General features: G+C 65.7%; 51 protein-coding genes, 1 other RNA gene, 2 pseudogenes and 1 riboswitch (2 of these 55 only partly in view). Of the genes and pseudogenes, 22 read left to right on the forward strand and 32 right to left on the reverse strand.

The annotated features are described in order from the left end of the window. From IN820_RS15865 to IN820_RS15875, 3 genes are all read right to left on the reverse strand, one after another. On the reverse strand, positions 1-2930 hold the 5' portion of the coding sequence (locus IN820_RS15865) for a CHASE domain-containing protein (protein WP_193681889.1). It extends 787 nt beyond the left edge of the window; only the first 2930 of its 3717 coding nucleotides appear in the window; the start codon lies at positions 2928-2930; its stop codon lies beyond the left edge, outside the window. A 150-nt stretch (positions 2931-3080) separates the two neighbouring features. After that, positions 3081-3734: an OmpA family protein gene (locus tag IN820_RS15870; RefSeq protein ID WP_193681890.1), complete on the reverse strand. Its 654-nt coding sequence runs from the start codon at positions 3732-3734 to the stop codon at positions 3081-3083. 122 nt (positions 3735-3856) lie between these two features. Then, positions 3857-4501, reverse strand: a complete 645-nt coding sequence (locus tag IN820_RS15875; protein ID WP_235989177.1) for an MBL fold metallo-hydrolase — start codon at positions 4499-4501, stop codon at positions 3857-3859. A 118-nt stretch (positions 4502-4619) separates the two neighbouring features. Here IN820_RS15875 and IN820_RS15880 point away from each other — a divergent pair, with 118 nt between their 5' ends. Further along, positions 4620-6620, forward strand: coding sequence for an ATP-binding protein (locus IN820_RS15880; RefSeq protein ID WP_268939459.1), 2001 nt, complete (start codon positions 4620-4622; stop codon positions 6618-6620). A 3-nt stretch (positions 6621-6623) separates the two neighbouring features. On the opposite strand, the gene IN820_RS15885 is transcribed toward IN820_RS15880, so the two are convergent. Both IN820_RS15885 and IN820_RS15890 read right to left on the reverse strand, forming a co-directional pair. Beyond that, positions 6624-8306 (reverse strand): fatty acid--CoA ligase, encoded by a 1683-nt coding sequence (locus tag IN820_RS15885; protein ID WP_193681892.1) that lies wholly within the window; start codon positions 8304-8306, stop codon positions 6624-6626. 105 nt (positions 8307-8411) lie between these two features. Beyond that, a pseudogene (locus IN820_RS15890) lies at positions 8412-9044 on the reverse strand (LysE family transporter). A gap of 332 nt (positions 9045-9376) precedes the next feature. Between IN820_RS15890 and IN820_RS15895 the strand changes: the two are divergent. The 4 genes from IN820_RS15895 (at position 9377) to IN820_RS15910 (ending at position 13095) form a co-directional block, all read left to right on the forward strand. Next, the gene (locus tag IN820_RS15895) at positions 9377-10336 is read left to right on the forward strand and encodes a 2-hydroxyacid dehydrogenase (RefSeq protein ID WP_193681893.1); all 960 of its coding nucleotides are present in this window, start codon (positions 9377-9379) and stop codon (positions 10334-10336) included. Positions 10337-10716: 380 nt separating this feature from the next. Beyond that, positions 10717-11715, forward strand: a complete 999-nt coding sequence (locus tag IN820_RS15900; RefSeq protein WP_193681894.1) for a class I SAM-dependent methyltransferase — start codon at positions 10717-10719, stop codon at positions 11713-11715. Positions 11716-11771: 56 nt separating this feature from the next. After that, positions 11772-11933, forward strand: a riboswitch (yybP-ykoY riboswitch). Positions 11934-11978: 45 nt separating this feature from the next. After that, positions 11979-12566, forward strand: coding sequence for a TMEM165/GDT1 family protein (locus IN820_RS15905; protein WP_193681895.1), 588 nt, complete (start codon positions 11979-11981; stop codon positions 12564-12566). An 85-nt stretch (positions 12567-12651) separates the two neighbouring features. Beyond that, complete coding sequence (locus tag IN820_RS15910) at positions 12652-13095, forward strand: ester cyclase (RefSeq protein WP_193681896.1); 444 nt, start codon at positions 12652-12654, stop codon at positions 13093-13095. Between the two features lie 23 nt (positions 13096-13118). Here the strand turns inward: IN820_RS15910 and IN820_RS15915 are convergent, their stop codons facing one another. Further along, positions 13119-13937, reverse strand: a complete 819-nt coding sequence (locus tag IN820_RS15915; protein WP_193681897.1) for a M48 family metallopeptidase — start codon at positions 13935-13937, stop codon at positions 13119-13121. A 1384-nt stretch (positions 13938-15321) separates the two neighbouring features. Between IN820_RS15915 and IN820_RS22995 the strand changes: the two are divergent. Both IN820_RS22995 and IN820_RS23000 read left to right on the forward strand, forming a co-directional pair. Continuing rightward, positions 15322-15522 (forward strand): annotated as a pseudogene (locus IN820_RS22995) (HAMP domain-containing protein); the annotation flags it as partial. 15 nt (positions 15523-15537) lie between these two features. After that, positions 15538-16380 (forward strand): methyl-accepting chemotaxis protein, encoded by an 843-nt coding sequence (locus IN820_RS23000; protein ID WP_408005244.1) that lies wholly within the window; start codon positions 15538-15540, stop codon positions 16378-16380. A 174-nt stretch (positions 16381-16554) separates the two neighbouring features. On the opposite strand, the gene IN820_RS15925 is transcribed toward IN820_RS23000, so the two are convergent. The 3 genes from IN820_RS15925 to IN820_RS15935 are packed head-to-tail and all read right to left on the reverse strand — an operon-like array spanning position 16555 to position 17627. After that, entirely contained in the window at positions 16555-17172 is a 618-nt protein-coding gene (locus IN820_RS15925) for an SOS response-associated peptidase (RefSeq protein WP_193681899.1), read from the reverse strand. 11 nt (positions 17173-17183) lie between these two features. Then, entirely contained in the window at positions 17184-17444 is a 261-nt protein-coding gene (locus tag IN820_RS15930; protein WP_193681900.1) for a putative signal transducing protein, read from the reverse strand. Continuing rightward, positions 17445-17627 (reverse strand): CPXCG motif-containing cysteine-rich protein, encoded by a 183-nt coding sequence (locus IN820_RS15935; protein WP_193681901.1) that lies wholly within the window; start codon positions 17625-17627, stop codon positions 17445-17447. 273 nt (positions 17628-17900) lie between these two features. Here IN820_RS15935 and IN820_RS15940 point away from each other — a divergent pair, with 273 nt between their 5' ends. Further along, positions 17901-19067, forward strand: coding sequence for a 1-acyl-sn-glycerol-3-phosphate acyltransferase (locus IN820_RS15940; protein WP_193681902.1), 1167 nt, complete (start codon positions 17901-17903; stop codon positions 19065-19067). A 54-nt stretch (positions 19068-19121) separates the two neighbouring features. Here IN820_RS15940 and IN820_RS15945 read toward each other — a convergent pair whose 3' ends face one another. Beyond that, positions 19122-19391 (reverse strand): hypothetical protein, encoded by a 270-nt coding sequence (locus tag IN820_RS15945; protein ID WP_193681903.1) that lies wholly within the window; start codon positions 19389-19391, stop codon positions 19122-19124. 391 nt (positions 19392-19782) lie between these two features. Here IN820_RS15945 and IN820_RS15950 point away from each other — a divergent pair, with 391 nt between their 5' ends. After that, the gene (locus IN820_RS15950; RefSeq protein ID WP_193681904.1) at positions 19783-21144 is read left to right on the forward strand and encodes a DUF1329 domain-containing protein; all 1362 of its coding nucleotides are present in this window, start codon (positions 19783-19785) and stop codon (positions 21142-21144) included. Positions 21145-21610: 466 nt separating this feature from the next. On the opposite strand, the gene IN820_RS15955 is transcribed toward IN820_RS15950, so the two are convergent. Beyond that, entirely contained in the window at positions 21611-22195 is a 585-nt protein-coding gene (locus IN820_RS15955; protein ID WP_193681905.1) for a YajG family lipoprotein, read from the reverse strand. A 171-nt stretch (positions 22196-22366) separates the two neighbouring features. On the opposite strand from IN820_RS15955, the gene IN820_RS15960 reads away from it, so the two are divergent. Continuing rightward, complete coding sequence (locus tag IN820_RS15960) at positions 22367-22558, forward strand: hypothetical protein (protein WP_193681906.1); 192 nt, start codon at positions 22367-22369, stop codon at positions 22556-22558. 101 nt (positions 22559-22659) lie between these two features. On the opposite strand, the gene mqo is transcribed toward IN820_RS15960, so the two are convergent. Further along, positions 22660-24165, reverse strand: coding sequence for a malate dehydrogenase (quinone) (mqo, locus tag IN820_RS15965; RefSeq protein ID WP_268939460.1), 1506 nt, complete (start codon positions 24163-24165; stop codon positions 22660-22662). Between the two features lie 340 nt (positions 24166-24505). Further along, complete coding sequence (locus tag IN820_RS15970; protein ID WP_193681908.1) at positions 24506-24793, reverse strand: PA4642 family protein; 288 nt, start codon at positions 24791-24793, stop codon at positions 24506-24508. 190 nt (positions 24794-24983) lie between these two features. Here IN820_RS15970 and dauA point away from each other — a divergent pair, with 190 nt between their 5' ends. Continuing rightward, complete coding sequence (gene dauA, locus IN820_RS15975; protein ID WP_193681909.1) at positions 24984-26714, forward strand: C4-dicarboxylic acid transporter DauA; 1731 nt, start codon at positions 24984-24986, stop codon at positions 26712-26714. Positions 26715-26735: 21 nt separating this feature from the next. Here the strand turns inward: dauA and IN820_RS15980 are convergent, their stop codons facing one another. Beyond that, positions 26736-27647, reverse strand: a complete 912-nt coding sequence (locus IN820_RS15980) for an SDR family oxidoreductase (RefSeq protein WP_193681910.1) — start codon at positions 27645-27647, stop codon at positions 26736-26738. Between the two features lie 750 nt (positions 27648-28397). On the opposite strand from IN820_RS15980, the gene IN820_RS15985 reads away from it, so the two are divergent. The 9 genes from IN820_RS15985 (at position 28398) to IN820_RS16025 (ending at position 34810) form a co-directional block, all read left to right on the forward strand. Continuing rightward, entirely contained in the window at positions 28398-28985 is a 588-nt protein-coding gene (locus IN820_RS15985) for an LOG family protein (RefSeq protein ID WP_193681911.1), read from the forward strand. A gap of 472 nt (positions 28986-29457) precedes the next feature. Then, complete coding sequence (locus tag IN820_RS15990; RefSeq protein WP_193681912.1) at positions 29458-29937, forward strand: DUF2726 domain-containing protein; 480 nt, start codon at positions 29458-29460, stop codon at positions 29935-29937. A 117-nt stretch (positions 29938-30054) separates the two neighbouring features. After that, positions 30055-31077: a DUF5924 family protein gene (locus tag IN820_RS15995; protein WP_193681913.1), complete on the forward strand. Its 1023-nt coding sequence runs from the start codon at positions 30055-30057 to the stop codon at positions 31075-31077. Between the two features lie 102 nt (positions 31078-31179). Then, a complete protein-coding gene (locus IN820_RS16000; protein WP_193681914.1) occupies positions 31180-31689 on the forward strand; it encodes an MgtC/SapB family protein in 510 nt (169 codons plus the stop codon). 60 nt (positions 31690-31749) lie between these two features. Beyond that, positions 31750-33066 (forward strand): PQQ-dependent sugar dehydrogenase, encoded by a 1317-nt coding sequence (locus tag IN820_RS16005; protein ID WP_193681915.1) that lies wholly within the window; start codon positions 31750-31752, stop codon positions 33064-33066. Positions 33067-33158: 92 nt separating this feature from the next. Then, the gene (gene osmE / locus IN820_RS16010; RefSeq protein ID WP_193682101.1) at positions 33159-33500 is read left to right on the forward strand and encodes an osmotically-inducible lipoprotein OsmE; all 342 of its coding nucleotides are present in this window, start codon (positions 33159-33161) and stop codon (positions 33498-33500) included. A gap of 129 nt (positions 33501-33629) precedes the next feature. Continuing rightward, positions 33630-34028 (forward strand): Rho termination factor N-terminal domain-containing protein, encoded by a 399-nt coding sequence (locus IN820_RS16015; RefSeq protein ID WP_193681916.1) that lies wholly within the window; start codon positions 33630-33632, stop codon positions 34026-34028. 17 nt (positions 34029-34045) lie between these two features. After that, positions 34046-34189: a hypothetical protein gene (locus tag IN820_RS16020; RefSeq protein WP_193681917.1), complete on the forward strand. Its 144-nt coding sequence runs from the start codon at positions 34046-34048 to the stop codon at positions 34187-34189. A gap of 87 nt (positions 34190-34276) precedes the next feature. Continuing rightward, positions 34277-34810, forward strand: coding sequence for a ferritin-like domain-containing protein (locus IN820_RS16025; RefSeq protein ID WP_193681918.1), 534 nt, complete (start codon positions 34277-34279; stop codon positions 34808-34810). Positions 34811-35137: 327 nt separating this feature from the next. Here IN820_RS16025 and lpxC read toward each other — a convergent pair whose 3' ends face one another. From lpxC to rsmI, 18 genes are all read right to left on the reverse strand, one after another. Continuing rightward, positions 35138-36049, reverse strand: coding sequence for a UDP-3-O-acyl-N-acetylglucosamine deacetylase (gene lpxC, locus IN820_RS16030; RefSeq protein ID WP_037038566.1), 912 nt, complete (start codon positions 36047-36049; stop codon positions 35138-35140). Positions 36050-36164: 115 nt separating this feature from the next. Then, positions 36165-37349, reverse strand: coding sequence for a cell division protein FtsZ (gene ftsZ, locus IN820_RS16035; protein WP_193681919.1), 1185 nt, complete (start codon positions 37347-37349; stop codon positions 36165-36167). 47 nt (positions 37350-37396) lie between these two features. Beyond that, positions 37397-38644, reverse strand: a complete 1248-nt coding sequence (gene ftsA / locus IN820_RS16040; RefSeq protein ID WP_193681920.1) for a cell division protein FtsA — start codon at positions 38642-38644, stop codon at positions 37397-37399. Positions 38645-38656: 12 nt separating this feature from the next. Beyond that, a complete protein-coding gene (locus IN820_RS16045; protein ID WP_193681921.1) occupies positions 38657-39514 on the reverse strand; it encodes a cell division protein FtsQ/DivIB in 858 nt (285 codons plus the stop codon). Positions 39515-39517: 3 nt separating this feature from the next. Then, positions 39518-40462: a D-alanine--D-alanine ligase gene (locus tag IN820_RS16050; RefSeq protein ID WP_193681922.1), complete on the reverse strand. Its 945-nt coding sequence runs from the start codon at positions 40460-40462 to the stop codon at positions 39518-39520. Continuing rightward, on the reverse strand, positions 40459-41919 hold the full coding sequence (murC, locus tag IN820_RS16055; protein WP_193681923.1) for a UDP-N-acetylmuramate--L-alanine ligase: 1461 nt from the start codon (positions 41917-41919) through the stop codon (positions 40459-40461). Before murC ends, IN820_RS16050 begins: the two co-directional genes overlap by 4 nt. Beyond that, on the reverse strand, positions 41912-42985 hold the full coding sequence (gene murG, locus IN820_RS16060) for an undecaprenyldiphospho-muramoylpentapeptide beta-N-acetylglucosaminyltransferase (RefSeq protein ID WP_193681924.1): 1074 nt from the start codon (positions 42983-42985) through the stop codon (positions 41912-41914). The genes murC and murG overlap by 8 nt, the downstream gene beginning before the upstream one ends. A 252-nt stretch (positions 42986-43237) precedes the next feature. Further along, positions 43238-44461: a putative lipid II flippase FtsW gene (ftsW, locus tag IN820_RS16065; protein WP_193681925.1), complete on the reverse strand. Its 1224-nt coding sequence runs from the start codon at positions 44459-44461 to the stop codon at positions 43238-43240. Next, a complete protein-coding gene (gene murD / locus IN820_RS16070) occupies positions 44461-45804 on the reverse strand; it encodes a UDP-N-acetylmuramoyl-L-alanine--D-glutamate ligase (RefSeq protein ID WP_193681926.1) in 1344 nt (447 codons plus the stop codon). Before murD ends, ftsW begins: the two co-directional genes overlap by 1 nt. A gap of 6 nt (positions 45805-45810) precedes the next feature. Then, on the reverse strand, positions 45811-46893 hold the full coding sequence (gene mraY, locus IN820_RS16075) for a phospho-N-acetylmuramoyl-pentapeptide-transferase (protein WP_193681927.1): 1083 nt from the start codon (positions 46891-46893) through the stop codon (positions 45811-45813). Continuing rightward, entirely contained in the window at positions 46893-48269 is a 1377-nt protein-coding gene (locus tag IN820_RS16080; RefSeq protein ID WP_193681928.1) for a UDP-N-acetylmuramoyl-tripeptide--D-alanyl-D-alanine ligase, read from the reverse strand. Before IN820_RS16080 ends, mraY begins: the two co-directional genes overlap by 1 nt. Beyond that, entirely contained in the window at positions 48262-49725 is a 1464-nt protein-coding gene (locus IN820_RS16085; protein ID WP_193681929.1) for a UDP-N-acetylmuramoyl-L-alanyl-D-glutamate--2,6-diaminopimelate ligase, read from the reverse strand. Before IN820_RS16085 ends, IN820_RS16080 begins: the two co-directional genes overlap by 8 nt. Beyond that, positions 49725-51452 (reverse strand): peptidoglycan D,D-transpeptidase FtsI family protein, encoded by a 1728-nt coding sequence (locus IN820_RS16090; RefSeq protein ID WP_193681930.1) that lies wholly within the window; start codon positions 51450-51452, stop codon positions 49725-49727. Before IN820_RS16090 ends, IN820_RS16085 begins: the two co-directional genes overlap by 1 nt. Continuing rightward, positions 51449-51718 carry a cell division protein FtsL gene (gene ftsL, locus IN820_RS16095; protein ID WP_207793675.1) on the reverse strand — a complete coding sequence of 90 codons (270 nt, stop codon included), beginning with the start codon at positions 51716-51718 and terminating at the stop codon, positions 51449-51451. The genes IN820_RS16090 and ftsL overlap by 4 nt, the downstream gene beginning before the upstream one ends. Positions 51719-51735: 17 nt before the next feature. Next, entirely contained in the window at positions 51736-52683 is a 948-nt protein-coding gene (rsmH, locus tag IN820_RS16100) for a 16S rRNA (cytosine(1402)-N(4))-methyltransferase RsmH (RefSeq protein WP_193681932.1), read from the reverse strand. Continuing rightward, positions 52680-53135, reverse strand: a complete 456-nt coding sequence (mraZ, locus tag IN820_RS16105; protein WP_193681933.1) for a division/cell wall cluster transcriptional repressor MraZ — start codon at positions 53133-53135, stop codon at positions 52680-52682. Before mraZ ends, rsmH begins: the two co-directional genes overlap by 4 nt. A gap of 295 nt (positions 53136-53430) precedes the next feature. Further along, positions 53431-53790, reverse strand: an RNA gene (gene rnpB / locus IN820_RS16110) — RNase P RNA component class A. Between the two features lie 318 nt (positions 53791-54108). After that, positions 54109-55005 (reverse strand): 16S rRNA (cytidine(1402)-2'-O)-methyltransferase, encoded by an 897-nt coding sequence (rsmI, locus tag IN820_RS16115; protein ID WP_193681934.1) that lies wholly within the window; start codon positions 55003-55005, stop codon positions 54109-54111. Positions 55006-55095: 90 nt separating this feature from the next. Here rsmI and IN820_RS16120 point away from each other — a divergent pair, with 90 nt between their 5' ends. Both IN820_RS16120 and IN820_RS16125 read left to right on the forward strand, forming a co-directional pair. After that, complete coding sequence (locus IN820_RS16120; protein ID WP_376779336.1) at positions 55096-56910, forward strand: penicillin-binding protein activator; 1815 nt, start codon at positions 55096-55098, stop codon at positions 56908-56910. Beyond that, positions 56907-56927 carry the 5' portion of a YraN family protein gene (locus tag IN820_RS16125; protein WP_193681935.1) on the forward strand. It continues 342 nt past the right edge of the window, so only the first 21 of its 363 coding nucleotides appear in the window; the start codon lies at positions 56907-56909; its stop codon lies off the right edge, out of view. Before IN820_RS16120 ends, IN820_RS16125 begins: the two co-directional genes overlap by 4 nt.

Here is a 56927-nt window from a genome sequence, read left to right on the forward strand (position 1 = left end):
AGGCGCAGCGGGTTGTGTTCGTGCCGCGCCAGTTCGATGAAGATCAGCTCCAGCTCCGCCTGCGGCACCGGTTTGAGCAGGTAGCGCGAGTTGTCGTCGTGCCAGTCCTGCGGCTGTGGCACGCAGGAAAGGATGATTGCCGGCGTGCCATGGTGGCGCTCGGCGGCCCGCAGCTCGCGATAGACCTGCCAGCCGCTGATGTCGGGCAGCAGGATATCCAGGATCAGCGCGGCGAAACGCTCGTGTTCGATGGCTTCGAGCCCTTGCTGACCGGTGCTGCAGATCATGCTGGCGAAGCCATGCCTCTGCCCCACCTCGGCGACCACCGAAGCGAAATCCGCATCGTCCTCGACGATCAACAGGCCCAGGCCATGGCCACGCGACTGCAGTTGCGGCTGGCGCTGCGGTCGCGGCAGGGACGGCGCGCTCGAGGCGACGGGCAGCTCGACGGTGAAGGTCGAACCGCGCCCCAGTTCGCTGTCCACGGTGACCTGGCCGCCCAGCACCTCGGCCAGTTGCCGGGTGATTGCCAGCCCGAGGCCGGTGCCACCGTAGCGCCGGCTGATGGAACCGTCGATCTGCTGGAAGGCCTGGAATATCCGCTCCTGCTGGTCCTGGGCGATACCGATGCCACTGTCGCGCACCTGGATCTGCAGCGTTCGGCAGGCTTCGCCGTCGGGCAGGCAGCGCACCGACACCTCGACCTCGCCCTGCTCGGTGAATTTCAGCGCATTGGTCAGCAGGTTGCGCAGGATCTGCTGCAGGCGCGCACGGTCGGTGCTCAGCGTCGCCGGTACATCCGGCTCGATGCCGATCTTCAGGACCAGGCCCTTCTGCTCGGCCATGGGCCCGAGCGCGCCCTCGAGCTCGCTCAGCAGCTCAGGCAGGTTCAGCGGCTCCAGCTTGAGCTGCATGCGCCCGGATTCGATCTTGGCGAGGTCCAGCACATCGTTGATCAACTGCAGCAGCTCGTGGCCGGCATGGTGAATGATGTCGGCATGGCGCACCTGCTTGTCGTTGAGATTGCCGGTGCCGTTCTGCCGCAGCTGGTCGCTGAGGATCAGAATGCTATTGAGCGGCGTGCGCAGTTCGTGGGACATGTTGGCAAGGAATTCCGACTTGTAGCGGTTGGCCATCGCCAGCTGATCCGCCTGTTCGCGCAGGCGGCGCTCGGCCTCCTTGCGGTGGCTGATATCGATGATCACCGCCTGGACCAGGTGCTCGTCGCCGCTGCGCAACGGCGACAGCCCGATTTCCACCGGCAGCGCATTGCCATCGCGATGGCGGCCGAAGAGCTCGCGGCTGCCCCCCATGCGCCGCGGCTCCGGATGCTCGGTATAGCCCTCGCGCAAACCGCGATGTGCCTCGCGCAGCGCCTCGGGCAAGAGCAATTCCACCGGCTGGCCGAGCAGTTCCTGGCGGCTGTAGCCGAACAGCAACTCGGTCTGGCGGTTGACCATGACGATGGTGCCGTTGACGTCGACCAGCACGAAGGCGTTGGGCGAAGCCTCGACGACGTTGCGGAAGCGTTCCTCGTCGCGCTTGCGCGGCTGCAGGTCGAGCAGGTTGAGCAAGTGGTACAGCGCATCGTCATGCCGGAAGCTGGTCAGGCTGGCCGCGACCGGAACCGGACGGCCGTCCTCGCGTTGCGCCAGGAGCTCCAGCTGGCTGGTCTCGCGCAACTGCTGCAGGGTCTGCTCGCTGAGTACACCCGGCACGTAGCGGCTGACCCGCTCGCCCGCCAGCAGCTCGGTGCTGCTGACGAGCAACTGCCCGGCGCTCTGGTTGGCCAGCTCGATACGGCCGCTGGCATTGCACAGCAGCGTAGCCACCGGCAGTTGCTCGATCAACTGGCGGAAACGCGCCTCACGTTCCTGCAACTGCAGGCTGATGGCCTGACTGCTGCGCAGGGCACGCTCGCGCAGATAGAGATAGCCGCCCACCAGCAGGGAGAGCAACGCCGCGGCGGTCAGCGCCACCACCAGGCTGAACGCGCGACTCCTGTCGCGCAGGATCGCCTCGTATTCGGGCGTGCTGGCCACCTGCAGCTGCCAGCTGCGGCCGTACATGTAGATATTGCGGACCCGCTGGAACGCGGCATCGGCACTGACCGGCGCGCGCCCCGCCAACAGCGGCGAGTCGGGATTGGCGGCATCGAACAACTGCAGTTGCAGCAACCGGCTGCGCGAACCGAGGATGCCCTCCATCAGGTCGGTCAGGCGGAAGGCGCCGTGCAGCGTACCGACGAAGGCGCGCTGGCGTTCCTCCTCGGTGGTCACCGGCGCGGCCGGCGCATAGACTGGCAGGAACAGCAAGACGCCGGTCTGGATGTTCTGCTCGGTTTCCTGCTTGAGCCGCAGCGGCCCGGTGAGCACCGGGTTGCCGCTATTGCGCGCGCTGATGATGGCTTCGCGACGGGTTTCCTCGCTGAACAGGTCGAAGCCCAGCACCCGGCGGTTACGCCAGTCGGTCGGGTGGATGTAGTCGACGACGACATACTCGTCGCGCTCGCCCGGCGGGTACATGCGAAAGCGCTCGCGGCCGGAACGGCGGATCTGCTCGATCATCGCCGGCAGGCTGGCGAGGGTGGCGTAACGCGCCAGCGCGACGCCCTGGATACCGGGATAGAAGTCCTGCAGCTGCAGCTGGTCCGCGGCCCTCGTCCAGTCTTCCACATGCACGTCTTCGCTACCGGCCACCAGCCCGGCGAGGCCGCGCAACACCATCTCGTAGGCGCGCATCCGTTCGCGAAGGGTGTGTTCGATATCATCGACGGCGAAGGTGAAGCGCTGCTCGTGCTCGACCTGGCCACGCATTTCCTGAACGTGCCACTGCCAGCCGATCCATCCTCCCAGCCCCGCCAACAAAGCCAGTGCGACCAGCAATGGCAGCCAGGGCCTGCGGGAATGGAGAGCGGGACGATCATCCATTCGACCTCCTCTGTGCCACTACTGGCGTGCTATCGAATTTCAGATTCGCGAAGCGCAGAGAGGTTCAATTGCAGGAGGAAATCAGCGGGTCCATGGCGCCGGCATTACGGCACGCGCGAAGCCGTTGCAGCTCCGCGCGCTATGACTGCGTTACAACGGACGCAGGTTGATTTCCACGCGGCGGTTCTGTGCCCGGCCGGCGGTCGTGTCGTTGCTGGCGATCGGCTGGCTGGGCCCGGCGCCGTAGGAGGAAATGCGCGACGCGGCCACGCCATTGGACACCAGGTAGGAGGCGACGCTTTGCGCGCGGCGGTTGGACAGATCCTGGTTCAGTTGCAGCGAGCCGGTGCTGTCGGTATGACCGACGATGTCCACGCCGTTCTTGTTGAACTCCTTGAAGACCTGCACCAGCGAATTCAGGGTCGGGTAGAAGCTGCTGGAGATGTCGGCCGAGTTGCTGGCGAAGGTGATGTTGCCCGGCATGATCAGGGTCAGGTTGTCGCCGTCGCGCTGGACCTGAACGCCGGTGCCCTGCAGGGTCTGGCGCAGCTTGGCTTCCTGGGTGTCGACGTAGTAGCCGTAGCCGCCGCCAGCCGCGCCACCGACCGCCGCGCCGATCAGCGCGCCCTTGGCGCGGTCCTTCTTGCTCGACGTCGCGGCGCCGATGACCGCGCCACTGACGGCACCGATGCCACCGTAGACCCCGGCCTTGCCGGCCTGCTGCTCGCCGGTATAGGGGTTGGTGGTGCAGCCGACCAGCAGGGCGACACTCGCGGCGAGGGCGGTCAAGTTCAGCATTCTCATAAACGTACTTCCTTCATCTCGTCAGTTATCAGCGGCCGCCGTCCTTCCGAACACAGGCCTGAAAAAAAGCGCTAGGTTACCATCGGCCCCGGGAAAGAATCAGGAACGAAACGACAGAACCATCAGGCGCGGACGAATGGGTTTTCGCGCATCTCGTCCCCCAGCCGCGTGTCCGGACCGTGGCCGGTCACCACCGTGGCGTCCTCGTCCAGGCGGTAGAGCCTGCCCCTGATGGAGCGCTCGATGCTGGCCTGATCACCGCCCCACAGATCGGTGCGGCCGATTCCCCGACGGAACAGGGTGTCACCGGCAATCAGCAGCTTGGCCTCGGGAAACCAGAAGCTCATCGAACCAGGCGTATGCCCGGGCGTGTGCAGCGCCACGCCGCAGCCGCAGGCCAGCGCCTCGTCGTCGGCCAGCCACTGGTCCGGTGCCGGTACCGGGACATAGCGCACGCCGAACAGGCGGCACTGCATTTCCAGGTTGTCCCAGAGGAAGCGGTCGTCCTTGTGCAGGTGCAGCGTGGCCCCGGTCTTCTCCTTCATCTGCCCGGAGGCGAGGAAGTGATCGAGATGCGCGTGGGTGTGGATGATGCTGACCACCTGCAACCCCAACGCTTCGACACGGGCAAGAATTCTTTCGTGATCGCCGCCCGGGTCGACCACAATGGCCTTGCCTGTCAACGGATCGCCGATGATGGTGCAGTTGCACTGCAAGGGCCCGACGGGGAAGGTTTCGCGGATCAGTGGCGGGGCGGGCGAATCCAAGGCAGGCTCCTCAAAAATGATAAATTCCAGCAAGCAGCGGCTTCGCTGAGCCGACATACACAACCGCACGGGAGTTCGAATCATCGTTACCCGAGATCTGCAGGCGATCTTCGATGCGCTGCCAGGCGTCTACCTGGTGCTGACGGCGGATGAAGCCTACACCATGGTCGCCATCAGCGAGGAGCGCCTGCGCGTCACCATGACCCGCCGCGACGAAGTCATCGGCAAGCGCCTGTTCGAGGTCTACACCGACGATCCGTCCCACCCCGACGCCCAGGGTGTCGCAGCGCTGCGCGCCTCGCTGCAAGAGGTCGTCGCCAGCGGCCGGACCCAGCGCATGAGCAATGTGCGCTATTCGCTGAAACGGCCCGACGAGGACGGGGGTGGCTTCGCCGAGCATTACTGGGACGTGATCAACGCACCGGTGCTCGGCGCGGACGGCAAGGTGCGATACATCATTCACCGCGCCGAGGACGTCACCCAGCTGCTGCAGAGCCAGGAACACACGCGCAATCGCCTGCGGCAGAGCGACGAGCGCCTGAATGCGGCGCTGCTCGCCTCCGGCACCGGCACCTTCTACTGGGAGCTGGCCAGCAACCGGCTGGACATGGATGTGGCCATGCAGCGCCTGGTCGGCCTGCAGGGTGCGGCCGAACTGACCCTGGATGCGCTGCTGCAACGGGTACATCGCGACGACCGTCCGGGCATCATCGCCCAGTGCGAGCGCTGCGCCGACCTCGGCGAAGATTTCGAGATGCAGTTCCGCGTGCAGCTCTCCAGGGCCGGCCTGCGCTGGCTGTTCGTCAAGGCGCAGACCTTCCACGATACGGATGGCAGGCAGTCCTACCTGGTCGGCGCCTGCATGGACATCACCAGCCACAAACGCACCGAGCAGGCCCTGCATCGCCTCAACGAGACCCTGGAACAGCGCGTCAACGAAGAAGTGGCGGCGCGGGCTTCGGCCGAGGCCGCGCTACGCCAGTCACAGAAGATGGAAGCGGTCGGGCAGCTCACCGGCGGCCTGGCACACGACTTCAACAACCTGCTGGCGGGCATCATCGGTTCGCTGGAACTGATCGATCTGCGCGTGCAGCAGGGACGCACCGGCGAACTCGCGCGCTATCTCGAGGCGGCCCTCGGCTCCGCCAGCCGCGCCACCGCACTGACCCATCGACTGCTGGCCTTCGCCCGCCAGCAGACCCTCGACCCCAGCCCCACCGACGTCAACGGTCTGGTGGCCGGAATGATGGAGCTGCTGCAGCGCACCACCGGCCCGCTGGTGGAATTCCACAACGAGGCCGATGCACGCCTCTGGCTGACGCTCTGCGATGCCAATCAACTGGAAAACGCCCTGCTCAACCTCACCCTCAACGCCCGCGATGCGATGCCCCATGGCGGACGACTGACCCTGGCGACCGGCAACGAGAGCCTCGAGCAGAACGCGGCCAGCCGTTTCGGCCTGGCGCCCGGCGATTATGTGACGCTACGCGTCAGCGACACCGGTACGGGCATCGCACCGGAAAAGCTGAGCTACGTCTTCGATCCGTTCTTCACCACCAAACCGCTGGGCGAAGGCACCGGTCTCGGCCTGTCGATGGTCTACGGCTTCGCCAAACAGTCCGGCGGCGGCGTGCATATCGAAAGCAGTCCGGGCGGGACCACGGTCAGGCTGTTCCTGCCGCGCCATTTCGGCGAGATCCGCACCTCGATCGTGCAGAATGAGGCCCCCTGCATACCGGAACGGCGACAAGGCCGCACGGTATTGGTGGTCGATGACGAGCCCAACGTGCGCATGCTGGTGGTGGAGGTCATGCAGGAGCTCGGCCACCAGGTCCTCGCTGCCGCATGCGGGGCCGGTGCCCTGGAGCGGCTGGGCGAGGCACGTGAGGTCGATCTGCTGATTTCGGATATCGGCCTGGCCGGCGGCATGAATGGCCGTCAGCTCGCCGACGCGGCGCGCCGGGCCCGCCCCGAGTTGAAGGTGCTGTTCATCACCGGCTATGCCGAGGAAGCGGTGCTCGAGCGTAGCGGCCTGCACCTGGATTACGAGGTACTGGTGAAGCCGTTCAGCATCCAGGCGCTGGAAGACAAGGTGCAGGCGATGTTCGAGGTCAATTGACCCTCAGAGCGCGGATACTGTGTCGCTGCCCTCCTCCAGCCAGCGGGCGACCTCCACGCGAATGCGCTTCTTGTCCAGCTTGCCGACGCTGGTCTTGGGAATCGCCTCCACCACGGCGATCTGCTGCGGAATCGCCCATTTGTTTATGTGCCCCTCGGCTACCGCGGGTTCGAGGAAATCCCGCAGCCCGCGCGCATCGAGCCGCTGGTCGTCGGCGAGCACCAGCAGGGCGAACGGCCGCTCGCCCCAGCGTTCGTCCGGCACCCCGACCACGGCCACGTCGCGCACGGCCTGGTGACGGCTGATCAGCCCCTCCAGCTCCAGCGAAGACAGCCATTCCCCACCGGTCTTGATCACGTCCTTGATCCGATCGCGAATCTCGATATTGCTCATCTCGTCGATGACCGCCACATCGCCGGTGTGCAGCCAACCGCCGGCCCAGAGTTCTTCGCTCTTTTCCGGCTCGTTGCAGTAGCCCTGGGTCAGCCAGGGGGCGCGCAGCACCAGTTCGCCCTGCGACGAGCCGTCGGCGGGCAGGAGGCTGCCGTCCGGCGCCTGGATCGCCGCATCCACCAGCACCACCGGGACCCCGGCCTTGAGGTGATGGATGCTGCGGGTCTCGTCATCCGCCCGCAGCAGTTCGTCGTTGATGTGCGCACCGGAGATCAGCGGACAGGTCTCGGACATGCCATAGGCGGCGATCAGGTCCATCCCGCGCGCCCGGGCGACGTCGTAGAGACCGCGGGTCAGCGCACTGCCGCCGATGGTGATCTTCCAGCCCTTGAAATCCGTGCCTTGCGCAGCCTTGGCGTTGAGCAGCATCTGCACGATGGTCGGCACGCAATGGGAGAAGGTCACCTGCTCGCGGCGCCACAGCTCGATGAGGAAGTCCGGATCGTAGCGCCCGGGGTAGACCTGCTTCAGGCCGAGCATGGTGGCGACGTACGGCAGGCCCCAGGCGTGCACGTGGAACATCGGGGTGATCGGCATGTAGACGTCGCCCGAGCCCATCAGACGTGGATTCTCCCGCGCACTGACGGTGACCGCGGCGGCCAGGGTATGCAGCACCAGCTGGCGGTGGGTGAAATAGACGCCCTTGGGATTGCCCGTGGTGCCAGTGGTGTAGAAGGTGGTGGCGACCGAGTCCTCGTCGAAATCCGGGAAGTCGTAGTTCGGCTCGGCGGCGGCGAGCAGGCGCTCGTATTCGCCGATGCAGTCCGGCAGGCCGCCCTCCTGCTCGGCCGCATCGGTGAGCAGCAGGGTCTTCTGCACCGTCGTCAGTTGCCCGGCGATCGCCTGGTACAGCGGCGCGAATTCGCTGTTGACCAGCACGAAGCGGTCCTCGGCGTGGTTCATGGTGTAGAGGATCTGATCCGGCGACAGGCGCACGTTGATGGTGTGCACCACCGCGCCGATCATCGGAATGGCGAACATGCATTCGAGGTAGCGGTGGCTGTCCCAGTCCATCACCGCCACGGTGTCGCCCGCTTTGACGCCAGCTTCGGTCAGCACGTTGGCCAGCCGTGCGATGCGCTGGTTGAGGGTGCGGTAGTCGTAGCGCAGCCGGTCGCGATAGACGATCTCGCGGCTGCGCTCGTAGCGCACACCGGACAACAGCAGGCGCTTGATCAACAGGGGGTACTGATAGGCGTTCGCCGCGGGCTTGATCACACGGGTCTGCAACATGCGGGCATCCTGTCTTTTCTTGGAGTTGTAAGCTGCACTCTAGAGCGTCCAGGGCCGCGCAAAATCAGTCCAAAGGATTATTTTCTTTCGAGACATTTCGGCCGGCTAGCCGATCTCGCTCAGCGCCAGGCGCGCGCCCAGGCCGATCAGCACCGCGCCGGTCAGGCGATCGAACCAGTGCCCCATGCGGGAGAAGCCAGCACGCACGCGGCCTCGGCTGAACAGCCAGGCCACCAGACAGAACCAGAGCGCCGTGGCGCAGGCCAGGTAGAGCCCGTAGCCGGCCTGCACCGGCAGCGGGGTATGGGGGCTTATCACCACCGCGAATCATGACAGGAAGAACAGCGTCGCCTTGGGATTCAGGCCGTTGGTGACGAACCCGACGACGAACGCGCGCCACGCCGAATGCCGTGCGGGCGCCGGCGCATCGGCCTGCAGGTCCAGCTTCATAGGCCGCGCCTGCAACGCACGCCAGCCCAGGTAGAACAGATAACCGGCCGCCAGCCATTTGAAGAGGTTGAACAGCACAATCGACTGCGAGACGATCAGGCCGATGCCCAACAATGAATAACCGACGTGCAGGAAGATCCCACAGCCGATACCCAGCGCGGTCCAGTTGCCCGCCCGCCGGCCCCGGGTGACGCTCTCGCGCACCGCCACCGCGAAATCCGGTCCTGGGCTAGGGTCTGTTCTCGTTTCATTCGCGGCCGCGCCGGAGCCTGTTTTTGCGCGAGGCAAGGCGCGAGATGCGAAGTTTGGTCGCCCAAATGAGCCATCGAGTAACGCAGCATCGCGCAAAAACAGGCCCGGCCCGAAGGGTTGCGCGGCAAATGACGCCATGCGGCGTTGCGGGACTTGGCAAGGGATCACCATTCCCTGCGTCCCGCGCCTTGCCTGGTGTCATTTGGCGCAGCAACGCGGCTCGCGATGAAACGAGAACAGACCCTAACACCGCGAGCAGATGCACCAGCGCCACGGTCGTAAACTCCATCCAATACACGATCATTTCTCCGCCATGCGTGTCAGGCGGCATTGTCCGCCCGCCCCGGCCCCATCGAAAGGTACAGTTGATGTCCAATCGCGCCGTTTTCCTCGATCTCTCTCCCCTCGACCAGGGCGACCTCGATCTTGCCCCGCTGCGGGCGACCTTCGACGAGCTCGTCTGCCATCCCCAGAGCACAGCGGAACAGGTGAGCGAACGCCTGCGCGGCGCCCGGGTGGCCATCGTCAACAAGATCGCATTGAGCGCCGACACCCTCGCCGCCTGCCCCGAGCTGAAACTGATTCTGGTCGCCGCCACCGGCGTCAATAACATCGACCTGCAGGCCGCCCGTGAGCGTGGCATCACCGTCTGCAACTGCCAGGCCTACGGCTCCGCCACGGTGGCCCAGCACACCCTGATGCTGCTGCTGGCGCTGGCCACCCGCCTGCCCGACTACCAGGCCGCCGTGGCCCGTGGCCGCTGGCAGGAGAGCGGCCAGTTCTGCCTGCTGGACTTCCCCATCGTCGAACTGGCCGGCAAGACCCTCGGCCTGCTCGGCCATGGCGAGCTGGGCAGCGCGGTGGCGCGCCTGGCCGAGGCGTTCGGCATGCGCGTGCTGGTCGGCAACCTGCCGGGCCGGCCACCACGCCCGGAACGTCTGGATCTGGACGAACTGCTGCCGCAGGTGGATGCGCTGACCCTGCACTGCCCGCTGACCGAGCAAACCCGCAACCTCATCGGCGCGCGTGAACTGCAATTGATGAAACCGACCGCCTTTCTCGTCAACGCCGCCCGTGGCGGCCTGGTCGACGAACAGGCCCTGGCCGATGCCCTGCGCCGCGGCCACCTGGGCGGCGCCGCCACCGACGTACTGACCAGCGAACCGCCGCGCGACGACAACCCGCTGCTGGCCCCGGGCCTGCCACGGCTGATCATCACCCCGCACAGCGCCTGGGGCAGCCGCGAGGCGCGCCAACGCATCGTCGGCCAGTTGGCGGAGAACGCCAAGGCCTTTTTCGCGGGCACGCCGACACGCCAGGTGAACTGAACAGCGAGCGATAGCGGCTCCATTGGCCATTCACGACAGCCATTCGATAGAAGCGCTGGAAGCCTGAAGCTGAAAAGCATCGCCCCGGGGGCGGGCAATCCACGGGGATGTGGTGAATGCCGCAAGCCCGTCGGGAACGGGCGCGGCCTTCCACAAGAATAGCCTGTGCCCACCGAGCGCCTGTGGGAGGTGCGCCCTCGCGGCGATGCAGCGCGTTGGATGGGGCCGCCGAAGCCCAACACCACACCGAAGCAATGAGTGACGCCTTGCCCGTTGGGCTTCGCGGCGCTCAACTCAACGGCGCGCCAGACAGCCCTATCCGCGGCTTGCGACGAAACGCCAACTGCCCCTAAGCTCCCCGACTTTTTCAGGAGACGCCCATGGATCCTCGAAGCGAAGTACTGCTGCGCCAGGCCGAGCTGTTCGGCGGCAAGCTGCTGTTGGCCGGCCTGCCCGCCGACGACCTGCTGGGCCATCTGCCAGGGGCTGTCGGCTGGAGCTGGCACGCCGGCGAACAGCAGTTGCTGGAACGGCGTTTTTCCGGACGTTGCAGCTTCGGCGTCAGCGCTCCGCAGGCGGACTTCGAAGCCGCCGTGCTGTTCCTGCCGAAATCCCGCGAACTGACCGAGTACCTGCTCCAGGCCCTGGCGGCCAAACTCGAGGGCCGCCCGCTGTACCTGGTCGGCGAGAAACGCGCCGGGGTCGAACGCGCCGCCAGGCAACTGACCGGCTACGGGCGCGCATGCAAGCTCGACAGTGCGCGCCATTGCCAGCTGTGGCAGGTGCGGGTCGAGCAGGCCCCGGCCATGCCGGACCTGCAGGCGCTGGCCCAGCATTTCAGCCTGCAACTGGCGGACGGTCCACTCGAGGTGGTCAGCCTGCCCGGGGTGTTCAGCCATGGCCGGCTCGATCGCGGCAGCGCCCTGCTGCTGGAACACCTCGACGATCTGCCGAAGGGGCGCCTGCTCGACTTCGGCTGCGGCGCCGGCATCCTCGGCGCCGTGCTGAAGCGGCGCCACCCGCAGAGCGAGGTGGTGCTGCTCGACGTCGACGCCTTCGCCGTCGAGAGCAGCCGCATGACGCTGGCCGCCAACGGACTGGCGGGCGAGGTGATCGCCGGCGATGGCATCGCTGCCGCGCCGCGGCAACTGGCCGCGATCATCAGCAACCCACCGTTCCACCAGGGCGTGCATACCAGCTACGAAGCCAGCGAGGCGCTGATCGAGCACGCCGCCGAACACCTGCTCGGCGGCGGCGAACTGCGTCTGGTGGCCAACGCATTCCTCCGCTACCCACCGCTGATCGAGCGCCACCTCGGCACCTGCCGGACCCTCGCCGAGCGCGACGGCTTTCGCATCTACCGCGCCTCGCGCGCCTGATCCACCCGCGCCAGGCGGTTGCACGACGGGGCGGCTTGCGGCAAACTCGCCGCCGTCCTTGGGGGAGTAGTCTCCGACGAGCGCCCCGCTCGTCCGGCATGCGTCAACACACTTGGTCCGCAGACCATGGCGCATGCGACCGGCCAGAGCGTAGCCATACGCCCGGCCCCGGTTTGACAAGACCCATGACATGTACACCTGACCCGGGCGGGCAGGTTGCGCATGTCATGGAGAACTGTCGACCCGCCCTTAAGGAATCTCGTTTGGAAGCTTTCTTCGTTCCCACCCTGATCGTTGCCCTGGCCGAAATCGGCGACAAGACCCAATTGCTCGCGCTGCTGCTGGCGGCCCGTTATCGGCGCCCCTGGCCGATCATCTGGGGCATCGTCGTCGCCACCCTGGCCAACCATGCGGCCGCCGGTGCGGTCGGCAACTGGGTGTCGAGCCTGCTCTCGCCGGTGATGCTGAGCTGGATACTGGCGTTCAGCTTCGCTGCCGTCGCCGCGTGGACGCTGGTGCCCGACAAGCTGGACGACGACGATGCCCGCCTCGGCCGTCCCTACGGTCCCTTCGTCGCCACCACCGTGGCCTTCTTCATCGCCGAGATGGGCGACAAGACGCAGATCGCCACGGTGATGCTCGCCGCGCAGTATCCCGAATTCATCCTGGTCATCCTCGGCACCACGCTCGGCATGCTGCTCGCCAACGTCCCGGTGGTGCTCGCCAGCCACTTCGCCGCCGACCGTCTGCCCTTGGCGCTGATTCGTCGGGTCGCTGCTGCAGGTTTCGCCGCGCTGGCGCTTTATGCCGGTTACGAAGCGTTGAACATGGGCCCGATTGTCTCAGGCTGATACCCAGCGCAAATCCGCAACACCGGGCAGCTGATAGAGTGCACAGCCGCAGCGCACCGTCAGCGCCCCGAGGAGACCAGGCTGCATGTCAGCGGATGGACGCAAGAAACGAGTCTGCAACCATATCGACCTGAGTTGGAACAAGGGCCGCCTGGCCCTTTCCGAGCAGATGCAGAGCAAATATTTCAGCTACAAGGGCTCGTTCATCAGCCGGCCGCTGAACAGCGCCGGCTTCGCCGAGCTGGTGCGCACCGTGCGCAGCGCCATGCCGGACCTGGAAGTCGTGGTGGACGAGTGCGTCTGCGAAGGCCACAAGGTGGTCACCTCCAGCACGGCGATGGGCACGCTGGCGACGCCGCTGCTCGGCTATCCTGCCAGCGACAAGATCCTCGCCATCGCCGCGATGAGCGTCTGGACGCTGAACCCGGCCGGCGACATCGAAGAGGTCACCACCCTGGTCGATCTCGAAGGCATGCGCCTGCAGCTGGGCATCGACACGCCTCTCGCCGCATTGCTGCCATCGACCTGAACGATCGATGGCGGGCGGCCGGGTCAGCGGCCGCTACGGGCCTGCTGGTAGAGCGGCATGACTTTCGGGATATTGGCTTTCAGCGCCGCGGTACGGGTGCTGGAAGACGGGTGCGTGCTCATGAACTCCGGCGGCGCCGAACCGCCGGCCGACGCCATTTTCTCCCACAGGGTGAGCGCCGCATTCGGGTCGTAGCCGGCACGCGCCGCCAGCTCGAGGCCGATCAGGTCCGCCTCGTTCTCGTTGCTGCGGCTGTTGGGCAGGGTCATCAGGTACTCCACCCCCATGTTCGCCAGCTGCAGGCCACCGGTACCGACGCCCATGGCCGAACCCAGCTGGGTGGCCATCTGCACGCCATAGGCCTTGGACATGGCCTCACGGCCGTGCTCGCGCAGCGCATGGGCAATCTCGTGGCCCATGACGGCGGCGATCTCGTCGTCGGTGAGTTTCAGCTGTTCGATCAAGCCGGTGTAGAAAATGATCTTGCCGCCCGGGCCGCAGTTGGCGTTGAGCTCGGGGCTGTCGATCACGTTGACCTCCCAGGCCCACTGCGCCGCATCCGGACGGAACACCGAGACGTTGGCGATCAGCCGCTGGGCGATGGCGTTGACACGCTTGTTCACCGCGCCGCTCTTCTCCAGCGCGCCCTTGCTCGAGGCTTCGCTGAGCGTCTCCTGGTAGGACTGGGCATACATCTGGTTGACCTGTTCGGTCGACAGCATGCTGAACATGTACTGCTTGCGGTCGATACCCACGGCACCACCGCTGGTGGTGTTGACCGCCTGGCAGCCCGCCAGCAACGCGGCGGCAATCAGCAAGGACAATGGTTGCGGCTTGAACATGGAGCTTCTCCGAGGAATCTGCGCCGTATGCTAGGGCCTGTTCCCGTTTCGTCGCAAGCCGCGTTGCTGCGCCGGATGGCGCCAGGCCGGGCGGCGATCCGCATGGCGCGGGGCGCAGCCAATGGTCATCCTTGGCAAGTCCGGCAACGACGCATGACGCCGTGCAACCCGCAGGGCCCCGGCGCGGCCGCGAACGAAACGGGAACAGCCGCTAAAGCGAGCCCAACGCTCAGACAACCGACGGCGTGACTGCAGCAACGGCGGGGCCTGCCGATAGGTTCTTACCAGCCATAACAACAAGAGTGGCCACACCATGTTCAGATCGATCCAGACCTCCTTTGCAGCGCTTGCCGGCGCCTGCACGCTCGCCATCATCGCCGCCCTGCTGCTCTACGCGCTGATATCCGGCATGCGCACCCAGGAACTGCTGGAAAGCCGCACCCGCGCGCTGATCGACGACATGGTCGAGCAGCGCGTGACCGCCCTGGCGCAATGGCAGGTCAGCCATATCCAGGCGCAGCTGCAGGAGCCGCTGCAGATCGCCATCGGCCTCGCGCGGGTCAATGCCCTGCCCGGCCTGACCGATGAGCAGGGCATGCCCATGGCCAACCTCACCCGCGAGGAATTGATCAACCTGGCACGCGAAACGCTGCTGCAGAACCCGTCGCTGAACAGCATCTCCATCGCCTGGGAACCCAACGGCGTGGATGCCAACGACGTGATGTACCGCGGCGACGCACCCGGCATGCTCAATGGCCGTTTCGCCAGTTGGCTGTATCGCGACAACAGCGGCAGCGTCGTGCTGGACAGGCTCACCGACTTCGAAGACACCCGCATGCTCGAAACCGGCGTGCGCGCCGGCGAGCCCTACCTGTGCGCACGCGAACGACTGAAACCCTGCGTGGGCGATCCGGCCCCCTACGCAATGAATGGCGAGAAGGCGCTGCTGTCCTCGTTCAGCGCACCGATCATCATCGACGGCGAATTTCACGGCATCGTCGGCAGCGACATCCGCGTCGACTTCATCCAGCAGTTGCTCAACGGCGTCAATGAGCAACTCTATGGCGGCGTCGGCGAGATTGCGCTGATCTCCGACAATGGCCGCCTGGCCGCCTACAGCAAGGACGCCGGGCTGCTCGGCAAGCCGGCGGTGCAGATTCTCGATGCCCAGGACCAGGAACTGGTCAAGCAACTGCCGGTTGGCCAGGTCCACTATCAGGCCGACGAAGCGCTGGGCCATATCGCGATGATCCTGCCCTTCTCCTTCGCCGGCACCGACGCGCGCTGGGTGTTGATGCTGGAGCTGCCACTGGCCGTGGTCATGCAGGACCAGGAACAGCTCATCGCCGCCCTGGCCGAGGAAAACCGCAGCAGCCTCGGCGCCATGCTGCTGATCGGCCTGCTGGTCGCCGTGGTCGGACTGACCGTCATCTGGCTGATCAGCCAGCGCATCACCCGCCCCTTGCGGGTCATGGTGGCCATGCTCGAGGACATCGGCCAGGGCGAAGGCGACCTCACCCAGCGCCTGAACATCGACAGCCGCAACGAGTTGGGGCAGATCGCCGCCGGCTTCAATGCATTCCTCGCGCGCCTGCAAAGCATGATCGGCGAGGTGATCGGCTCGGTACAGAAGGTCAGCGATGCCTCGGAGCACACCGCCGACATTGCCATCCGCACCGACAAGGGCGTGCAGAACCAGCTGGCCGAGATCGAACAGGTCGCCACCGCGGTGCACCAGATGACCGCCACCGCGCAGGATGTCGCGCACAACGCCAGCCAGGCCGCCGAAGCGGCGAACAACGCGGACCGCGCCGCCAACCAGGGGCGTCATATCGTCCAGGACACCGGTTCGGCCATCACCGAACTGGCCAGCGAGATCGGCCGCGCGATGGACGTGGTGCAGACCCTGGCCCGCGACAGCGAAAACATCGACGCCATCCTGGTGACGATTCGCAGCATCGCCGAGCAGACCAACCTGCTCGCTCTCAACGCGGCGATCGAGGCTGCGCGCGCCGGCGAACAGGGCCGCGGTTTCGCCGTCGTGGCCGACGAGGTGCGCAACCTCGCGCAGAAGACCCAGCAGGCCACCGGCGAGATTCAGCACATGATCCAGCAACTGCAGAACGGCACGCGGGACGTCGTCAGCGTGATGGAGCAAAGCCAGAGCCGCACGCGACATAGCGTCGAGCAGGCCAGCGCCGCCGCGCAGGCGCTGCAGGCGATCACTCAGGCGGTCTCGCAGATCAATGACATGAACAACCAGATCGCCAGCGCCGCCGAAGAACAGAGCGCCGTCGCCGAGGACATCAACCGCAACGTCGCCAATATCGGCCTGGTGGCCCAGCAGGTCGCCGGTGGCGCCGAGGAAGCCAGCCAGGCCAGCGCCGACCTGACGCGCCTGGCCGAACAGCAGCGTCGGCTGATCAACCAGTTCAGGGTCTGAAACGCATGCAGGAAAGCGCCGCAAGCCTGCCGTATCGCCTGTATGCGCTACGTATCCGGCTTGCATGTTGGGTTGAGCGCAGCGAAGCCCAACGGGCAAGACGTCCCCTCATCGCTTCGGTGTGCTGTCGGGCTTCGGCGCCACACGCCTCAACCTCGGCGGTCCCACCCCGGCCTACGCCGGCGTCAGGCACTCCGGCGCGTCGAGCTTGGGATCGTTCACCAGCGTCGCCAGCGGGCGCTCGCGCAGCGGCGGCTGTGGCTGGTCGAGCAATGCCTGCAGGGCATCCGGCGGGGTCGCCGGGTCGAGCCAGGCGGCCCGCCCCGCCTCATCGAGCAGCAGCGGCCGGCGCAGATTCGCCGCCGGCAGGGTCACCACCGCGGTGCTCAGGTAGGTATGGCCCTGTACCGGATAGGCTTCCCACAACGCCGCGAACCAGCTCAGCGAGCCTTCGCCGGTCATCCAGTAGGGCCGCTTGCGTGCCGCGCCACGCCACTCGTAGAAACCATTGGCCGGCAGCAGGCCACGACGCAGGCGAAAGGCGTCGCGAAACATCGGCTGTTCGGCCAGGGTTTCGGCGCGCGCCTGCGCAGGGGTGCGGGTCAGATCGGTGAGCCAGGCGGGCGTCAGGCCCCAACGCACCCGACTCAGTTGTAGCTGGTCGTCGACCTGGCGCAGCAACAGCACCGAGGCGCCGGGCGCCAGGCTCCAATGCGGCGGCTGGTCGGCGGGAAAGCCGGGCAAGGCGGCGAAGTCCTGGCTCCAGCGAAAAAGGGCGTAGCGGCCACACATAGAAAAACTCGTCAGCAGATCAGTTCGCCGGGGTAGCTCTCCGGTTCATCGCCCGGCAACGGCTCGGCGCCATTGTACGCGGCGATCAGCTCACGTGCCCGTTCGGCATCCTCGTCAGGCACCATCAGGCCCAGCAGCCCCACCGCCGGCAGTTCGCCCATGGCCCCGATCAGGTGGCTGCCGGCAAGAAAGGCATCGATGCCTTCCCCCATCAGCATGCCGCTGAGCATTTGCGCCTCCAGCAGGTCGCGCGGCTCGTAGATGCGCTGCATTCAGTCGTCCTCCCTGAAGGTTTCGAGTTGCCATTCGATGCCGTCGGTACGCAGGTCGAACACGACCGGCCGGCAGCACACCGCGCAATCCTCGATGTAGCGCTGGTCACCGCCACTGAGATCGAGCGTGGTCTCGACCGGCTCGCCGCAGTACGGGCATTGATAGACCTGTATCTCCAGCATCCGTCCTCCACGTGACTTGTCGCTATAATCGCCGTCTATAGGGTCTCTGTTTTTCATCGCAAGCGCGCCGAAAAGCCGACAGACCTCAAGAACTGACCAGGGTGCGCCTCGCAGGAGGTGCGCCGGCCGCATGCCGGAACATGGCGGGCGATCAGGCAGACAAAGCGGCCGCTGTGCTCCGAGTATGGGCCAGACGGCCCCGGCCCGTTCTGCAAATTACCCGCTGCGTTCGCTGCACAGGCCCCGTTTCTCGCCGTTTCCTTTACAGAGAGCATGATGGACGAATTCGAAGCCATCCGACCCTATGCCGACGCCGAAGTCCCGGTCGTCATGGCCCGCCTGTTCGCCGATCGGGAGTTCCTCGACATTCTGGCGCATTTTCGCTTTCCGCGACTGGCCGACGCCATGGGCTGGCTGATCAAGCCCTTCATCGCCCGCAGGCTGCGCCGCGAGTTCGCCAGCATCCATACCGTGGACGCCCTGCAGCACAAGATCGAAGCCTATGTCGACCGCACCATCGAACGCGCCACCGACGGCGTGACCTATTCCGGCCTCGAACGGCTGCAGCAAGGCCGCGCCTACCTGTTCCTGGCCAACCACCGCGACATCGTGATGGACCCGGCTTTCGTCAACTACGCGGTCTACCAGGCGGGCATTCGCACCCCGCGCATCGCCATCGGCGACAACCTCCTGCAGCGCCCTTTCGTCAGTGACCTGATGCGCCTGAACAAGAGCTTCATCGTCCGCCGCTCGATTACCGGCCGCCGCGAGAAACTGGCGGCCTACCAGATGCTTTCGGCCTATATCAACCATTCGATCCGCAACGACGGCGAATCGGTGTGGATCGCCCAGGCCGAAGGCCGCGCCAAGGACGGCGATGACCGCACCGACTCGGCGATCCTCAAGATGCTGCACATGAGCCGCAAGGACGAATCGTTCGCCGACGCGCTCGCCGCGTTGCGGCCGATTCCGGTGGCGATCAGCTACGAATACGATCCCTGCGACCAGGCCAAGGCGCGCGAGCTGTATATCCGCGCCACCACGGGCAGCTATTGCAAGGCGCCGGGCGAGGACGATGCCAGCATCGCGCTGGGCATCACCGGCTACAAGGGCCGGGTTCACGTGGCCTTCGGCACGCCGATGGACAGCGTTCCCGAGGATGCCAAGCAGATGGCCGCGGCCGTCGACCGCCAGATCCTCGGCGGTTACCGCCTGTTCCCCGTGCACTACCTGGCCTATCGGCTGTGGGATGGCCGCGATCCGGAGATCGAGGTGCCCAGCGCGGCCGAGCTGTTCAGCCGCGAGGAAGTGGAGCGCGCCGAGGCCGAGTGGGCCAGGCGCCTGGCGGCCTGCCCCAGCGTGCAACAGCCCTACCTGATCCAGCAGTACGCCACGCCGGTGCGCAATCAGTACCGGCTCGATGCCGGGCTGGAACCATAGCCGCCTGCCGCGCGCACGCAGCGGCAGTGGCGGGCCCTCCGGGTGCGGCTGCGCTCAGAGCAGCCGGCCGCCCCAGGAAAACGCCAGGGCCAGCGCCAGCCCGGCGAAACCGACCCGATAGAACAGCCGATTGAGTCGAATCGTCGCAGCCTGTTCGGCATCCGCTGCGCCAGTGGTGACATTCGTCGCCAATAGCCGTGTCGCCGCGCGCTGCTCGCGCCAGCGGGTGGCCAGCAGCAACCAGCCACCGCACAGGGCGCAGAGCAACGCCACGCCGTGGAGTAGAAAAGACGGGGCTATGACCAGGTGCGCCTGCAGCGACATCCAGACCTCCGCTCAGGTGTAAATCGAGGTACCCGGCGCGGCCGAATACAGCCGCGCAGTGTACCCGGGCGATACGCTGCCACTGGATTTTTCCGACGGAACGGCGAGCCGGAGCCGAGCATTATCAAGCCGGCTTATGACGCCATGTTCATCGTTCAATATTGACTGTGGCACCGCCCACCTTCACCCTCGAAACACCTCGAAGCAGCAAGCTAGAGCGTGCGCAGCCAGGCGGGGCGGCGGGACGCATTCGGGCTGGGTGGCTGACTGTCGCGCCCCAGCGACGCGAGCAATCCCTCGAAGCCCGATCAGGACGTCGCATCACTCGGCGCCCTGACGATACGCCCAGCGCTGCGGGGCACCAGCTATTCAGGACCACAGGAATCAGATCATGACAAAAACAATATTCACAACCGGGGCCCTCACATTGTCGCTACTGACCAGTAGCACCATGGCGGCCGTATCCGAATCCGAAGCGGCCAGGCTCGGCAACGCGCTCACGCCGATCGGCGCCGACAGGGCCGGCAACGCCGCCGGCACCATCCCCGCCTGGAGCGGCGGGCTGCCACAGGACGCCGCACCGGTATCGCCGGACGGTTTCGTCGGCGATCCCTACGCCAGCGACGAGCCGAAATTCACCATCACCGCGCAGAACTACGAGCAGTACCAGGACAACCTGAGCCCCGGGCAGATCGCCATGCTCAAGCGTTACCCGCAGACCTACCGCCTGCCGGTCTTCGAAACCCGCCGCAGCGCCGCCATGCCGCAGCATATCTACGACGCGGCCGCGCGCAATGCCCGCCAGGCCAGCATGGTGCGCGGCGGCAACGGCCTGGAGAACTTCGAGACCGCCATCGCCTTTCCGATTCCCAAGGATGGCCTGGAAGTCATCTGGAACCACATCACCCGTTACCGCGGCAGCTCGGCCCGCCGCGTCGTCGTCCAGGCCACGCCACAGGTCAACGGCAGCTATAGCCTGGTCAAGTTCATCGACGAGGTGGTCTACACCGACACCCTGACCGACTACAGCCCGGAAAAGCACGGCAACGTACTGTTCTACTTCAAGCAGCAGGTGACCGAACCGTCCCGCCTGGCGGGCAACGTGCTGCTGGTGCATGAAACGCTGGACCAGGTGAAGGAACCGCGCATGGCGTGGATCTACAACGCCGGCCAGCGCCGCGTGCGCCGCGCCCCGCAGGTTGCCTATGACGGCCCGGGCACCGCCGCCGACGGCCTGCGCACGTCCGACAACCTGGACATGTTCAACGGCGCGCCGGATCGCTACGACTGGAAGCTGGTGGGCAAGAAGGAACTGTACATCCCCTACAACGCCTACCGTCTGGACTCGCCGGAACTCAAGTACGGCGACATCCTCAAGGCCGGCCACATCAACCAGGACCTGACACGCTACGAGCTGCACCGTGTCTGGGAAGTCGAAGCGACGCTGAAGTCGGGCGAACGCCACATCTACGCCAAGCGCCACTTCTTCATCGACGAGGACACCTGGCAGGCCGCGGTCATCGACCACTACGACGGCCGCAACCAGCTGTGGCGCGTGGCCGAGGCGCACAGCACCTACATCTACAATGTGCAGGTCCCGCTGTATGCGATGGAAACGCTCTACGACCTCGTTTCCGGCCGCTATCTGGTCATGGGCATGAAGAACGAAGAGAAGAACCCCTACACCTACAACTACAAGGCCAACTCCAACCAGTACACCCCGGCGGCCCTGCGCAACTCCGGCGTGCGCTGAGCCCGGCCTCCCCGCCACCAGCGGAGGCCCCGCCCGGTGCGTAATGCCGTTCAGATAAGCACAGAACACTGTAGGAGCGCGCCATGCGCACGAATCGCGGGCGCGGCCCGCTCCTACATTTTCCCCAGCATCCAGCTCGTGGGAGATGTCGGCGTGAAGTGAACAGCATTGCGCCCTGTGCGAGGCGTCTGCGTTTCAATAGACAGCCTCAGGTCCTCCTCCCTGGAATGTGGATGGAATACCTATCCCATAACCAGCAAACAAAAACGTACGGGAGACGTTTTTGACGTCGCCCCGCGACGGCCCGAAGGGTGACAACCAGAGATGGCAGGTCACAAAAAACGTCCGGGAGACGTTTTGACGTCGCGCAGCGACGGCCCGAAGGGTGACAGCTAAGGATGGCAGGTCACAAAAAACCCGCCTCGATAAGACGGGTTCGTTGTGACGTCCGGGGAACGGGGCGACGCTACTCGGCCAGCAGTCGACCGATATTCTCGTCACGAAACACGCGGGTCAGCGCATCGCTCAGAACGTCGCTGACCAGCTTGGTGTTGGTCTGCTCGTTGGGCGCCATGCCGAAACGCTGATTCAGCGAAGCACCATAACGACCGTTGTAGCGCTTGCCGGCATTCTGCACCTCGACCTTCAGGGTCGCGCCGATATTGGCCTCGGTGACATAGAGGCCTTCCTTGGGCGACTGGTACTTCAGCTCGGCCAGCGTCAGGGTCAGCTGCGGGGCGTTGTAGGCATTCGGCGACGGCGTGAAGCCAAGCAGTCGCACCGCCGCTTCCGTCTGCGCCTGCAGCTTGGGGATGACCTTGGCACTCGGCACGATCACCGCGCTGGTTTCCGGATAGAGGCCGCCGCGGGTGCCCAGGGTGGGCGAAGGCCTCGCATCGACGACCCGCACCACCACGGGCTGGCCCTGCCCGACAGGGTTGATGGTGCCGTTGAGTTTGGGATTCGGATCGAGCTGCTGCGGGCTGTGGGCACAGCCGACCAGGCTCATTCCAAGGACAGTGACAAGACCGAACAACAGGCGTTGCAGCATGCTGTTTTCTCCAGGGTTAGGGGCGACGAATGCCGCGCAGTATACCCAGCGCCGCCACGGGCCGACAGTGATGAGATTCAGACCGGGCGTAACACCGGCACGTTCCTTTCATACGATTGTCACAGCCGTTTGCGATAACCAGCGCATCCCCGATCGCGACGAGCAAGTCCCATGCTGAAACTCCTGACACGCCTGCGTCGACGCACACCTCGCCACTATGCGCTGCTCGACGAGCATGGACGCTGCCGCATGCTGTTCAGCGGCGCCAGCCGCCCCGAAGGCGCCAACTGGGTCGAGGTACAGGAGGCGCGCCTGAGCTGGATAGGCCGTCCGCTACCCACCGAAAGCCTGCGCGCAGCCTGAACGGCATAGAGCAATCGCGATTTCCATGGCCCGCGAATATAAAAAAGCCCCGTACCATCCGTACGGGGCTTCTTGTTCAGCCGCAAAGCGAGTGACTGGACTCAGTACTCCAGCCCTAGACGCTTGTCAGCCATCTCGCTGATTTCACGATAGGCCGCCGCATCCTGCTGCAGTACGGTCTCGCGCGCCGGGAACATCTCCTGCAGCTTGCTCGTCCAGGCCTGGGAGCGGTACCGCTCGGGGAAGCAGCGCTCGAGCAGGTCGAGCATGATCGACACGGTGACCGAAGCACCCGGCGAAGCACCGAGCAGTGCGGCGATGGTGCCGTCCTTCGCCGCCACCAGTTCCGTGCCGAACTGCAGGATGCCACCCTTCTTCGGGTCCTTCTTGATGATCTGCACACGCTGGCCGGCCACTTCCAGACGCCAGTCCTCGGCCTTGGCCTCGGGATAGAAGCCGCGCAGGGTTTCCAGGCGATCCTCCATGGATTGCATCACTTCCTTGATCAGGTAGCGGGTCAGATCCATGTTGTCGCGGGCCACGGCCATCATCGGGCCGATGTTGCTCGGACGGATCGACAGCGGCAGGTCCATGAACGAACCGCGCTTGAGGAACTTGGTGGTGAAGCCGGCGTAGGGTCCGAACAGCAGGGATTTCTTGCCGTCGACGACACGGGTGTCCAGATGCGGCACCGACATCGGCGGCGCGCCGACCGCCGCCAGGCTGTAGACCTTGGCCTGATGCTGCTTGACGATCTCGGGGTTGTCGCAGCGCAGCCACTGTCCGCTGACCGGGAAGCCGCCGAAGCCCTTGCCCTCATCGATACCGGACATCTGCAGCAGCGGCAGCGCCGCACCACCGGCGCCAAGGAAGACGAAACCGGCCTGTACTTCGCGCGAATCGCCGCTGCGGGTGTTCTTGATGTCGACCTTCCAGCCGGAAGCGGTGCGGGCGAGACCGGTAACCTTCTGGTTGTAGGAGACCTTGACGCCGGCACTGCGCGACAGATAGGCGAGCAACTGGCTGGTCACCGCGCCGAAGTTGATGTCGGTACCGTTCATGGCGCGAGTCGCGGCGATCGGCTCGTCGGCGGCGCGGCCCGGCATCATCAGCGGCATCCACTCGGCCAGGGTCGCACGGTCTTCGGTGTAGACCATGTCGGCGAAGGCGTGGTGGGTCTTCAGCGCGTCGAAGCGGCGCTTGAGGTAATCGATGTTCTTGCTGCCCCGCACGAAGCTCAGGTGCGGCACCGCGTTGATGAAATCACGGGGAGAGCCGAAGCCTTCGCGGTCGGCCAGGTAGGCCCAGAACTGCTTGGAGACTTCGAACTGGGTATTGATGAGGACGGCCTTCTTGATGTCGATCGTGCCGTCTTTGCTGTCAGGGGTGTAGTTCAGCTCGCAGAGGCCCGCGTGACCGGTACCGGCATTGTTCCAGGGATTGGAGCTTTCGATGGCTCCGGACTCCTGCAGTTCGACGATTTCCAGCTTGATATCGGGATCGAGTTCCTTGAGCAGTACCGCCAGGGTCGCACTCATGATGCCGGCTCCCACCAGCACCATATCCACTGCTTCGCTATCGTGTTGCGTCATCAACGCGTTCTCCAGAATCACAGCATTAAACTGTCGTGACCGCAGTACGCGGCCGCGTAATACCCACCAGCCAGACGGTCGGGAACGGAGCCTGGTCCCATACCGCTGCTCGGGAGCATGTGCCCGAGAACAGGCGTCGAAACACTGCCTGCCAGCTGTCGGAAGGGCGGCTTTTGGCCTCCTTCCCCTCGCTGCGATTCATCCGGAGCGGGCTTGACCCAAGGCTCTACGGACGACGCTGCGAGAAAAACGATTGCGAATCCTGCTTGCCGAGCCCGGCCGCATGCACGCGCTTCGTACCCCGCGCGCTGGCGACTATGCCCGATGCTTCGATACGAAGCGGCGACCCTTCGAATCAGCCGCGCATGGCCTCGATCAATTCGATGTAGGGCCTGGCATGGCGCTGGTCGGCGACTAGATCGATGAAGTCCTGCCCCTTGGCATTCCGGGCGTCGAGGTCGTAGCCGGCCGCCACGAAGAAGCCGAGAAAACGCTCGAAGTCATCGAGGCGCAGACCGCGATAGGCCTTGACCAGCTTGTGCAACGATGGGGGCGTGTCGTCGGCCGGCTCAGGCTGTAGAAACAGCTTGATCGACTCGTCCGCGATCTCGTCGCCAATCACCTGTTTCTTGTCTTTACGCATGCCGCCTCCGCTCCACCGGGTCTCACGGGGGCGGCAGTTTACTCCTCGGAGCCGGCGCACTCAACGCGCCAGGGACGCTTGCGACCAAGGTCGTACATCGCCACCCCGCATACCGAGCGATCTTTCGGTACGAATAACAAGATGGTTTCAGCGCCTATAATGGCGCTTTGCGAACAAGGAGCGTCCCGGCATGAAGTTTCCCCCGCTGTTTGCCGCCTGGCGCCAGGCCCTGCGCCTGGGATACGGAGCCAGCGCCCTGCGCGGCGACATCGGCGCCGGGCTGACCGTCGGCATCATCGCCATTCCGCTGGCCATGGCGCTGGCCATCGCGGTGGGTGTCGCACCGCAGCACGGGCTCTATACCGTGCTGGTCGCCGCCCCGCTGATCGCCCTGACGGGGGGATCACGCTTCAACGTCACCGGGCCGACCGCCGCCTTCGTGGTGATCCTGCTGCCGATCACCCAGCAGTTCGGCCTCGGCGGGCTGCTGCTGTGTACCATGCTCGCCGGCCTCATCCTGATCACTCTCGGCCTGCTGCGCGCGGGGCGCCTGATCGCCTTCATTCCCTACCCTGTCACCCTCGGCTTCACCGCGGGCATCGGCATCGTCATCGCCACGCTGCAGATCAAGGACCTGTTCGGTCTGACCCTGCTGGAGCAACCGCAGCACTACGTCGAGCAGGTCGGCCTGCTGGTGCGCTCGCTGCCGGGCGCCCAGCTCGGCGACGCGCTGGTGGCGGCGATCTGCCTGGGCGTGCTGATCCTCTGGCCACGCTGGGTGCCGAAGGTGCCCGGACATCTGGTGGCGCTGACCGTCGGCGCCCTGGCGGGGCTGGCGCTGGAATCGTCCGGCCTGCCGGTGGCCACGCTCGGCGAGCGCTTCAGCTATACCCTCGACGGCGTGACCCATCCGGGGATTCCGCCGTTCCTGCCGAACTTCGCCTGGCCATGGCTGCTGCCCGGCCCGGACGGCCAGCCGTTGCAGCTGACCTACGAGCTGTTTCACCAACTGCTGGCACCGGCTTTCGCCATCGCCATGCTCGGCGCCATCGAGTCGCTGCTCTGCGCCGTGGTCGCCGACGGCATGACCGGCAGCAACCATGAACCGAACGGCGAACTGATCGGCCAGGGCCTGGGCAATCTGGTCGCCCCGCTGTTCGGCGGCATCACCGCCACCGCGGCCATCGCGCGGACTGCGGCGAACGTGCGCGCCGGGGCATTCTCGCCGCTGGCGGCGATCATTCATGCCGGCGTGGTGCTGGTGGCGATCCTCTGGCTGGCCCCGCTGTTCAGCTACCTGCCGATGGCCGCGCTGGCGGCGCTGCTGCTGATGGTGGCGTGGAACATGAGCGAGGCGCCGCACGTCATGCACGTGCTGCGCATCGCGCCGCGCAGCGATGTGCTGGTGCTGCTGACCTGCCTGGTGCTGACCGTGCTGTTCGACATGGTGCTGGCGGTGGGTGTCGGCCTGCTGCTGGCAGCGGGCCTGTTCATCAAGCGCATGAGCGAGCTGACCGACACCACCGTGCTGTCGCGCGAACAGCGCAGGATCCTTCGGGACATGCCCGAGCACGTCGCCACCTATGCGATTCGCGGCCCGCTGTTCTTCGGCGCGGCGGAAAAGGCGCTGGGTGCGCTGCGCCGTTTCAATCCGGAGGTCAAGGTGGTGATCGTCGACATCAGCGCGGTGCCGATGCTCGACATGACCGCCCTGGCGGCACTGGAAAACGTGCTGGTGGACTACCGCAAGCTGGGCGTCACGCTCATCCTCAGCGGCAGCAATGCACAGGTCCGCCTGAAACTGCGCCGCGCCGGCATCCACCGGCTGGAGGGGCACCTGCTGTATGTGCGCGACCTCAGCCAGGCCCGCGAAAAGGCCCTGCGCCTGCTGCAGCCGGACATGCTGGCGGCGCCGGTCTGAACCGCGCAGGCCAGCGCAGCCTCAGCCGGCGTGCTTCTGCAGGTTGGCCATCATCTCCCTGAGCGCCTCGATGTTGTCCGCCGGATGCGCGGCATTCTCGAAGTCGCAGATCCGCTGCCAGTGAGCGGCGACGTCCTCGGCATCGAAACCGGATTTCGGGTCGAAGCCCATGCCCAGGCTGCGCTCCCAGCGCACCTTGCCCATCCAGCCGCCACCGACCTCGAACAGGCCGGCGGTTTCCTGGCAGCGCTCGCTGGCCAGGTACACCACCAGCGGGCTGACCAGCTCCGGCTTGAGCTGCTCGAACACCTGCGGCGGGATCAGCCCTTCGGTCATGCGCGTGCCGCCGGTGGGGGCGATCGCATTCACCAGGACGTTGTTCTTGCGGCCTTCCAGCGCCAGGGTACGGGTCAGCCCATAGAGGCCGAGCTTGGCCATGCCGTAGTTGGACTGGCCGAAATTACCGTAGATGCCGGACGTCGAGGCGGTGAAGATCACCCGGCCGTAGCCCTGCTCGCGCATGTGCGGCCAGGCGGCATGGGTGACCTTGTAGGCGCCTTCGACGTGCACGCGATAGACCAGGTCCCAGTCGGCATCCTCCATCTTGTGAAAGGTCTTGTCGCGCAGGATGCCGGCATTGTTGACCACCACATCGACGCGGCCGAAGGCGTCCAGCGCCTGCTGCACGATCCTGCCGCCATCGGTCACCGAGTCATGGCTGGCCACCGCGGTGCCGCCCGCCTGGCGAATCTCTTCCACCACGCGATCGGCGGCCGAGTTATTCGCCCCCTCGCCCTGGGCACTGCCGCCCAGATCGTTGACTACCACCCGTGCGCCGTGACGGGCGAACAGCAGCGCGTGGGCACGGCCGAGGCCGCCACCGGCTCCGGTCACGATCACTACCTTGTCTTCGAAGCGGATGGCTTCACTCATTCGGGGCTCCTTCAGCGGGTTGCCATTGGCGGTTTCGTCGATGGATCGAGTGTCGGCGAGGCCCAGGCCTCCCACAACCAACCGGCCGCGAATGAATGCCCGGGCATAAGGCAGCGGGATGATCGCGGCGCCACGGCCGTACGGGCGATGCCACAGCCGGTTGGCCACTACGCCAGGTCATGAACAATTTTCAGCCAACAGGGTCTCAGGCCGCGCCGAAACAGCCCCTCGGGCATCTGCACCCAAACAACCCACAGAGTTTTCCACAGCTTTCGTGGATAAGCCTCGACAACCTTCGCCGGCCATTTGGCACCCCTCGAAAGCACGTCAAGAAAGCGGCTAAACCAGCGCCAGTGCGGCGCTCAGCCGCACGCACAGCATTGCTGGACAAAAAATGTACGCACCACGCCAGCCCCGATGCGGCCTCGCCTGCAGCCGCTATTCCCAAGCTTATCCACAGATCGCTGCACAGACTTGGGGGATAAGCCAGACGCTTGGAAATAGCCTTGGTCCTATCACATCGATGCTCATAATCAACGGGTCGGCAGGTCACGACGCCCATAAGATGGCTGCGTCAATCGCCGAAGGAGTCTGATCATGTTCAATCGCAACCTGCTCGAACGCCTGTTCGCCAACTACGCCTCGGCGGCCGGCGGCGCCTGGATCGACGCATGACCCTGCCGGAGCGTCGCTTGGCCCCGGCGGCTGCCCGGCGTAACCTGCGCGCAGTTCCATTCAGCGGAGTCGACGATGTCCCTGCGTTCCATTTGCGTTTTTTGTGGCGCCAGCACCGGTGCCAACCCGATCTATGAACAGGCCGCCACCGAACTCGGCCACACCCTGGCGGCCAACGGCATCACCCTGGTCTATGGCGGCGGTGCCGTAGGCCTGATGGGTGTGGTGGCCGATGCCACGATGGCCGCTGGCGGCGAGGTCATCGGCATCATCCCCCAGAGTTTGAAGGATGCCGAGGTTGGCCATACCGGCCTCACACGCCTTGAGGTGGTCGACGGCATGCACGCGCGCAAGGCCCGGATGGCCGAACTGTCGGATGCCTTCATCGCGTTGCCCGGCGGCCTGGGGACCCTGGAAGAGCTGTTCGAAGTCTGGACCTGGGGCCAGCTCGGTTACCACAGCAAGCCGCTCGGCCTGCTCGACGTCAATCACTTCTACAGCAAACTCAGCCACTTCCTCGACCATCTGGTCGAGGAGCGTTTCGTGCGCCCCGCGCATCGCGACATGCTGCAGCGCAGCGACTCGGCGCAAACGCTGCTGCGGCTGCTCAACGACTGGCAGCCCACCGTACATGCCAGATGGGAAAAAACCGCACCGGCGTGACCGCCGCGAGGTTCGGTAATACGGTCATCGCCCGTGTCCAACGGGCGATGCACGAGCTGAGCAAAATTCAACCAGCAATGCGAACGTGGCGAACGACGCGGCCTGGCGCCGCCTTTGCCCATGTTATCCACAGCAGCGTCCACAATAAGCGGGGATAACCGAGCGCAAGCTCGCCAGCCTCGCCTCGCATTTGCCCGAATTCACCCGTCTCGACGTTTTTTCCTTGGGACACAAGGTATTGAGCAAAGTTTGAACAAGCCGCACCAGGCCTGGCAGTGCAAGGCCTGGCGCGAGTCCTCCCAAGCTTATCCACAGAATGCTACACAGCTGAAGTGGATAACAAGGGAAACCATTTACGCGCCGCGTACTCCACTGTTCGACGACCCGCTATGCAACCAGACGGAGGCAGCATGATCGGATGCTTCATCAAGCCAGGCGCACCTGCGCTGCCAGCCGGGCGAGGCCGTGACGGATGAACTGGCTCATCCTGACCCTGGTCGCCTTCGTCTGCTTCGCGCTGGTGTTCTTCATCAAGAACAGACAGCTCAGCCATCCGGCGCTGCAGTTTCCCTATCGCCTCAAGGAGCCGCTGTTCGAACCCGCGGAACGCGAGCTGCTGGACATGCTGCAGCGCACCGTCAACGACGAATACCTGATCCTGGCCAAGGTTCGCGTCGCCGATGTCGTCGAGATCACGGCCATCCCGCGGCGGACGCCCTGGTACCATGCGACCAACCGGATCGCCAATGCGCGCTTCGACTTCCTCCTGTGCCGCAAGAGCGATCTGGCAGCCGTCTGCGCGATCAACCTGGACGATCCGGAAACGGCGGACGACTTCGTCGACCAGTTGTGCCGGACCATCGATCTGCCGCAGGTCCGCCTCTCGGCCGAGGCAGCCCGCTCTTACAGCGAAGTCCGCGAAGCGGTGGAACAGGCGCTGCTTCGGGAGTAGGTTGGGGCGGGGGGGCGTAGCGCCGAGGCCGATTCACGCCGCCGCGTTGCCTGACACCTCGCTCGTTGGGCTTCGTGGCTCAGCCCAACCTGTAGCCGTATCCGGAACGACACCGTCATGCACCTCAAGCCCCTGCTGTCACGCCTGTTCGACCTGGGCAGCCGCCTGGTTGGCCGCTACCCGGGAACCGTCGCGCTGTTCGGCTTCTGCTCCGGCGTGGCGAGCTTCCTGCTGGTCGAACGCCAGGCCGGCCTGGCCAAGGTGGTGGCGCTGGTCATGCTGGTCAGTTGGCTCTGGCTGGTGCTCGAATCCAGCCTGCACCGCAGCCTGCATCGCTGGTTCGGCTGGCAGGTGCCGCCACCGCTGCTGCGCTACGCGACGCAGATGGTGCACCAGGAAAGCCTGTTCTTCATCATCCCGTTCTTCGCCATCACCACGACCTGGAACAGCGGCCAGGCCCTGTTCACCGGCCTGCTCGGCGTGGCGGCGCTGGTCTCGCTGATCGACCCGCTGTATTACAAGTGGTTGGCACCGCGGCGCTGGATTTACCTGGGTTTCCATACCCTGACGCTGTTCGCGGTGCTGCTCACCGCCCTGCCGATCATTCTCCATCTTTCCACGCCGCAGAGTTACCAGCTGGCGCTGGCGGTCGCCGTGGTGCTGGCGCTGCCAAGCCTCAGCGGCCTGTTCCCGCGCTGGAGCTGGCGCAATGTGCCGGGCATCGTGCTGCTGGCCGTGGCGCTTGGCGGCGCGGGCTGGCTGGGACGCACCTGGGTGCCGCCGGCTACGCTCTGGCTGGCCGACGTCGCGGTGACCATGAACCTCGACAACCGCCAGCGCAGGCCGGGCCAGGGCCTGCGCCAGTTGAGCAGCGCCGAACTGAAGAGCAATGGGCTGTATGCCTATACCGCGATCAATGCGCCGCGTGGCCTCAAGGAGCGCATCTACCACGAGTGGCTGCACAACGGCCGGCGAGTCGACCGTATCGCGCTGGATATCAGCGGCGGCCGCGAGGCGGGCTATCGCGCCTGGACGCACAAGCGCAACTTTCCAGCCGACCCCGTCGGCCGCTGGCGCGTACGGGTGGTCACCGAGGCCGGGCAGATGATCGGCATGCTGCGTTTCCAGGTGACCGAATAGGTCTATCCCGTTTCAGCGCGAGCCGCGAATGAAACGGGCCTAGCGAACCCACTCCGTTCCTGCGACTCAATACAGTCAGAGCCTGGCGGACTGGAGAAGAACATGGAGTGGTGGTCGATCATCACCAGCACCATCGCTTCGGAATTTTCCGACATTCCCGACCTGGAGGAAGCGACGCGGGTCGGCTGTCGCCTGCTGATCGCCGCGACCCTGGGTGGCCTGCTCGGCTACGAGCGCGAGCGCAAACGCAAGGCCGCCGGGCTGCGCACCCACATGCTGGTGGCGCTGGGCGCCGCCCTGCTCGTACTGGTGCCGATTCAGGTCGGCATGGGTGGCGACGACATCTCGCGGGTGATCCAGGGCATCGTCACCGGCATCGGCTTCCTCGGTGCCGGGACCATCCTCAAGGGCGCCTCCATCGAGGACGTCAAAGGCCTGACCACCGCTGCGGGCATCTGGCTCACCGCGGCCATCGGCATCGCCGTCGGCATGGGCCATGAGGCCACGGCCGTGCTGAGCACGCTACTGGCGCTGGCGATATTCGTACTGATGCCGCGGCTGGAACGGCACGCCGCGCTACGCGCACGCAAGCGCCGGAAAGCAAACGAGTGAAGCAGATCGCGCAGGCCGAACGATCGACGGCCCGGCCACCACCGACTCGAGAACGTCCCCATGCACAATCCCCGCATCACCCTGCTGATCGCCACCGGTCTGCTGGCCCTCGCCGGTTGCAGCGAAATGGCCAAGGTGCCGGTCGAATCCGGTTATGGCCCCAACCCGACGCTGCCGGAACCGAACAAGACCCTGTTGCCGACGGTGAACATCGCGCCCGCCAAGGGCTGGCCGGACGGCGTCAAGCCCCAGGCCGCGGCGGGCCTGCGGGTCGATGCTTTCGCCGGCGACCTCGAGCATCCGCGCTGGGTCTACGTATTGCCCAATGGCGACGTGCTGGTGGCCGAAAGCGATGCGCCGCCCAAGGAAAACCGACAGGGCATCCGCGGCTGGATCATGAAGAAGCTCATGGCGCGCGCCGGCTCCGGCGGCCCCAGCGCCAACCGCATCACGTTGCTACGCGACGCCGATGGCGACGGTACGCCCGAGCAACGCACGACGTTCCTGGAAAACCTCGATTCGCCGTTCGGCATGGCGCTGGTGGGCAACGATTTCTACGTCGCCAACACCGATGCGCTGCTGCGCTTCCCCTATGAGCAGGGCATGACCCGCATCGACGCCGAGGGCGAGAAGGTGGTGGACCTGCCGGCCGGTCCGATCAACCACCACTGGACCAAGAACGTCATCGCCAGCCCGGACGGCAGATACCTGTACGTCACCAGCGGATCGAACAGCAACGTGGCCGAGAACGGCATGGAGGCCGAGCAGAATCGTGCCGCGATCCTCGAAGTCGATCCCCAGGCCAAGACCTTGCGGCTGTTCGCCTCGGGACTGCGCAATCCCAACGGGCTGGCCTGGCAGCCCGACAGCGGCGCGCTCTGGACCGCCGTCAACGAACGCGACGAGATCGGCAGCGACCTGGTCCCCGACTATATGACCTCGGTGCGTGATGGCGGCTTCTATGGCTGGCCCTACAGCTACTTCGGTCAGCACGTCGATGTGCGGGTCGAACCACAGCGGCCGGATCTGGTAGAACGCGCCATCGTCCCCGACTATGCCCTGGGGGCACATACATCCTCGCTCGGCCTGGCCTTCTACGAGGGCTCGCTGCTGCCGCAGCGCTACGCCAAAGGCGCCTTCGTCGGCCAGCACGGCTCCTGGAACCGCAAGCCGCGCAGCGGCTACAAGGTCGTATTCATCCCCTTCCGCGACGGCATGCCGGCCGGCGAGCCGGAGGCTGTGCTCAGCGGCTTCGTCAACGACAAGGACGAGGCCATGGGCCGCCCGGTCGGCGTCGCGGTGGACGCGACCGGTGCCCTGCTGGTGGCCGACGATGTCGGCAACGTCATCTGGCGTATCACGCCCAGCGGTCGCTGAACGAAGCTCACCGCAGACGCAAAGTGGCGCTGCGCTGAAACTCCCGGGCCGCTCGGAGGCCGAAAGAGAACCATCCCATGCGAGGACTTCCCATGTTCAAGCACGCCACCTTCCCCATCGCCGCCGTGATGCTGCTCGCCGGTTGCGCCAGCAACGTGCAGAACCCCGTCGACCGGATCACCTACCGTGATGAACCGCTGGTGCGGGACGTCGAGGACGGCATGACCCAGGAGCGGGTGCTGGCGATCGGCGGCAAGCCCTCCAACGCCAGCGCGCGCACTGTCGTCCCGGGGCTGTGCCACGACTACATTCTCAGTCATGAAGGCAAGCGACAGCCCTACTACGTCAGCTTCGATGCCTCCGGGCGCGTGGATGGTCAAGGCTTCCTGACCTGTCGGCAGTTGGAAGAGAACCAGCGCAATCGGCGGCCCTGAGCCGAACCAGGCGGCACCCACCGGCCTAGGGTCTGGCGCCATTTGGCGCAGCAACGCGGCTCGCGACGAAACGGCAACAGACCCCTAGCACCGCCGACCATACCCAGACTATGACCAAGGAGGCCCTCGATGCCCCGCGGAGACAAATCCAAATACACCGACAAGCAGCAGCGAAAAGCCGAGCACATCGAAGAAAGCTATGAAGAGCGTGGCGTTTCGGAGAAGGAGGCCGAAGCACGTGCCTGGGCGACGGTCAACAAGCAGTCCGGTGGCGGCGAGCGCAAAAGCGGCTCGGGCAGCAAGAAAAGCGAAACCGCCAAGCGCGCCGAACGCAAGGATTCCGCTCACCGGGCGGCGCAGACGCGCCAAGGCGACTCGCCGAACAAGGGCTCGGCCCGCCGATCGAAATCCGCCAGCACCGCGCTGGCCGACATGACCCGCGACGAGTTGATGGACAAGGCGCGCGAGCGCGATATCCGTGGCCGTTCGAAGATGCGCAAGGACGAATTGCTGCGGGCCTTGAGTTGAGCCGACGAGGTCCCGCGATGCAGCGTCCGGAGCCAGACGACCCACCGGTGCCGGAGCGCAACCCCAAGCGCGAGGAGCCGGGCGAGCCACTGCCGATCGGCGAGCCGGGCCAACCGCCGGGCGGGCCTGAGCCCGGACAGGAAGATGGCCGCGGCGCCTAAACTTTCCGCCCCGGCTCCGATCTCAATTGGCGAACCGTGAATTCGCCGCAGCATCGTCGTGGCGAAACAGAAGCCGAGGAGACCGTGATGAGTTACGTACAACTGAGCGACAAACAGAGTCTGCGCGAGCGTGCCCGCCAGCACGTGGAAAACGGCGCGGTGACCGAAAGCTACTCCGCCGATCGCGAAATGGTGCTCAACCTGCTCAACGATGCCCTGGCCACCGAACTGGTCTGCTACCTGCGCTACAAGCGCCACTACTACATGGCGACCGGGTTGAAATCCAGCGTCGCCGCCGACGAGTTCCTCGAACACGCCAACGAGGAGCAGGAGCACGCGGATCGCCTCGCCGAACGTATCGTGCAACTGGGTGGCGAACCGGACTACAACCCCGACAGCCTGACCGAGCGTGCGCACGCCCAGTATGCCGAGGGCAACGGGTTACGCGACATGGTCTTCGAGAATCTGGTGGCCGAGCGCATCGCCATCGACAGCTATCGCGAGATCGTCCAGTACCTGGGCGACAAGGACCCGACCACCCGGCGCATCTTCGAGGACATTCTCGCCCAGGAAGAGGAGCACGCCGATGATCTGGCGGGGCTGCTGGATGGCATGAATTGAAGCGGCAAGCGGCAAGCGGCAAGCGGCAAGCAAGCTTGAAGCTTGAAGCCCAAAAAGCATCGCCCCGAAGGTGGGCCTCCCATAAGAACCAGCCCACACCGCCCCCTGTGGGAGGCGCGACCCGCGGCGATCACAGGCCACAGACCTGCCCAAAGCGATCGCGAGGTTTCACCCGCCCTACGACCTGTATCTCGGTTCGGTACGATGTAGGGCGGGTTGCAACCCGCCGAACGAGGTTCGCAACCACGCCAAGCCATCCCCGAATCGATGAGACTGGAATAAAAAAAAGCCACCCGTAGGTGGCTCAATCAGGAAGAGAGGTACTGCTTAGCCGGCTGCCACCGGGCGCATGTAGGAGATCGGTGCGGTCTGCGGGTCATCGAAGGTCACCAGTTCCCACGCATCCTTCTGGGCCATCAGGGTGCGCAGCAAGCGATTGTTCAACGCGTGTCCGGATTTATAGCCGCGGAATTCGCCGATCAGGCTGGTTCCCAGCAAGTAGAGATCACCGATGGCATCGAGAATCTTGTGCTTGACGAACTCGTCCTCGTAACGCAGGCCGTCTTCGTTGAGTACACGGTTCTCGTCCACCACGATGGCGTTTTCGACGCTGCCGCCCAGTGCCAGGTTGTGCGAGCGCAGGAACTCGATGTCGCGCATGAAGCCGAAGGTTCGCGCACGGCTGACTTCCTTGACGAAGGAAGTGCTGGAGAAATCCACGCTGGCGGTCTGGGTGCGGCCCTTGAAAACCGGGTGGTCGAAATCGATCTCGAAGCTCACCTTGAAGCCGTCGAACGGCAGGAAGGTGGCGCGCTTGTCACCCTCCTCGACAGTCACTTCACGGGTGATGCGGATGAATTTCTTGTGGGCGTCCTGCTCCTGCAGGCCGGCGGATTGAATCAGGAATACGAAAGGCCCGGCGCTGCCATCCATGATCGGCACTTCCGACGCGGAAAGTTCGACGTAGGCGTTGTCGATTCCCAGGCCGGCCATGGCCGAAAGCAGATGCTCCACCGTGTCGACCTTGACGTCCCCGTTGACCAGCGTCGTGGACATGGTGGTTTCGCCCACGTTCTCGGCCCGCGCGGGAATCTCCACGGGCGGGTTGAGGTCGGTGCGACAGAACACGATTCCGGTGTCTACCGGTGCCGGTTTCAGGGTCAGGTAAACCTTCTCTCCCGAATGCAAGCCGACGCCGGTAGCGCGAATGATGTTCTTCAGGGTGCGTTGTCTGATCATGGCCTTTTGCTTCGCTATAGCACTAGTTGCGAATTGTTTTCAATAATTGGCGGCGATAATAGCAGATGCCAACTTTGCTGAATACCAATCACAACAATACTCCTGATAAGCTCAATCAATCGGCCTGACGACGCAGAAACGCGGGAATGTCCAGGTAATCCAGATCCTCTTGCGGGTTCAACTTGGCGGCTGTCGCGGCGGCATGCGCCTGGTTGCGCATCACGGTCGGACGCTCCAGGTCACGATAGTTGACCGCGGCCTGCTCCTGACGCGGAGCCTGTGCCGGCGCTGCGGCGACAGTGGTCTGCACGGTATTGTTCACGACCTTGACCGGCTTTTCATTGCGCGGTCCCAGACCGGTCGCCACGACGGTGACGTGCAGTTCGTCGGCCATCTCCGGATCGATCACGGCGCCGACCTTGACGGTGGCTTCGTCGGAGGCGAAGGCTTCGATGATCTCGCCCACCGCGGCGTATTCGCCGAGGGACAGGTCCAGGCCGGCGGTGATGTTCACCAGGATGCCGCGCGCGCCCTGCAGGTTGACGTCTTCCAGCAGCGGGTTGCGGATGGCCGCCTCGGTCGCTTCGCGCGCGCGGTTCGGGCCGGTGGAGCTGCCGGTGCCCATCATCGCCATGCCCATCTCGCCCATGACGGTCTTGACGTCGGCGAAGTCGACGTTCATCAGGCCCGGACGCTGCATGATGTCGGAAATGCCGCGCACCGCGCCGGTCAGCACGTCGTCGGCCTTGGCGAAGGCGGCCAGCAGGCTGGCGTCCTTGCCGAGGATGGTCAGCAGCTTCTCGTTGGGGATGGTGATCAGCGAGTCGACGCACTCGGACAGCGCACGGATGCCCTCGTCGGCGACCTGCATGCGGCGACGGCCCTCGAAGGGGAACGGACGGGTGACCACGGCGACGGTGAGGATGCCCATTTCCTTGGCCACCGAAGCGATGATCGGCGCGGCGCCGGTACCGGTGCCGCCGCCCATGCCGGTGGTGATGAAGACCATGTCGGCGCCTTCTAGCACTTCGGCGATGCGCTCACGGTCTTCCATTGCCGCCTGCCGGCCGATATCGGGATTGGTACCCGCGCCCAGTCCCTTGGTGATGGACGAGCCGAGTTGCAGCACGGTACGCGCTTCGATCTTCTTCAGCGCTTGCGCATCGGTGTTGGCACAGACGAATTCGACGCCCTCGACGTTGTTGCGGATCATGTGATTGACGGCATTGCCGCCACCACCGCCGACGCCGATGACCTTGATGACTGCACTTTGCGGGGTATGATCTACGAGTTCGAACATTTCCCTCTCTCCTTCCAGCTTTCTAGTTTTGGTGTCACGCACACTGCTCAGAAATTGCCCTGGATCCAGCCTTTGAGCCGGTCCAGAACAGATGTCTTGGTGTCTTCGGCGAAATTGCCGAGGCCGGACATGGGGATGCCGTCGGCTTGCTTGCGCAGTCCGTACAGCAACAGGCCCACGCCCGTCGAATAGATGGGGTTGCGTACCACGTCGGCCAGTCCCTTGACGCTGTGCGGCACGCCCAGGCGCACCGGCATGTGAAAGATTTCCTCGGCCAGGTCGACGGCTCCTTCCATCTTCGCTGTACCGCCTGTGAGGACGATCCCGGCGGGGACCAGATCCTCGTAGCCGCTGCGCCTCAGTTCGGCCTGGATCAGGGTGAAAAGCTCGTCGTAACGCGGCTCCACCACTTCGGCCAGGGCCTGCCGGGAGAGTTCCCGCGGCGGGCGGTCGCCGACGCTGGGGACCTTGATGGTCTCGCCGGCACCGGCCAGCTTGGCCAACGCGCAAGCATAGCGAATCTTGATCTCCTCGGCATACTGCGTTGGCGTGCGCAGGGCCATGGCGATGTCGTTGGTAACCTGGTCGCCGGCGATCGGGATGACCGCCGTGTGGCGAATCGCGCCTTCGGTGAAGATGCAGATATCGGTGGTGCCACCGCCGATGTCCACCAGGCATACGCCCAGTTCCTTCTCGTCGTCGGTGAGCACGGCATGGGCCGAGGCCAGTTGCTCGAGGATGATGTCGTCCACCTCGAGGCCGCAGCGGCGCACGCATTTCTCGACGTTCTGCGCCGCGTTCACCGCACAGGTGACCACGTGCACCTTGGCTTCCAGACGCACGCCGGACATGCCCAGCGGCTCGCGGACGCCTTCCTGGTTGTCGATCACGTAGTCCTGCGGCAGGGTATGCAGCACGCGCTGGTCCGCCGGAATCGCCACGGCCTGCGCGGCATCGAGCACGCGCTCGAGGTCCGCCGTGCTGACTTCGCGATCGCGGATCGCCACGATGCCATGGGAGTTCAGGCTGCGGATGTGGTTGCCGGCCAGGCCGACGAAAGCCGAATGGATGCGGCAGCCGGCCATCAACTGGGCTTCCTCGATGGCGCGCTGGATCGACTGCACGGTGGATTCGATATTGACCACCACGCCTTTCTTCAGCCCACGCGAGGGATGGGTCCCAATTCCGACGATTTCCAGCTCGCCATCGGCGGTTACCTCGCCCACCAGCGCCACCACCTTGGAGGTGCCGATGTCCAGGCCGACGATCATCTTGCCGCTTTGCACGCTCGACATGTGTTTCATTCCTCAATTCTTCACAGCGACGGTCGTATCCGTCGCGGTCGGGATCGGCTCATGCCAGGCGACGGCCAGGCCGTTCGCATAGCGCAGATCGATCCGTGCGATTTTCTCGCTTTCCTGCTCCAGTGCCTTTTGATAGATGGCAGTGAAACGACGCATTTTTTCCACGATCTGGTCCCGCCCCAGCAGTAGCTCGATGCCCTGGTTGGTGGTCAGGAACCAGCTTCCGCGTTCACGCAGCTCCAGGCGGGCGATGGAGAATCCCAGTGGGCGCAGCATCTGGCTGAGCATCTGGTATTGCTGCATGACCCGCTGTTGGGCCCGCTTCGGACCATGCAAGTGCGGCAAGTGTTCATAACGGCTCAGGTCATCCGGCGCAAAAGCCTGGCCTTTATTGTTAAGCAATGCTTCGCCCCCCCAGCGGGCAATCGGCAATTGCTCATCCAGGCGCACCAGCACCTGGTCCGGCCAGACGCGGCGGACTTCGACGTGGGCGATCCATGGCATCCGTTCGAGTTGGTGGCGCATGCCGCTCAGATCAACCTTGAAGAAGCTCTGCTCGACGAAAGGTGCGATGCGCTGCTGCACGGCCTCACGGCTGACATAGCCCAGTTCGCCCTGCACGCTGACCTTGGCGATCGGCCGGTCGGCATAGGGCAGCAGGCGCTGGCCGAGTTCGTAGAGGCCGACCACCAGGCCGACCAGCAATACCGGCCAGACGACGCGCTTCAGCCCGGCCAGGCTCGGTTTCGGCAGGCGCGCCGACAGCGGCTGCGGTTTCACCAGGCGACTCGCACCGCGCGGCACCGGCTTGCGCGAGGCGCGGCCGCTTCCGGGTTGCGAATGACGCAGCGTGGTGATCATGGCTCAGTTCCCCGCCTCGAGGCTGTCATCGAGAATGCTCAGCACCAGTTGCTGGAAATCCAGGCCGGCGGCGCGCGCGGCCATCGGCACCAGACTGTGGTCGGTCATGCCCGGCACAGTGTTCACCTCCAGCAGCCAGAAGTTGCCCGCGCTGTCCTGCATCACGTCGACCCGGCCCCAGCCACGGATGCCGACCGCCTCGCAGGCCCGCGCGGAAAGCGCCTTCAATTCCTGCTCCCTGGCCGCATCGAGGCCGCACGGGATGCGGTACTGGGTATCGGAAGCGAGGTACTTGGCGTCGTAGTCGTAGAAGCTGTGCGGCGTGCCCAGGCCGATCGGCGGCAGTACCTGGCCACGCAGCACCGCGACGGTGAACTCGGGGCCCTGGATCCATTGCTCGACCAGCACTTGCGAGTCGTAGGCGCTGGCCGCGCGCCAGGCGGCGATCAGCTCGGCGACGCCCTCGACCTTGGCCATGCCGATGCTCGAGCCTTCATGGGCCGGCTTGACGATCAGCGGAAAGCCCAGTGCCTCGGCCGCGGTCTTGCAGTCGTCTTCACTGGCCAGCACCGCATGCCGAGGCGTCGGCAGGCCGAGACTCTGCCAGACCTGTTTGGTGCGCAGCTTGTCCATGGCCAAGGCCGAGGCGAGGATGCCGCTGCCCGTGTAGGGAATGCCGGCACACTCCAGCAGGCCCTGCATGCTGCCATCCTCGCCACCGCGACCATGCAGGACGATGAACGCGCGATCGATCTTCTCGCTGCCCAGGCGCTGCAGCAGGTCGTCGCCGACATCGATGCCGAAGGCATCGACGCCCGCTGCCTGCAGCGCGCAAAGCACCGCCGCGCCCGATTTCAGGGATACCTCGCGCTCGGCGCTCTTGCCGCCGAAGAGCACGGCGACGCGACCGAAGGCCTTGGGATCACGGGTCGAATGCAGCGCCGTCATTTGCTTTTCCTCGCGGCGCTCGCAGCGCCGCCGAACAGGGGACTCTTGAGCAGTTGCGGGGCCAGCCCGCCGATATCGCCGGCGCCCTGGCAAAGCAGGATGTCACCGGCACGCAGCAGCGGCTTGACCAGCGGCGCGAGGTCCACGCCGCGCTCCACGTAAATCGGGTCCAGCTGGCCGCGCTGGCGAATGCTGTGGCACAGCTGACGGCTGTCGGCGCCGGGGATCGGTTCCTCGCCGGCCGGATAGACTTCCATCAACAGCAGCACGTTGGACTCGCCGAGCACCTGGACGAAATCGTCGTACAGGTCGCGGGTACGGCTGAAACGGTGCGGCTGATAGACCATCACCAGCCGGCGTTCCGGCCAGCCGCCGCGCACCGCCTTGATCACCGCCGCGACTTCGCGCGGATGGTGACCGTAGTCGTCGACCAGCATCACGCTGCCGTCCTCGACCGGCAGCTCGCCATAGACCTGGAAGCGCCGGCCGACGCCGGCGAATTCCGCCAGCCCCTGGACGATGGCCTGGTCGTCGATGCCCTCGTCGGTGGCGATGGCGATGGTTGCCAGCGCATTGAGCACGTTGTGGTTGCCGGGCATGTTCACCGACACGTCCAGCGGCTCGCAGCCATCGCGCAGTACGGTGAACCAGGTGCGCATGCCTTGCTGGCGGATGTTGATGGCGCGCACGTCGGCATCTTCGCTGACGCCATAGGTGGTCGTCGGCCGGCCGATCTGCGGGATGATCTCGCGCACCACCGGATCGTCGACGCAAAGCACCGCCAGGCCGTAGAACGGCAGGTTGTGCAGGAATTCGACGAAGGTCTTCTTCAGCTTGTTGAAGTCGCCGCCGTAGGTGCTCATGTGATCGGCGTCGATGTTGGTGACGACCGCGACCATCGGCTGCAGGTGCAGGAAGCTGGCGTCGCTCTCGTCGGCCTCGGCGATCAGGTAGCGACTGCTGCCCAGCTGCGCGTTGGTGCCGGCTGCGGTCAGCCGGCCACCGATGACGAAGGTCGGGTCCAGCCCACCGGCGGCGAACACCGAGGCCAGCAAACTGGTGGTGGTGGTCTTGCCGTGGGTCCCGGCGACGGCGATGCCATGGCGATAACGCATCAGCTCGGCGAGCATTTCCGCGCGCGGCACCACGGGAATCCGCTGTTCCAGCGCCAGCGCGACTTCCGGATTGGCCGAATTGATCGCGCTGGACACCACCAACACGTCGGCACCGGCGACGTTGCCGGCCTGATGACCAATGAAGATCTGCGCGCCGAAGCTCTGCAGGCGTTCGGTGCTGGCCGACTCCTTGAGATCGGAACCGGACACCTCGTAGCCGAGGTTGAGCAGCACCTCGGCGATGCCGCACATGCCGACCCCGCCGATCCCGACGAAGTGGATGCGACGGATCCGCCGCATGCGACGGACTTCGGCCTTGACGGCGGCGGGAGACTTAGCCATTGGCCACCTCCAGGCAGATATCGACCACGCTGCGGGTGGCGTCGGGCCGGGCCAGCCGGCGCGCGGTGGCCCCCATGGCCTTGAGTTTTTCCGGCTGCATCATTACCTCGGTCAGCTGCGCGGCGAGCGTGGCCGCGTCAGTCTTGGCTTGCGGCAGAAGGACGGCGGCGCCCTCCTTCGCCAGATAGTCGGCATTGCGGGTCTGGTGATCGTCGATCGCATGCGGCAGCGGCACCAGGAACGACGGCAGCCCGGCGGCGGCCAGTTCGCAGACGGTCAGCGCCCCGGCGCGGCAGATCACCAGATCGGCCCAGGCGTAGGCACGCGCCATGTCCTTGATGAACGGCGCCACCTCGGCGACCACGCCGGCCTCGGCGTAACGCTGCGTGGTGATCTCGGCGTGCTGCTTGCCAGCCTGGTGGAAGACCTCGGGGCGCAGTTCCGCCGGCACCTGCGCCAGCGCGGCAGGCAACAGCTTGTTCAGCGGCTCGGCGCCGAGGCTGCCGCCCAGCACCAGCAGGCGCGGCCGGCGATCGACCAGCGAGTCGCGCGGTGTTTCCAGGAACAGCTCCTCGCGCACCGGATTGCCGGTGGTGCGGCGCTTGTCGCTCGCCGCGAAGGTATTCGGGAAGGCCTCGCAGACACGACGCGACAGCGGCGCGAGGCTGCGATTGGCGGTCCCGGCCACGGCGTTCTGCTCGTGAATCACCAGCGGCACGCCGGCCAGCTTCGCCGCCAGCCCGCCGGGGCCGGTCACGTAGCCGCCCAGGCCGAGCACGCAGACCGGGCGCAGTTCGCGGATGATGCGGCGCGCCTGGAACAGCGAGCGGATCAGCTGCAGCGGCGCCTTGATCAGCGAGACCAGGCCCTTGCCACGCAGCCCGCTGACCTGGATCAGGTGCAGCGGCAGCCCGGCCGCGGGCACCAGTTCGTTCTCGATGCCGCGCGGCGTCCCGAGCCAGTGCACCGCATAGCCGCGCGCCTGGAACTCGCGGGCGCAGGCCAGCGCCGGGAATACGTGGCCGCCGGTGCCGCCGGCCATGATCAACACGTTAGGGCGGGTCATTGACTATTTCCCCGCTGCGTTGCCGCCAGAAATGCGGCCAGGCTAGGCGCCAGTCGCAGGCAATGGCGTCCCCTTGGCAAGACTGGCAACAACGCATGGCCGCATTTCTGGCGCAACCCGAAGGGCCGGGCCTGGTTTCGCCCGGCGCAGCGTTGCTCGTCGCTCATTTGGGCGACCAAACCACGCTCCTCGCGCCTTGCTCCGCGCGAAACCAGGCTCCGGCGCAGCTCGGGAAATAGCCAATGCCCCGCCCTAGACATGGGCACCCCCCTTGGCCGGCGGCGTTTCGGCGAAATCCGCCTCGTCGAACTCGGCATCCTCGCTGCCCAGCACGGTACGGCTTTCCCATTCGATGCGCAGCAGCAGGGCCATGCTCGCGCAGGTCACCACCAGCGAGCTGCCGCCATAGCTGAGGAACGGCAGGGTCAGGCCCTTGGTCGGCAGCAGGCCGACATTCACCCCGACGTTGATCAGGAACTGGCCGAGCCAGAGGAACGCCAGGCCCCAGGCGACGTAGGCAGCGAAGAACTGCCGGGCCTTCTCCGCCCAGAGGCCGATGTAGAGCGCGCGAATGCCGACGAAGGCGAACAGCGCGATGGTCGCCAGCGCGCCGACCATGCCCAGCTCTTCGGCGAGCACCGAGAAGACGAAGTCGGTGTGTGCCTCGGGCAGGTAGAACTGCTTCTGCACGCTGTTGCCCAGCCCGACGCCGAACCACTCGCCGCGGCCGAAGGCGATCAGCGCCTGGGTCAGCTGATAACCGGCGCCATACTGGTCCGCCCAGGGATCGGTGAAGGTGATCAGACGCTGCAGGCGGTATTCCTGGGTCTGCACCAGGATCACCACCGCGCCGACCGCGGCCGCCACCAGCAGGCTGAAGCGGATCATGCCCACGCCACCGAGGAACAGCATCGCCACGGCGGCGCCCATCATCACCACGGTGGCGCCGAAGTCGGGCTCCAGCAGCAGCAGGAAGGCCATCGGCAGCAGCACCAGGAACGGCTTGGCGAAGCCCCACAGGCTTTCGCGCACCTCCTCCTGGCGGCGCACCAGGTAGCCGGCCAGGTAGATCACTACGAACACCTTGGCCAGCTCGGACGGCTGGATGTTGAAGGCGCCGAAACCGATCCAGCGCATCGAGCCGTTGACCTCGCGGCCGATGCCCGGCAGCAGGACCAGGATCAACAGGCCGAAGGCCGCCAGCAGCAGCATCCAGTCCAGGCGTTGCCAGGCCGACAGCGGAATCAGCAACATCACCGCTGCGGCACCGAGGCCGAGCGCCACATAAACCAGGTGGCGGATCATGTGATACAGCGCATTGCCGGCGTTCACCGCGGCGACCTCGGAGGACGCCGAGGTGATCATCACCAGGCCCAGGCCGAGCAGCGCCAGGCAGCCGGCCAGCATCGGGAAATCCAGATCAAGACCGCGGCGGCCGAACAGCGGCGAAGGGGCATGGCGCAGGAAGGCGAGCATCAGTCGAGCGCCTCCACCGCGGCGGCGAACAGGCGTCCGCGCTCTTCGAAGTTCCTGAACATGTCCAGGCTGGCGCAGGCCGGCGACAGCAGCACCGCGTCGCCCGCCTCGGCGCAGGCGGCGGCGCGCTGCACCGCCTCGTCCAGGGTCGCTACGCGCAGCAGCGTCGTGGCGCCGGCGAGCGCCTGCTCCAAGCGTTCGGCATCGCGGCCGAGCAGCACCACGGCACGGCAGAAACGCGCAACGGGCGCGTGCAATGCCGAGAAGTCGGCACCCTTGCCGTCGCCGCCGGCGATCAGCACCAGCTTACCCTCGATATCGGCCCCCAGGCCCTCGATGGCCGCCAGCGCGGCGCCGACGTTGGTCGCCTTGGAGTCGTCGTAGTAGCTGACTTCGCCACGCTGGCCGACCCATTGGCAGCGATGCGGCAGGCCGGCGAAGCGGCGCAGGGTGTCCAGCATCGACGCGAACGGCAGGCCCACCGCATGCCCCAGCGCCAGCGCGGCCAGCGCGTTGGCCTGGTTGTGTGCGCCACGCAGCTTCAGTTCGCGCACCGGCATCAGCGCCTCGAACTGGAACGCCAAGTATTTCTCGCCGTTCTCCTCGAACAGGCCGAAGCCCTTGAAATCGGGCTTGCCCAGGCCGAAGGACCATGTCGGCACGTCCTCGCCGACCAGCGGCCGGCTGAGGCGGTCGTCACGGTTGATCACCACCTGGCGCGCGCCGCGGAAGATCCGGTGCTTGGCCTGGTGATACGCCGGTAGCCCGCTGTAGCGGTCCATGTGGTCTTCACTGACGTTCAGGCAGGTCGCCACTTCGGCATCGAGCCGCTCGGTGGTTTCCAGCTGGAAGCTGGACAGCTCCAGCACGTAAAGCTCGATGTCGTCGGCCAGCAGGTCCAGCGCCGGGGTGCCCAGGTTGCCGCCGACCGCGACCTTGCGGCCGGCCGCCTGGGCCATCTCGCCGACCAGCGTGGTGACGGTGCTTTTCGCATTGGAGCCGGTGATGGCGACGATCGGCGCCTTGGCCTCGCGCGCGAACAGCTCGACGTCGCCGGACAGCTTGACCCCGCGTGCCGCCGCCTGCTGCAGCGCCGGCAGGCTCAGCGGCAGGCCGGGGCTGACCAGCAGCTCGCTGGCGGAACAGAGGAACTCCACGTCCAGTTCGCCGCAACGCACCTGCACCTGGGGATACTCGGCCTCCAACGTGGCCAGCTCCGGCGGGTTCGCGCGGGTGTCGGCGACCGCGAACGGCAGGCCGCGGCGCGCCAGATGGCGAACCACGGACATGCCACTCTTGCCGAGGCCGACGACGATGCGGAACTGGTCGGAAGCGATGAGCACTCTGGTTTACCTCAGTTTCAGGGTAGCGAGGCCAACGAGCACGAGGATCACGGTAATGATCCAGAAGCGCACGATCACCCGGGGTTCGGGCCAGCCCTTGAGTTCGAAATGGTGATGGATCGGCGCCATGCGGAACACGCGCTTGCCGGTCAGCTTGAACGAGGCGACCTGGATCATCACCGACAGGGTTTCCATCACGAACACGCCGCCCATGATGAACAGCACCACTTCCTGGCGGACGATCACCGCGATGGTGCCCAGCGCCGCGCCCAGCGCCAGCGCCCCGACGTCGCCCATGAAGACCTGCGCCGGGTAGGTGTTGAACCAGAGAAAGCCGAGGCCGGCACCGATCAGCGCGCCGCAGAACACGATCAGCTCGCCTGCGCCCGGAACATAGGGTATGAGCAGGTATTCAGCGAAGTTCACGTTGCCGGAGAGGTAGCAGAAGATGCCGAGGCCGCCGCCGACCATCACCGTCGGCATGATCGCCAGGCCATCGAGACCGTCGGTGAGGTTGACCGCGTTGCTCGAACCGACGATGACGAAATAGGTCAGCACGACGAAACCGATCCCCAGCGGGATCTCGATGTTCTTCAGCAGCGGCAGGATCAGCGTGGTTTCCACCGGCGTCTGCGCAGTCATATAAAGGAAGATCGCCGCACCGAGGCCGAACACCGATTGCCAGAAATACTTCCAGCGACTCGGCAGGCCACGGGAGTTCTTCTCGATCACCTTGCGATAGTCGTCGACCCAGCCGATCGCGCCGAACAACAGCGTGACGGCCAGCACCACCCAGACATAGCGGTTGGACAGGTCGGCCCAGAGCAGCGTGCTGATGGCGATGGCGCTGAGAATCAGCGCGCCGCCCATGGTCGGCGTGCCGGATTTCGACAGGTGCGACTGCGGCCCGTCGGTACGCACCGCCTGGCCGATCTGGCGCAACTGCAGCGTGCGGATCAGCCAAGGGCCCATCCACAGCGAAAGTACCAGGGCGGTGAGCACGCCGAGAATTCCACGCAGGGACAGGTACTGGAAGACCGCAAAGCCCTTGTGGAACTGTTGCAGATACTCGGCGATCAGCAGCAGCATCAATGTTTCTCCATGGTTGGCCCGGCGAGCGCATCGACGATCTTGTCCATCGCCGCGCTGCGTGAGCCCTTGATCAGAATGGTGGTGGCGCTGCCCTGTTCGGCGCGCAGGGTTTCGATCAGGCTGTCCTGGTCGGCAAAATGCCGGGCGCCGGCGCCGAACGCCGTGACCGCATGCGCCATCAGCGGCCCGACCGCGTAGAGTGCATCGACCTTGCCGGCGGCATAGGCGCCCACCTCGCGGTGGCCCTGCTCCGCCCACTCGCCGAGTTCACCCATGTCGCCGAGCACGAGGACGGTGCGCCCGGCGAAACCGGCCAGCACGTCCACCGCCGCACATACCGAGGCCGGGTTGGCGTTGTAGCTGTCATCGATCAGCCGCACGCCATTGGCCAGCATCTGCGCCACGCCACGGCCCCTGACCGGCTGCAGGCTTTCCAGGCCCGCGACGATGGCCTCGCGCGACACACCCAGCGCATGCGCGGCCGCGGCCGCGGCCAGGGCATTGGCAACGCTGTGGCGACCGAGCAGATTCAGCTGCACACGCACCGTCCCACGCGGGCCGGTGAGCACGAAATTCGGGCAGCCACGCGGGTCGTAGGCGATCGAACCGGGATAGAAATCGGCCAGCGGGCTTTCCAGGCCGAAACTGACGATACGCTTGCCGGCCGCCCGCTCGGCCCAGATCGAATACGCCTTGTCGTCGCGATTGAGCACGGCGACGCCCGCCGCGTCCAGGCCATCGAGAATCTCGCCCTTGGCTTCGACGATCTTCTGCGGGCCGCCGAACTCCCCAACGTGGGCGGTGCCGGCATTGGTGATCAGGCTGACGTCCGGGCGCACCAGGCTCACGGTGTAGGCGATCTCGCCGGGGCGCGAGGCACCCAGTTCGATGACAGCGCTACGGTGCTGCGGGCCGAGCTCCAACAGGGTCAAGGGTGCGCCCAGGTCGTTGTTCAGGTTGCCACGGGTGGCCAGCACCGCGTCCTGGCCGTGAGCCGCGCGCAGGATGCTGGCCAGCAGTTCCTTGACGCTGGTCTTGCCGCTGGAGCCGGTAATGGCTGCCACCGGGCCGTTGAAACCTGCACGATTCAAGGCGCCCAGTCGGCCCAGCGCCAGCCGGGTATCGGCCACCACCAGCAGAGGCAGCGGCGCATTGTCGATTTCGCGCTCGACCAGTGCCGCGACGGCGCCTCGCGCGGCGACGTCCGCCAGATAGGCATGCCCGTCGAAGCGCGGACCGCTCAGGGCGATGAACAGCTGGCCCGGCTGGATCGTGCGGCTGTCGGTACTCACCGCGGCGAAGCCGGCGTCGGCACCGACCAGGCGGCCGGACAACGGCTCCTGCAGGCGACTCAGGCTCATGGTTTCAAGCATTGGGCGCCTCCCAGGTAGCCAGGGCCGTGCAGGCCTCTTCCAGATCGGAGAACGGTTGCCGTTCGCCACGAATTTCCTGATAGTCCTCGTGGCCCTTGCCTGCCAGCAGCACCACATCCTCCGCCCGGCTGGCAGCGATGATCGACGTGATCGCCTGGCTGCGACCGTGCTGGAAGGTGACGCAGCCGGGATTGACGAACCCCGTGCGGATGTCCGCGAGTATCTGCTCGGGCGCCTCGTAGCGTGGGTTGTCGTCGGTGACCAACACCACGTCGGCCAGCCGCTCGGCCACTTCGGCCATGAGCGGGCGCTTGCCACGATCACGATCGCCACCACAGCCGAACAGGCAGAGCAGCCTGCCCCGCGCATGCGGGCGCAAGGCGGTGAGCACCTTCTCCAGCGCATCGGGGGTATGCGCGTAATCGACCACCACCAGCGGCCGTTCGCCGCCGCCGAGGCGCTGCATGCGCCCGGCCGGCCCTTCGAGTTCGGGCAGAACCGCCAGGATTTCATCCAGCGGGTAGTCCATGCCGAGCAGCGCGCCAATCGCCGCCAGCACATTGCTGACGTTGAAGCGCCCCAGCAGCGGGCTGCGCAGCGAGCGCTCGCCCTGCGGCGTGATCAATCGGGCATGGATGCCATCGTCGTCCAGCCGGGCCTCGGCGCAGTAGAGATAAGCGGACGGATCTTCCAGGCTGTAGCCGATCAAGCGGGACTCGGCCGCTTCGCCGGCGAGCGCACGGCCGAAGCCGTCGTCGAGGTTGATCACCCGGCAACTCAGCCCCGGCACGTCGAACAGGCGCGCCTTGGCCGCGCCGTAGGCTTCCATGGTGCCGTGGTAGTCCAGATGATCGCGGGACAGGTTGGTGAACACCGCCACGTCGAATTCCAGCGCCGCGACGCGGCCCTGCTCCAGGCCGTGGGAGGAAACCTCCATCGCCACCGCGCGCGCGCCCTGCTGCTTCAGGCTGGCCAGGGTCGCCTGCACGCCGATCGCGTCCGGCGTGGTATGCCGGCCCAGCTCCAGTTGCCCATGGAAGCCGGTCCCCAGGGTGCCGATGATCCCGCAGGGCTCGCCGAGGCGATCCAGCGCCTGGGCGATGAGCTGGCTGACGCTGGTCTTGCCGTTGGTGCCGGTGACGCCGACCAGGCGCAGGCTGCGGCTGGGCTCACCATAGAAGCGCCCGGCAATGGCCGAGAGCTGCCCGGACAGCTGGCGCACCGGCAGCATCACCGCCTTGTCCGAATGCAGCTGGCCAGCGCCTTCGGCCTCGTAGATCACCGCCGCGGCGCCCCGGGCGATGGCATCGTCGATATGGTCGCGGCCGTCAAGCTGCAGGCCCGGCACGGCAAGGAACAGATCGCCGCCACGCACCTTGCGGCTGTCGAGGGTCAGTTCGCGAATCAGTACGTCGCTGCCGGCCTGCGGCAACAGATGGTTCAATGGCATCGGCATCAGCTGCGCCCTCCCTTGCCCTTCGCCGCTTCGGCCGTCTGCAGCTCCACCGGCGGCGGCAGGTTGTCCGGGGCGACATTCATCAGCCGCAGCGCGCGCGCCATGACCTTGCCGAATACCGGCGCGGCCACGAGGCCGCCGTAGTACTGGCCCTTGCTGGGTTCGTCCACCACCACCACGGCGGCGATCCGCGGGTTGGACAGCGGCGCGACACCGGCGAAGAAGGAGCGGTAGGCATCCTTGGTATAGCCACCGGTACCGGAAATCTTCTTCGCCGTGCCGCTCTTGCCGCCGACGTGATAGCCCGGCACCTTGGCGCGGGCACCGCCGCCGCCGTCTTCTTCGACGACGGCCCGCAGCATCTGCAGCACGGTGCCGGAAATCTGCTTGTCGATGACCTGCACACCGTCCTGGGTCCGATCCAGCCGCAGCAGCGACAGCGGTACGTTGACGCCCCCGTTGCCCAGCACCGCATAGGCATGCGCCAGTTGCACCGCCGTCACCGAGAGGCCGTAGCCGTAGGCCAGCGACGCGGTTTCGGCATCGCGCCACTTGCGATGATTGGGCAGGTTGCCGACCCGCTCGCCGGGGAAGCCGAGCCCGGTATCCTGGCCGAAGCCGGCCTGCTGCATCACCGCGTAGACCGGTTCGGCGCCGATATCCAGGGCGATCTTGCTGATGCCGACGTTACTCGATTTCATCAGGATGCCGGTCAGCGACAGCATGCCGCCGCGCGAGACGTCGCGGATGGTATAGCGGCCGATACGCATCCAGCCCGGCAGGGTATTGACCACCGAATCGGGCTGGTACTTGCCGGTGCCCAGCGCCGCGGCGATGCTGAACGGCTTGACCGTCGAGCCCGGTTCGAACACGTCGATCATGGCGCGGTTACGCATGGCGGCCGGCTGCAGGTTGCGGCGATTGTTGGGGTTGTAGGTCGGCTGGTTGGCCATGGCCAGGATCTCGCCGGTCTTGACATCGATCATCACCAGGCTCGCCGCCTTGGCGCCATATTCCTGCACCACGTTGCGCAACTCGCTGTGCGCGAGGTACTGCAGGCGCAGGTCGATCGACAGCGCCATGGCCTTGCCTGCCTTGGCGTTCTGCACCACCTGTACATCCTTGATCAGGCGGCCACGGCGATCCTTGAGGACCTGGCGCTTGCCGGGAATGCCGGCGAGCCACTCGTCATAGGCCAGTTCCATGCCCTCACGACCGCGATCATCGATGTCGGTGAAGCCCACCACGTGGGCGGCGACTTCACCCGCCGGATAGAAGCGGCGGAACTCTTCCTGGGCGTAGACACCGGGAATCTTCAGGTCGAGTACGCTCTGCCCTTGCTCCGGGGTCAGCCCGCGCACCAGATAGAGGAATTCGCGCGACGCCTGCTGCTGAAGGCGCTCGGACAGGGTGCCCGCATCCTGGCCCAGCGCCCTGGCCAGTTCCGGCCAGCGGCCCCGTGCGGCCTGCAGCTCCCTGGGATTGCCCCACAGCGTGGTGACCGGGGTGCTCACGGCGAGCGGCTCGCCGTTGCGATCGGTGATCAGACCGCGGTGCGCAGGAATCGGAATATGGCGAACGCTGCGTGCATCGCCCTGCCCCTTGAGGAACCCCTGGTCCATGACCTGCAGATCGACGATGCGCCAGACGATCGCAGCCACGAGCAATGCCAGCAGCGCCAGCACGATGCGAAAACGCCAGGGATAGAGCGCGCCCTGGAGCCTCATGGCTTCACCAACCGGACGTCGGCGGCCGCCGGGATATGCATGCGCAGTTGCTCGGCCGCTAGGGTCTCGATGCGACTGTGGGCCGTCCAGGTGCTCTGCTCGAGAATCAGCCGTCCCCATTCGGCCTGGGCCTTGTCGCGCACGCTCAGCTCGCCATAGAGCTCGTTGAGCAACTGGCGGTTCCAGTGTGCGCTGTAGGCCACGGCGATCGCCGACAGCAGGACGCTGATGAACAGCACGAGCATCAGCAGGCTGCCGCGGGGCATGGAACGCAGCACGCGGCTCACCGCAGCTTCTCCGCCACGCGCATGACCGCGCTGCGTGACCGTGGATTGGCTTTCACCTCGGCCTCGGACGCGTATTGCGGCTTGCCGAGCAACTTCAGACGGGGCTCGAAAGCCTTGGGAATGATCGGCAGGTCGCGCGGCAACTTGTCCGCTTCGCCCTTGGCGTGCCGACGCATGAATTGCTTGACGATACGGTCTTCCAGCGAATGGAAGCTGATGACCACCAGACGTCCACCGACTTCGAGCGCCTCCAGCGCCGCGTCGAGGCCCTTTTCCAGGTCGCCCAGTTCGTTGTTGACATGGATGCGCAGCCCCTGGAATGCACGGGTTGCGGGGTTCTTGCCCTTTTCCCAGGCCGGGTTGGCGTCGGTCAGCACCTTGGCCAGGTCCGCGGTGCGCTCGAAGGGTCGTTCCGCACGGCGCTGCACCACGGCGCGCGCCATGCGCTTGGCGAAGCGCTCCTCGCCGTACTCCTTGAATACCCGGGCGATCTCGTCCTCATCGGCCTGGGCGATCCAGTCGGCGGCACTGACGCCCCGGCTGGGGTCCATGCGCATGTCCAGCGGGCCGTCGTTGAGGAAGCTGAAGCCGCGCTCCGGGTCATCCAACTGCGGCGAGGAAACCCCCAGATCGAGCAGAACGCCGCTCAACGTACCGGTCCAGCCACGTTGCGCCACTTCCTCGCCGAGCTCGGCAAAGCTTCTCTGCACAACGACAAAGCGGCCGTCCTCGGCCGCCAGTGCTTGCCCCGTAGCGATGGCTAACGGGTCCTTGTCGAACCCCAGCAAATGGCCATCAGGCCCGAGCCGCTGCAGCAGCAACCGGCTGTGCCCACCGCGCCCGAAGGTGCCATCCAGATAGCGGCCGTCCGGGCGTACGGCCAGCGCCGCGACGGCTTCGTCGAGCAACACGGTGATATGTCGCAGGCTGCTGATCTGGTTCACAGGATAAGGTCACGTAGTTCTTCCGGCAGACCGCCGGGTTGCTTGATGGCCGCCAGGTCCGCGTCGGATATCGCGTTCCAGTCGTCCTCGTTCCACAGTTGAAACTTGTTGAGCTGCCCCACCAGCATCGCGCGCTTGTCGAGCCGGGCGTGCTCGCGCAGGCGTGGCGGCACCAGCACACGGCCGCTGCCATCCATCTCCAGATCCACTGCATTGCCGATCAGCAGGCGCTGCAGGCGGCGGGCCTCCTCACGTAGCGAAGGCAAGTCGCGCAGCTTCGCCTCGATCAATTCCCACTCGGGCAAGGGATAGATGCACAAGCAACGATCCACGGCATCGATCGTGATGATCAACTGGCCACCACCACGCGAATTCAGCTCGTCGCGATACCGGCTGGGCATGGCTAGCCGGCCTTTGGCGTCGAGACTGATGGCGTTGGCTCCGCGAAACACGGCTGCGCTTCCCCTGAAATTAGCTATCCATGCCCATATTTACCCACTTCATGCCACTTCTCACCACTTGCGCACTATAGAAACGCACCCGCCTCACCGTCAAGGCGAGCCCGTCGGGAAAAGCCTTACGGAGCGCCAATTTAGAGAGCCTGGGAGGAAGAGATGGCTAAAGAAGGTGAAGAACGGAAGGCGATACAGAGGAGATACAAATAGTTACCTAACAAAGCTAATGTAGTTTGTTAAGCATAAGAATCTTTCGGAATTAAAAACGGGCGAAACGGAAGGGAAGAAAAAGTCGGAGAGTCGATCTGTAAGCCGGGTTCTGTCGAGGACAGCCATTCCTCTACGACAGCCATCACTGACTGCCTCTAGCAACCTACCCGGATCCAGCGCGGGCCACGCCAATGGATCCCTATTTGGTCTTGCTCCAAGTGGGGTTTGCCTAGCCACGGACTGTTACCAGCCGTGCGGTGCGCTCTTACCGCACCTTTTCACCCTTACCGGCGCCGAAGCGCTTAGGCGGTTATTTTCTGTGGCACTTTCCGTAGGCTCACGCCTCCCAGGCGTTACCTGGCACTTTGCCCTATGGAGCCCGGACTTTCCTCCCTCCCTTCTTGCCGAAACAAAAAGAGACAGCGACTGTCCGATCGACTCTCCGGCGGCAAAGGGTAACAAAGCTGCAAGCGACAAGCCACAAGCGGCAAGAAAAAGCCGGTCCCCGGCCGGCGCCACTGCGGCCATGGCAAAGGGCCCGATGTAGCCCAACGAGCAAGCAGACAGACAACGACTCCATCCTGGCTTCGAAATGACGTTGGGCTTCGCTGCTTCGCAGCTCAACCCAACCTACGCGCTGGAAGCAGGAAGCTGGAAGCTGGAAGCTGGAAGCTGGAAGCTGGAAGTCAGCGTGCGAGCCAGCGGCTCACACCGGCCAAGCTTTTTTCTTCCAGCTTCAAGCTTATGGCTTCAAGCTGCTTTATCCCCGCCTCTCCAACGCCGCCTGGTACAGCAGGTTCTTGCGCACCCCGGTAATCTCGGCAGCCAGTGCGGCCGCGCGCTTGAGCGGCATCTCCGCCAGCAGCAGATCGAGCACCCGCAGCGCCTCGGCGCTCACCGCCTCTTCACCCTGCGGGGCCTGCCAACCACCGACCAGCAGCACGCACTCGCCGCGCTGCTGATTGGCGTCGGCCTCGACCCAGGCACGCAGCTCGGTCAGCGGCAGCCCTTGCAAGGTTTCGAAGGTCTTGGTCAGTTCGCGCCCCAGCACCGCCGCGCGATCGCCACCGAACACCGCCTCGAGATCGCCCAGACATTCCAGGATGCGGTGCGGCGCCTCGTAGAATATGAGGGTGCGCGGCTCGACCTTCAGTTGTTCGAGACGCGCACGACGCCCGGCGGCCCTGGCCGGCAGGAAACCCTCGAAGATGAAACGATCCGACGGCAGTCCCGCCGCCGACAGCGCCGCGATCAAGGCGCAAGCACCTGGCACCGGCACCACCCGGATACCTGCCGCCCGCGCCTGGCGAACCAAATGGTAGCCGGGGTCGGAAATCAGCGGTGTACCGGCATCGGAGATCAGCGCGACATCGTCACCGGCCTGCAAGCGCCCGAGGAAGCGTCCTCCCTCGTCGCGCTCATTGTGCTCATGACAGGCGGCCAAGGGCGTCTGGATACCGAAGTGCGCCAGCAGCCGGGAGGAATGACGGGTATCCTCCGCCGCGATCAGCGCCACCTCCCGCAATACCCGCAGGGCGCGGGCACTGATGTCCTCCAGATTGCCGATGGGTGTGGCGACCACATAAAGCGTACCCGCGCCGGAATTCGCAACACCACTGGCAGTCACAGGGCTTACCTCACTCACGGAAATGCGCATTGTAGCCCGATTCGCCGCCGCAACATCGCGGCGCCCCCGGGGCTTGGGTACAATCCGTGCACACTCGCCAGTGCTTTCAGGAACGATTACATGATGGCCCGCCTACGCCCGCTTCTCCTCATCTGCCTAGCCGCCATGCTCTCGGCTTGCGCCAGCTCGCCCTCCTCTACGCTGGGCGAACTGCCACGCACCCCGCAGGCGACCACGCAGCAACTGCTGCAGCAGGCCGATAGCAGCGACCCGGAACAGGCGGCGCAACTGCGCCTGGCCGCAGCCGACCAGAGCATGCGGCAGAGCAATCCGGCACAGGCCCGCAGCATTCTCGAACAGATTCAGCTCGACGCCCTGAAGCCGGCACAACAGATTTTTGCCCTCACCCTACAGGCCGAACTCGCACTCGCCGCCGAGCAACCGCGCAAGGCCGAACAGGCCCTGCAGCATCCCGCATTCGAGCGCCTCGGCGAGCTTCCGGTGGAGCAGCAGATTCGCACCCAACTGATCCGGGCGCAGGTATTCGAGGCCACCAACCAGCCGCTCGCCGCCGCGCGCGAACGGGTATTCACCGCACCGCTGCTGAGCGGCCAGCAGGCCAGGGATAATCACGAAGCCATCTGGAAGCTCATCTCCGCCCTCCCGGCGGAACAGTTGCACGGCGCCACCGAACCGGATCTGGCCGGCTGGCAGGCGCTCGCCGCCTCGCTCAAGCAGGCCGGCACCGTTGCCCAGCAGCAGCGCGCCATCGACGACTGGATCGCGCAGAACCCGCAGCATCCCGCCGCGCAACAACTCCCCGAGCCACTGCTGAAGCTTCGCGAGCTCGCCGACCAGCCGCTGACGCACATCGCCCTGCTGCTGCCAATGGAAGGCCCGCTGGCCAACGTCGCCCGCGCGCTGCGCGACGGCTTCCTCGCCGCCCACCTGCAAACCCGGCAGAGCGCCGGCCAGGAGCTGCGGATCGAACTCTATGACAGCGCCCGCCTGAGCTCCATCGACGATTTCTACCGCCAGGCCGAGGCCGCCGGCGTGCAACTGATCGTCGGCCCGCTGGAAAAGGATCTCGTGCGCCAGCTCGGCGAACGCGAGCAGTTGCCGATCACCACCCTGGCGCTGAATTACAGCGATGCCGGCCAGCAGACGCCCCCGCAACTCTTCCAGTTCGGCCTCGCCGCCGAGGACGAAGCCCGCGAAGTGGCCCGCCGCGCCTGGGCCGACGGTCATCGCCGGGCCATCGCACTGGCCCCACGCGGTGACTGGGGCGCGAGGATTCTCGAGGCGTTCCGCCAGAGCTGGCAGGAGACCGGCGGCACCCTCGTCGCCGCCGAACCGCTGGCCGAGCCGGTCGAGCTGGCCAACCAGATCGCCGACCTGCTGCAACTGCGCAACAGCGAAAGCCGAGCACAACAGCTGAGCAGCACCATCGACACCGCCACCGCCTCGCAACCCTCGCGCCGCCAGGATGTGGACTTCATATTCCTCGCCGCCACGCCGCAACAGGCACAGCAGGTCAGGCCCACGCTGATCTTCCAGTATGCCGGCGACCTGCCGGTGTATGCGACCTCGCACCTGCATGCGGCCAACCACGACCGGACGCAGTACCTGGATCTCGAAGGCATCCGCTTCGCCGAAACCCCGTGGCTGCTCGACAGCCAGTTACCGCTGCGCCAGGAGGTCGAGCGCAAGTGGCCGCAGGCTGGCGGCAGCCTGGGTCGGCTGTATGCCATGGGCGCCGATGCCTACCTGTTGGCCCCGCGCCTGAACCAGTTGCTGGCATTGCCGGGCACGCAGCTGGAGGGCCTCTCCGGGATCCTCAGCCTGAATCCCCAGCAACGCATCGAACGCCAGCTGCCATGGGCCGAATTCCGAGGTGGCGAGGTCGAGCGACTGTCGGACACCCCGATCCCATGAGCGATAGCCAGAGCAGC

Origin of the sequence: Pseudomonas lopnurensis, assembly GCF_015070855.1 — a bacterium.
GTDB classification, from domain to species: Bacteria; Pseudomonadota; Gammaproteobacteria; order Pseudomonadales; family Pseudomonadaceae; genus Stutzerimonas; species Stutzerimonas lopnurensis.

Excerpts from the sequence above, each read along its gene's own strand:
- IN820_RS15870 (WP_193681890.1), bottom strand. The coding sequence starts at position 3,734 with ATGAGAATGCTGAACTTGACCGCCCTCGCCGCGAGTGTCGCCCTGCTG.
- IN820_RS15885 (WP_193681892.1), bottom strand. The coding sequence starts at position 8,306 with ATGTTGCAGACCCGTGTGATCAAGCCCGCGGCGAACGCCTATCAGTAC.
- IN820_RS15895 (WP_193681893.1), top strand. The coding sequence starts at position 9,377 with ATGTCCAATCGCGCCGTTTTCCTCGATCTCTCTCCCCTCGACCAGGGC.
- IN820_RS15900 (WP_193681894.1), top strand. The coding sequence starts at position 10,717 with ATGGATCCTCGAAGCGAAGTACTGCTGCGCCAGGCCGAGCTGTTCGGC.
- IN820_RS15910 (WP_193681896.1), top strand. The coding sequence starts at position 12,652 with ATGTCAGCGGATGGACGCAAGAAACGAGTCTGCAACCATATCGACCTG.
- IN820_RS15915 (WP_193681897.1), bottom strand. The coding sequence starts at position 13,937 with ATGTTCAAGCCGCAACCATTGTCCTTGCTGATTGCCGCCGCGTTGCTG.
- IN820_RS23000 (WP_408005244.1), top strand. The coding sequence starts at position 15,538 with ATGATCGGCGAGGTGATCGGCTCGGTACAGAAGGTCAGCGATGCCTCG.
- IN820_RS15925 (WP_193681899.1), bottom strand. The coding sequence starts at position 17,172 with ATGTGTGGCCGCTACGCCCTTTTTCGCTGGAGCCAGGACTTCGCCGCC.
- IN820_RS15930 (WP_193681900.1), bottom strand. The coding sequence starts at position 17,444 with ATGCAGCGCATCTACGAGCCGCGCGACCTGCTGGAGGCGCAAATGCTC.
- IN820_RS15935 (WP_193681901.1), bottom strand. The coding sequence starts at position 17,627 with ATGCTGGAGATACAGGTCTATCAATGCCCGTACTGCGGCGAGCCGGTC.
- IN820_RS15940 (WP_193681902.1), top strand. The coding sequence starts at position 17,901 with ATGATGGACGAATTCGAAGCCATCCGACCCTATGCCGACGCCGAAGTC.
- IN820_RS15945 (WP_193681903.1), bottom strand. The coding sequence starts at position 19,391 with ATGTCGCTGCAGGCGCACCTGGTCATAGCCCCGTCTTTTCTACTCCAC.
- IN820_RS15950 (WP_193681904.1), top strand. The coding sequence starts at position 19,783 with ATGACAAAAACAATATTCACAACCGGGGCCCTCACATTGTCGCTACTG.
- IN820_RS15955 (WP_193681905.1), bottom strand. The coding sequence starts at position 22,195 with ATGCTGCAACGCCTGTTGTTCGGTCTTGTCACTGTCCTTGGAATGAGC.
- IN820_RS15960 (WP_193681906.1), top strand. The coding sequence starts at position 22,367 with ATGCTGAAACTCCTGACACGCCTGCGTCGACGCACACCTCGCCACTAT.
- IN820_RS15970 (WP_193681908.1), bottom strand. The coding sequence starts at position 24,793 with ATGCGTAAAGACAAGAAACAGGTGATTGGCGACGAGATCGCGGACGAG.
- dauA (WP_193681909.1), top strand. The coding sequence starts at position 24,984 with ATGAAGTTTCCCCCGCTGTTTGCCGCCTGGCGCCAGGCCCTGCGCCTG.
- IN820_RS15980 (WP_193681910.1), bottom strand. The coding sequence starts at position 27,647 with ATGAGTGAAGCCATCCGCTTCGAAGACAAGGTAGTGATCGTGACCGGA.
- IN820_RS15985 (WP_193681911.1), top strand. The coding sequence starts at position 28,398 with ATGTCCCTGCGTTCCATTTGCGTTTTTTGTGGCGCCAGCACCGGTGCC.
- IN820_RS15990 (WP_193681912.1), top strand. The coding sequence starts at position 29,458 with ATGAACTGGCTCATCCTGACCCTGGTCGCCTTCGTCTGCTTCGCGCTG.
- IN820_RS15995 (WP_193681913.1), top strand. The coding sequence starts at position 30,055 with ATGCACCTCAAGCCCCTGCTGTCACGCCTGTTCGACCTGGGCAGCCGC.
- IN820_RS16000 (WP_193681914.1), top strand. The coding sequence starts at position 31,180 with ATGGAGTGGTGGTCGATCATCACCAGCACCATCGCTTCGGAATTTTCC.
- IN820_RS16005 (WP_193681915.1), top strand. The coding sequence starts at position 31,750 with ATGCACAATCCCCGCATCACCCTGCTGATCGCCACCGGTCTGCTGGCC.
- osmE (WP_193682101.1), top strand. The coding sequence starts at position 33,159 with ATGTTCAAGCACGCCACCTTCCCCATCGCCGCCGTGATGCTGCTCGCC.
- IN820_RS16015 (WP_193681916.1), top strand. The coding sequence starts at position 33,630 with ATGCCCCGCGGAGACAAATCCAAATACACCGACAAGCAGCAGCGAAAA.
- IN820_RS16020 (WP_193681917.1), top strand. The coding sequence starts at position 34,046 with ATGCAGCGTCCGGAGCCAGACGACCCACCGGTGCCGGAGCGCAACCCC.
- IN820_RS16025 (WP_193681918.1), top strand. The coding sequence starts at position 34,277 with ATGAGTTACGTACAACTGAGCGACAAACAGAGTCTGCGCGAGCGTGCC.
- lpxC (WP_037038566.1), bottom strand. The coding sequence starts at position 36,049 with ATGATCAGACAACGCACCCTGAAGAACATCATTCGCGCTACCGGCGTC.
- ftsZ (WP_193681919.1), bottom strand. The coding sequence starts at position 37,349 with ATGTTCGAACTCGTAGATCATACCCCGCAAAGTGCAGTCATCAAGGTC.
- ftsA (WP_193681920.1), bottom strand. The coding sequence starts at position 38,644 with ATGTCGAGCGTGCAAAGCGGCAAGATGATCGTCGGCCTGGACATCGGC.
- IN820_RS16045 (WP_193681921.1), bottom strand. The coding sequence starts at position 39,514 with ATGATCACCACGCTGCGTCATTCGCAACCCGGAAGCGGCCGCGCCTCG.
- IN820_RS16050 (WP_193681922.1), bottom strand. The coding sequence starts at position 40,462 with ATGACGGCGCTGCATTCGACCCGTGATCCCAAGGCCTTCGGTCGCGTC.
- murC (WP_193681923.1), bottom strand. The coding sequence starts at position 41,919 with ATGGCTAAGTCTCCCGCCGCCGTCAAGGCCGAAGTCCGTCGCATGCGG.
- murG (WP_193681924.1), bottom strand. The coding sequence starts at position 42,985 with ATGACCCGCCCTAACGTGTTGATCATGGCCGGCGGCACCGGCGGCCAC.
- ftsW (WP_193681925.1), bottom strand. The coding sequence starts at position 44,461 with ATGCTCGCCTTCCTGCGCCATGCCCCTTCGCCGCTGTTCGGCCGCCGC.
- mraY (WP_193681927.1), bottom strand. The coding sequence starts at position 46,893 with ATGCTGCTGCTGATCGCCGAGTATCTGCAACAGTTCCACAAGGGCTTT.
- IN820_RS16080 (WP_193681928.1), bottom strand. The coding sequence starts at position 48,269 with ATGCTTGAAACCATGAGCCTGAGTCGCCTGCAGGAGCCGTTGTCCGGC.
- IN820_RS16085 (WP_193681929.1), bottom strand. The coding sequence starts at position 49,725 with ATGCCGATGCCATTGAACCATCTGTTGCCGCAGGCCGGCAGCGACGTA.
- IN820_RS16090 (WP_193681930.1), bottom strand. The coding sequence starts at position 51,452 with ATGAGGCTCCAGGGCGCGCTCTATCCCTGGCGTTTTCGCATCGTGCTG.
- ftsL (WP_207793675.1), bottom strand. The coding sequence starts at position 51,718 with ATGCCCCGCGGCAGCCTGCTGATGCTCGTGCTGTTCATCAGCGTCCTG.
- rsmI (WP_193681934.1), bottom strand. The coding sequence starts at position 55,005 with ATGCGCATTTCCGTGAGTGAGGTAAGCCCTGTGACTGCCAGTGGTGTT.
- IN820_RS16120 (WP_376779336.1), top strand. The coding sequence starts at position 55,096 with ATGATGGCCCGCCTACGCCCGCTTCTCCTCATCTGCCTAGCCGCCATG.